Source organism: Solimonas flava DSM 18980 (genome assembly GCF_000426685.1).
GTDB lineage: Bacteria > Pseudomonadota > Gammaproteobacteria > Nevskiales > Nevskiaceae > Solimonas > Solimonas flava.
The window spans coordinates 1-56,728 of sequence record NZ_AUFV01000015.1; the positions used below are offsets into that span (position 1 = coordinate 1).

Here is a 56,728-nt window from a genome sequence, read left to right on the forward strand (position 1 = left end):
CATCCGCTCGCTGGAACAGGTGATCGAGTGGCGCGGCAAGCCAAAGGTCATCCGTTGCGACAATGGGCCCGAGTACATCAGCGGCGCCTTGTTGGCGTGGGCCGAGCGTGCCGGCATCCGCATCGAGCACATCCAACCGGGCAAGCCACAGCAGAATGCCTATGTCGAACGCTACAACCGCACCGTGCGTTACGCGTGGCTGGCTCGAACCCTGTTTGACTCGATTGAGCAGGTGCAGGACAAGGCCACTCGTTGGCTCTGGACTTACAACCATGAGCGCCCGAACATGGCGCTTGGCGGTATCACGCCTATGCAGAAACTTGCCTTGGCCGCTTAGCTCCACTTTTGGCGACCGCTGAAAGCGGGGGGATTACCCAACCACCTTCGTGCGCCAGCGATCAGCGATTCACTTCACCTGCGGGCTTGCGGGAGGAGTCCATGTACCGTTGGTTGGGCAGCGATACGCTTGGTCTTCATGTTCCCGAGCGCTGCAGCCTCTATTGCTCTTTCCTCGGTAAAGGCCGGGGTCCACCGGGCCCCTCGATGTTTAAAAGCGCTCTCGGCGTGGGTTACCGAGCCTTCTACTTTTTCTTTTGAGCTTTGCATCATCCACGACCAGTCAATCGCCGCAATCATTTGGCGACCCAGCCTCTCTGAATCAGGGAATCCAGCAGCATCGAAACGCAGCAGGTAGTAGCCCTTACGGGTGACACGTACTGGCTTGCGGTTACGAAGCTCAACGGCGACCTCAGCGAATCGCGTTGATGTGTTCGCAAGCTCTGGGATACATGGTTTATTCAACGGATCGTGGAGTTGCATTGCTAGTTTCAACGGTACAGACATCAGCTCTTCCGATGGAGAAAAGCAAAATAGCCGAACAGAAATGCTCACGGGTTCCTCGACGCCAAACGCCCACGCTCAGGGGCGTTTGAGGCGAGGAACGTTTTTGCGGCAGCAAAAATGGGCCATGGGTGAAACGTCCCTTGCAGCGTGTTGGTTGGGCGGCATCCTGACTATTCCTTACGCGTGATCGTGCCATCAGCCGCACGAACAGTTTCCTTTGCTGAACTGAGCGCTCGCCCAAGCTTTTCAGCGTACTCAACTGCTTCAGGCAGTTCCTTGTACGGGTCAAAATAGCGAGGCACTTGATCAAACGTGATACCGAGTGTCAAAGACGCCCAATCAAGAGCTTCGCTGGGCACCCGAGTTGGGAATCTGTCGGAGAGCGCCAGCACCTCCTTCGCGCTTTGAACCAGTGATGCATGGGCATTCCTTGCCTGCTCCAACTCTCTTATTACTGTTGGAGTTACCTGATTTTCCCACTGCAGTAATGAGCTAAAGGCATGAGCCTGTTTGAGGCCTTCCTGATAGCTCAGGTAGTTAAAGACTGTTGCATGGCGCTGTAGTAGCGAAAAATACGCGTCTAAGACCGGAATAGTTCTTTGCGCTATCTGCTCGGCGACGTTGAGGTTCAACTCAGCATCCGAAACTTCGTCCGCTCGTTTCTTATTTTCGTAGTAGTTTGCCCAAGTTAGCGCGAGCACCATCAAAGCGATAGCACTAGAGACACGCGCCGCTCGAATCTGTTTTTCGTTATCACCGGCAGTAAGCCGAGCAGCGTGCAACGCCGCCCCAACCGATAAGACCGACGTCGCAATTAGTGCTTCAACAATCACTTGGCCACCTCGTTTCGTGCCGCCCAACGAGGCTGTAGAAAAACGCCGCGCGAGACACGGTTCTCTGCGATCGCATCTTCAGAGCGATTCATGGCGAAGGCGATGGCTCTGCCAGGCATGTGTTGTCTCGAAGCCCGTTTTGGGCCGGCTGACGATACTGCGCATGCACTCGCTTTCCAAGTGCATTCTCACGCCGCCTTGCCGCGCAGGTTAGGAGTCGACACTGGAGATGCTCGTCGGGTCAATCCCAAGGGGCGACTTCTGACCGTGTAGTTCTATTCGGGTCCCGGTCGGAAATTTCAATTTCTGAGATGCATCCAAGCATAGTGCCTTTCGTCCCAGCATCATGAACGGCACATCAGCTATGAGGGGACGCTCACAACTGTGGCCTGAGCGGCTACTGTAAGAATCACTTTCCCAGCCAGACACTACCACCTCTTCGACACCAGCGCTTCCAAAGATGACGGTATACACCCAAGGGAGGCCTGCCGAAAGGCCTACCCAACTGAGACAGAAGAAAGCGGCTCCCATGAACGGAGCGCGGATGGTCGGAGTGCGAAGAATCCTTGGAAGTTGCTGCAAAGCTTCTAGGCGTGCCTCGACCATGCGAGAGTCCCAGCCAGGGCGCCAGAAGAAGAAAAAGAAAAAAATCCCGAGAAAAATTGAGCCGAACTTGGCAAATTCAACTGTCTGGTGGTTCGGCACAAAGTTGCTAAAAAGCAACGCAGCAAGTGCCGCTGGACCGGATACTAAGAGCAAGGCGCCTGTAGCGTAATTTAAGATCTTCACGAGACTCCTAGACAGTATGACTTCCGCAGTCAGAGGCGCTGACCTCCGCAAAGGCCGTAACGCGGGTTAGCGAGGCGCCAGAGCCGCAGGAGCGAGTAAGCACCACACTCATGGATCGGTTCCTTTAGGGAAAGTCTGAATAACCCTGCGGGCCACGCACGCGCAGCTGGTACAGCGCGCGCGTTTCGCATCTGAAAGACGATTGACGGCCGATGGGTGCGCTTGGCGCCGGGCGGCGGCGCTTTTCATCGCCCATCACCCCGTATAAGCGAGCGAGCTGCAGACGCACCTCGCCTGTCATCGCCAATAATTTCTTGCGCACCCGCCACAGATTGGCCAGCGCGAACAAAGTGACGATCTGCGCCGTGTTCTTGGCCATGCCCTTGAAGCGCACCTTCACGTATCCGAACTGACGCTTGATGACGCGAAACGGATGTTCGACCTTGGCCCGGATGCTGGCCTTGTCGTGCTCCTGTTGCTCGATGCGCTGCCGCTCAGGGCCTTGTGGCAGCTTCTGGATCTGGCCGCGCCGGCGCGCGATCTCCCAGCGCAGCGTCTTGCGCGGCACGCGCTGGGCGGCGCCGGTGTAGCCAGCATCGGCATAGGCCACGGTGTCCTTGCGCCGGATCAGCTCGTCGACCACTTCGACATCCGCCTCGTTGGCCGGCGTGGTCACCACGGTATGGACCAGGCCGGAATCGACGTCGGCGCCGATGTGCGCCTTCATGCCGAAGTGCCACTGGTTGCCCTTCTTGGTCTGGTGCATCTCCGGATCGCGCTCGCCGTCGGCGTTCTTGGTCGAACTCGGTGCCGCGATGATCGTCGCGTCGACGATGCTGCCGCGCTTGAGCATCAGGCCCTTGCGGCTCAGGTGCGCGTTGACCCGTGCCAGAATCTCCGGTGCCAGATCGTTGGCCTCCAGCCGGTGCCGGAAGTTCAGAATCGTCGTCTCGTCCGGGATGCGCTCCATGCCCAGTCCGGCGAAGCGCCGCATCGACGTCACTTCGTACAGCGCCTCTTCCATCGCCGGATCGGACAGGCCGAACCAGTTCTGCATCAGGTGTACCCGAAGCATCGTCGCCAGCGGATACGGCGGACGCCCGTTGGCTCCGGCCGGATACAGCGGCTCGATCAGCGATAGCAGCGAGTGCCATGGGATGATCCGTTCCATCTCCGCCAGAAACACTTCCCGCCGCGTCTGTTTGCGCTTGCTCACGTATTCGGCGTCTCCGAAGCTCAGTTGGTCCATGGCAGGTTCTGCTCTTGATGGTCTGCCTTCACAGCAGCAAGCTACGCGCCAGTTCGGAGGTTATTCAGACTTTCCTTAGGCGCCCTTTTTGTATTGGCGCTCATAGAATGTGGTGCCTGCCTCGTAATCACGAATGTTGCCGGGCTTGATGCTTACTCGCTTCTTTCGAGTGTTGAACTCAAGCAAGGGTCCAGCTGCGCGTATGAGTAGTGTCTCGATTTCACGCTCATGCTTCTTCTCAGATACGACGTAGAACGAAAAGTAGGACAACTCGAGAACTTGTGCGTCCTTGCGAGCCTTTAACCTGTTGAAGATCGCGCCTCGGCCTATGTATCGAGGGAACCCCATGGAATCATGGGCGACATACACCCCATCTGTTCCGTAGCCATTTTCCTTTACATGGTCACGAACTGTCGCTAGGGCGTCGTATGGAAGCTTTTCACCAACGACTTGGAACAGACGCTGTGTCTTTCCGGGGTTTCCTTTGTGGCGCTTCAACTGACCGTATTGGATCGTCCAGAGCTCGCCATCTCGGTAGACGCACTCTATGGTGGTCTTGGTCAACTTAGACTTGTTCTTTCCGGCCATCACGCTCTCCCCAAAGCGGTCCAACGCCGAGCATCAGCCGCGGATTTGCCACAGCGAAGCGAAGGCAAATACGTCGGCTGGATGCATTTGTTGGGCCTCACTTGAAGAAACGCTCGAGCACCAGAGTTATCAAAAAGAAGAGCAGAATTGCGTAGGGGCCCAGTACTGAACGCATCTGCCTCTGACGGTATCGCTTAGAAAGCAGATTTACTAGCTTTTCAAGCTCATCTGGGAGCTTGCCCAGAACTTTGTAGCGTTCCTCTTCGATGTACCAGCGAATTGCTGATCCCTTCATTCCAAGGATTGACTTGCCCTTGATTTCATTAGCCGCGGCAGGATAGCTCGCCGCGAGCTTGACAAAAAACACATGCTCCTTGGAGTAACGCTCTCGCCAAACAGCCAGTACTACCGCTACGGCGAGAAAGAAGATTGCTGCGCTCATTTTCGGTCGGCCCAACAGTTAGTAAAAGCATGCCGGGATCAGCATATTCATTCTGCAGCCTGCGGCGGCAAATTCGGTTAAGCATTTGATTATCATGCCCCGTTCCCCCGTGAAGCGGCATAAGCACGCCGAGCAATCACCGCCTCATGATGCCGCATCGTGCAGCGGGACGTCCTACCGGCCCTGAGAACTAGCGCACACCCGCCTCGACGAGGTGACCAACCGCTTTGGGCTGAAAGCTGTCGACGGTCAGCGTCTCGCCAACGCGATCCGCCGAGCTTCCTCCCACCCTCAGGCAATCGGCCCGACGACCCACGCGAAGAGATCGAGCAGCAGCAGCACGATCATGCTGACCGCCGAGGCCTCGATCACCGTGCGGCCGATCGTCCATGGCTGGGCGGCGTCCTCGTCGAGGCGGTAGACGTTGGGGAAGCTGACGATGAAGTACAGCGCATAGCAGACCGAGCCGAGCGAGAGCATGCGCGGGATGTCGACGTACCAGACGTTGGCGCGAGAAAGGTCCGAGACGCCGACGTAGAAATACGTCTCCGCCCAGGCGAAGAAGTACGCGGCCACCGCGACCGTCAGCGCCCACAGCAGCGCGCGCAGCCAAGCCGAGGCGGCGAGCGTCATCGTGCGCACGCGGCGCATCAGCACGACGGCGATGCTGTGGTAGACGATGAAGAAGGCGATGGCGTTGAAGTACATGCCGACCGGCACCTTGCGGTAGCTCGCCAGCGCGGTCGCCTCGTCCGGGCCGAGCAGCGCCGAATCGAAGTACCAGCTCACCTTCGGGAAGTGGTAGCGGATGCCGAGCACGTCGAAGAAATACTCGGTATGGAAGTACGTCGCGAAGAAGACGTACACGAACATGTAGACGTTGTACTTGAACCAGTAGCTGCGCTGCCACGGCACGCCGCTGTGGCGGCGCAGCCAGGCCGGCAGCAGCATGCAGAACGGCAGCCACATCGCCAGGTTCTGCATCAGGTGCCAGAAGTTGCCGACGTCGAGCAGGCCGGAGGCGAGGATCGCGTAGTTGTAGACGCAGAACACCGGCACGAAGGCGAGGAAGAACTTCTCGCCCCAGGCCTTGTCCGGATTCTTCGAAAACCAGTAGCCCGCCAACGCCATCGCTGCGCCTCCCCGTCCGGTCACGCACCGGCGCCGCCATGCTCGCGGCGCGGCGGCCGGCGCAGCGGCCCTCATTTGGGGGAGACTTCGCGCGGCGCGAGCGCCGCTATGCGGCCTTCAGCTCGGTGACGATGCGGAACAGCTGCGAGCCGCGCGGGTAGCCGACGTACTGCGTCAGGAACATCGCCAGCGCGTCGAGCTGATCGACACGCAGCTCGCCGCGCTTGAGCGCCGCGCGCAGCTGGATCTGCAGCGTGACCGGATCGCCGAGCGCGGTGATCGCACCGATCAGCAGCAGGCGGCGGTCGCGGATGCTCAGCGTCTCGTCGGCCCACAGCGTGCCGAACAGCGTTTCCAGCATGAAGTCGACGAACGGTCCGGCCGCGCCCGCCGGCACCTGTACGTCGCCGGCGTAGACCTCCTCGAACAGCTCGACGCCGCGCGCCCGATCGTATTTGTTCACGTCGCTCTCCGGTTGCGCGGCGGATCGTAGGCGGGCACCCGGCGGCGCGTCAAAAAACAATTCGATCGTTATGTTTGCGGCGAACGCTCTACCCAGTTTGAGGGAGGATACGGCGGCGGCGGCGGACCTAAGTTCGGCCGGTCGCCAAGAAGAGAACACGGGGGAGAGCCGATGGGAACTCGCGACGGGCATCGCTGCGGCCACGGCCGCACGGCGATCGCGGCGGCCTTGCTGGCCGCCGGCGCACCGGCGGCGCATGCGGATTCGTACGAGGCGTACGGCGTCGAGATCGAAACCCAGCTCTCCGCCACCTACTCGGCGGCGTGGCGCCTGCACGATCCCGACCGCCGGCTCATCGACGCGCCCGGCGCGGCGACGATCCCGGTGCCGGATTACTTCAAGGTGCCGGAATCGGCGAACTACGACGACGGCAATCGCAACTTCGCCAAGGGCGCGACGATCAACAACCGTCTGACGCTGCTCGGTGAGCTGATGCTGCGCAAGGACGAATACGGCTTCCAGCTGCGCGGCGACGCCTTCTACGACGACGTCTACCGCCGCCGCAACGACAACGATTCGCCGGAGACGATCAGCAAGACCGACGGCGCCTACAACGAGTTCAGCCGCGACGCGCGCTACTACGACGGCGCCCGCGCGCGCCTGCTCGACGCCTACGCCTTCGGCTCCTGGTATCTGAGCGACACCACGGTGCTCAACCTACGCGTCGGCCAGCACGTCGCCGCCTGGGGCGAGAGCCTGTTCTTCGACGGCATCGCCCTCTCGCAGGGGCCGGCCGACGCCACCAAGGCCAACCTGCCCGGCGTCGACGTCAAGAGCCTGCTGCTGCCGGTCAACCAGATCTCGATGCAGCTCGCGCTCAACGAGGACTGGACCGTGCTCGGCCAGTACAAGCTGGACTTCAAGCCGACCGAGCTCAATCCGGTCGGCGAATATTTTTCGGTGACGGATGTGGTCGGCCCCGGCGCCGATTTCATCTACGGGCTGGAGAATCCGCTGTACCTGCCGAACTACGCCGACTTCAATCTGGCCTCGGACGACGCCGTCGAACTCGTCAATCTCGCGCTGTCCGCGCTGGCGCCGAACGCGCCGACCGGCACCGTCACGCAGGCGCTCGGCCGCATCCTCAACGCGCTCGATACGGTGCTTCCCGACGTGCCGCTGCCGGTCGGCCAGATCAGCCAGCCGGGCACACCCCGCTACATCAACGTGCAGCGCGTCAAGGACACGCGGCCGAGCTGGGGCGGCCAGTACGGCATCGGCCTCAAGTACCAGCTCACGCCGGTCACCAACATCGGCCTGTACTGGCTGCGCTACCACAGCACCACGCCGGCGCCGGTGCAGAACTACGGCTACGCGGCACTGATCGGCGGCGTCAACGGCGTGCCGCCGGTGCTGACCACGCAGGTTCTCAACCTCAAGGTGCCGGTCACCTACAGCGTTCACTACTTCGACGGCATCCATCTCGCCGGCCTCAGCTTCTCGACCACGCTCGGCGGCGTCAACGTCGCCGGCGAGGCGCTTTATCGCGACGGCGCCGACGTGCTCGTCGACGTCGACGGCGGCCTGCTCGGTCCGGTGCCGACGCCGGTGCGCTCGAAGATCTGGCAGGGCCTGCTGTCCGGCCTGTACTCGTTCGGCCCCGGTCTGTTCTGGGATTCGCTGTCGGTGGTCGGCGAGACCGGCTTCATTCACGTCGCCGACAACGATCAGGGTTGCGGGCCGACCAGCTGCACCAAGGACCTCACCTACTCGCGCGATGCCGCGGGCCTGTCGACGCTGGCGATCATCGACCGCAAGAACGTCATCTCCGGCTGGGATCTCTCGGTGCCGGTCAGCTACGCGATGATGATCGCCGGCCAGAGTTCGCTGCTGTCCGGCTTCGGCGCGCTGATGGGGCCGCACGACAAGCGCTTCGGCATCGGCGCCTACATGACCTATCTGCAGCAGTTCACCGTCGGCGTGCAGTACAGCGGCTTCTTCGGCACGCCCGACCTGCGTGCCAACCCGTACGCGGATCGCGACAACATCGGCATCACGGTGAAGTACAACTTCTGACACAGGAACGCGGCACGCCCGCTCGGGCGCTGAAGCCGCAAAGAGAGCAATCGCAGTCAGGCGGGCGGACGAGGCTTTCGGCACAGTAGTCGGCAACGGACTACGCGCATGACAAGATCTCACCCGGACGCTTATGCCGCGCGATTCGCGCGGGTGCTCGATTTCATCGACGCGCATCTCGACGAGCCCCTGAACTCGGACGTGCTGAGCGGCGTCGCGCACTTCTCGAAGTTCCACTTTCACCGCCAGTTCTGCAGCTACGTCGGCACGACGCCGACACGCTACGTGCAGCTCGCACGCCTGCGTCGCGCGTCGTATCGGCTGGCGTTCAATCCGCTCGAACGCATCACCGAAATCGCCGCGCAGGCCGGCTTCGAGCGGCCCGAATCGTTCTCGCGGGCGTTCCGCGAGGTGTTCGGGCAATCACCGAGCGCGTTCCGCAAGGAGCCGGACTGGTCGTCCTGGAGCGCGCAATTCCACTGGATATCCCGCAAGGAGATCGCAAACATGCAAGTGAAGATCAACGAAGTCCCGGCCGTGACCGTCGCCGTCCTCGAACATCGCGGCGATCCCGCCCTGCTCAACGGCTCGGTGCAACGCTTCATCGCCTGGCGCAAGGAATCGGGGCTGTCACCGGTCGGAAGCAGCCAGACCTACGGCGTCGCCTACGACGACCCGCAGACGACGTCACCCGAGCGCTTCCGCTTCGACATCTGCGGTGAGGTGCAGGGCCCGGTGCCGGAGAACCGGCACGGCGTGATCACCAGGACCATTCCGGGCGGCCGCTGCGCCACCGTGCGCCATCGCGGCTCGCCGGATCACATCGCCGGCGCGGTGTATCACCTGTATCGCAACTGGCTGCCGCACAGCGGCGAGGAGCTGCGCGATTTTCCGATCGTCTTCCACTACCTCAATCTGCGCGCCGATACGCCGGAGCACGAACTCCTGACCGACGTTCTGCTGCCGATCCGCTGAAGCTCCCGGCAAGGCGCGAGGCCGGCCGTCGCGCAGCGCAGGGCGCCGTCGCTGGACGGCGCCCTTTTTGCGATACGGACGACGTTCAGATCGTCTGACCGCCGGACACCTCGATGCGCTGCGCGGTGATCCAGCGGTTGTCGGGCCCGAGCAGGCTGGCGACCATCGGGCCAATGTCGTCCGGCACGCCGACGCGGCCGAGCGCGATCATGCCGGCGAACTGTTGATTGAGATCCGGTATGTCGCGCACGGCGCCGCCGAGAAAGTCCGTTTCGATCGCGCCGGGCGCCACCGTGTTGGCGGTGATGCCGCGGCTGCCGAGTTCCTTGGCCATGTAGAGCGTGAGGATCTCGACCGCACCCTTGGCCGCCGAGTACGCGGAAAAGCCGGCAACCGAGATGCGCGTCAGGCCCGACGAGAAGTTGATGATGCGGCCACCGTCGGCGATCAGCGGCAGCAGCGCCTGCGTCAGGAAGAACACGCCTTTGACGTGCGTGTCGAACAGCGAATCGAACTGCGCCTCGGTGGTGTCGGCGATGCTCGCCATCTCGCCGTGCCCGGCGTTGTTGACGAGGTGATCAAAGTTGTGGCGTTCCCAGTGCTGCGCCAGTGCCGTGCGCACGGCGGCAGCGAAGGCCGGGAAGGTCGAAACGTCGGCGACATCGAGCTGCAGCGCGACGGCCTTGCGGCCGAGCGCCTCGATCTGGGCGACGACCTCACGCGCCTGGGCGGCGCCGTTGCGGTAGGTCAGGACTACGTCGCCGCCGCGGCGCGCGATGCTCAGGGCGGTGTTGCGGCCGAGGCCACGGTTGCCGCCGGTGATGAGGGAAATGGTGCTCATCGGAATGCTCCTTTGCTGGCTGGGTTACGGTGAGCCCACTATCGAGGCGCACGGCCGCGCCGGGTTGCGCGATCCTTCGGCCGTTCTTGCCTGTTCGTGCGGACACCCGCGCACAGCTGACGACCACAGCGAAGGCGCCCTTGGCGGCTTTTCTTGATCCACCGCGCCGTCTTGCCGGATCCTGCGAATTCATTTGAGCACCGCTGCGGCGGCGCCTAAGCTGGACGCCGGATCCACAACCGGGGCTCGCCATGACCCAGACCCTGCTCGAAGCCGCGCGGCGCTACGCCGAAGCGCATGTCGATGCGCTCGGCGTCGCGCGCACGCCGTTCCCCGGCCTCGTGATCCTGCGCGAAACGCAGCCGACGCCGCTGCAGTACGCGATCACGCGGCCGCTGGTGGCGCTGGTGCTGCAAGGCAAGAAGCGCGTGACGATGGGCAGCAACACCTTCGACTTCGGCGCCGGCGAATCGCTGCTGATCACCAGCGAGGTGCCGACCGTCAGCCAGATCACGCAGGCCACGCTCGGCGCGCCGTACTACTCGCTGGTGCTCGAACTGGACCCGGCGCTGATCGAGAGCCTGGTCGTCGACATGGGCTCGGCGCCCTTCGCGCACGGCGCACCGGTGCGCGTCGATCCGACGGAGGCCGAAGTCGCGGACGCGGCGCTGCGTCTGCTGCGGCTGCTCGAGCGCCCGGCGGCCTTGCCCATCCTGCGCGAACCGCTGCTACGCGAACTGCACTACTGGCTGCTGTCCGGCCGCCACGGCGGTGCGATACGCGCCCTCGGCGTCACCGACAGCCACGCGCAGCGCATCGCCCGCGCCATCGCTCTGATTCGTGCCGAGCCGGCGCGGCCGCTGCCCGTCGAGCGGCTCGCCGCGGCGGCCGGCATGAGCCTGTCGACCTTTCATGCGCACTTCCGCGCGATCACCTCGCTGACACCGCTGCAATACCAGAAGCAGCTGCGCTTGATCGAGGCGCGGCGCTCGATGCTCGCCGACGGCACGCCGATTGCCGCCGCGGCCTACGCCGTGGGCTACGAGAGCGTGCCGCAGTTCACGCGCGAATACGGCCGTATGTTCGGCATGTCGCCGGCCCGCGACATCAGGGAAGCAAGAGTCCGCTTGCGCACGGCAGCCTGAACGGCCAGCGGCGGCGCGTTTGCTTTCGTGCGTGCCAACGCCTTGGCGCGAACGCTGGCTTTCTCGTGTTCCTGCCGTTCGATGCGCTGCCGTTCTCGGCCTTGCGGTTTCTGAACCTCGCCACGCCGGCGGGCGATCTCCCAGCGCGGCGTCTTGCGCGGCACGCGCTTGTCGGCGCTGGTGTAGCCGGCATCGGCGAATGCGGCAGTTTTGTGACTGCGGGCCGTCGCGAATGCACCGTTGCGGGGCGTCTCGCAGCCATTTCGACGTCGTTCGATACGGTCGCGAAGATCGCGGAGCCGCGTTGCGCCGTTCTCATTGAGCCAGATCAACGCGGGCGCCGATCGCGCTGCAGCATGCTGTAGCCTCAATTTTCTCCCCATGTGTCATGTCGCTCCAGGTCCCGACGCCGCCCCAACGGATTCGTCTCGGTCGCCCAGCGCGGCCGCGGTCCGGGGAATTCCGTTTCGTCACCGTCGTCAGCCGGCGCGCTTCGCGAGCCCGGCGGGCACAGCGCTGATGGCCACGCCCCGCAAACCGCGCCGTCGCCACGACCGCATCGACGCCTTGCGGGCGTTGAGCGACGAGCTGTCGTCGCTGCGCGAGCAGATGCTGGCCGCGGAGACCGAGCTGCAAGCCCGTCTCGACGAACTCGATCCCGGCTTTCGCGAGAGCGCACGCAATCTGGTCCATTACCTGGCGCTGCGCCGCCAGGACATCCGGCCGCTGCAGCAGCGCCTGGCCTCGCTCGGGCTGTCCTCGCTCGGACGCGCGGAATCGCATGTACTCGGGTCGCTGCAGACGGTGCTCGGCGTGCTGCACGACCTGACCGGCGCGCGCGTGCGCCCGTCCGATCGGCGGCCGGCCATCGACCGCGCGCAGGGCCAGCAGCTGCTGGCCGATCACACGCAGGCGCTGATGGGCCCGGCGCCGGCCCAGCGCGACGTGCGCATCATGGTGACGATGCCGAGCGAAGCCGCCGACGACTACGGCCTCGTGCATCGCCTGTTGCGGCAGGGCATGGACTGCATGCGCATCAACTGCGCGCACGACGATGCCGAGCACTGGGCGCGCATGATCGCGAACCTGCGCCGCGCCGAGCATGCGCTGCATCGCCGCTGCAAGGTGCTGATGGATCTCGGCGGCCCGAAGCTGCGCACCGGGCCGCTGACGGCCGGCCCCAGCGTGGTCAAGGTGCGCCCGCGCCGCGATCCGCTCGGCAACGTGCTGGCGCCGGCGCGCATCTGGCTCTGCTCCGAGACGCATCCGAAGCCGCCACCGGCGGACGCCGACGCGCAGCTGCCGTTGCCCGCCGCCTGGCTGCGGACGATGGCGGTCGGCGACCGTCTGCGCCTGCGCGACGCCCGCGACGCGCGCCGCAATCTCGTCGTGGTCGAAACCACCGCCGACGGCTGCTGGGCGGAAGCCGGCCGGACCTGCTACTTCGTGCCGGGGCTCGAACTGGTGCGCAACCGCGACCGCCGTGACAGCGCCATGATCGGCCCGCTGCCGGCGCGCGAGGAGCCGCTGCTGCTGCATCAGGGCGATCTGCTGCTGCTGACGCGCAAGCTGCTGCCGGGCCGCGCCGCCAGCTACGACAGCGGCGGCGCGGTGCTGACGCCGGCGCACATCGCCTGCGTGCCGCCGGAAGCGTTTCAGGACGTCCGCACCGGCGAGTCGATCTGGTTCGACGACGGCCGCATCGGCGGCGAGGTCGAGCATGTCGACACCGACGGCATCAGCGTGCGCATCACGCATGCGCGGCCGCGCGGCGAGAAGCTGCGCAGCGAGAAGGGCATCAACCTGCCGGACAGCCATCTGCAGCTGCCGGCGATGACGCCGAAGGACATCGAGGATCTGCGTTTCATCGCCGCACACGCCGACATCGTCGCGCTGTCGTTCGCCAACGGCGCCGAGGACGTCCAGCAGCTGCACGCGCAGATCACCGCCTGCGGCGCCGGCCGACCGGCGATCGTGCTCAAGATCGAAACCCGGCGCGGCTTCGAGCACCTGCCGGAAATGCTGCTCGCGGCGATGAAGGCGCCGCGCTGCGGCGTTATGATCGCGCGCGGCGATCTTGCCGTCGAATGCGGGTTTGAACGTCTGGCCGAAGTGCAGGAGGAAATCCTGTGGATCTGCGAATCGGCGCACGTTCCGGTGATCTGGGCCACCCAGGTTCTCGAAACGCTGGCCCAGGAAGGCGTTCCGTCCCGGGCTGAAATCACCGATGCCGCAATGGCCGACCGCGCCGAATGCGTCATGCTCAACAAAGGTGCCCATATCGTCGAGGCGGTTCGCGTGCTCGACGACATCCTGCGCAGGATGCAGGCGCACCAGTCGAAGAAGAGCCCCACCCTGCGCGCGCTGCATCTCGCCCAAGCCTTCACCGCTCCTCCGGCCGAACCGTCCTGCCCGGCGCCCGCCGCGGCACAGCGCCGGCGGCCGAAGAGCGTTACTCAGGAGTCATAGCCATGTCCGCTTCCGTCCGTTTCTCCCATGCCCCGGCGCTCGACGCCGAACAGCACTTCGTGGTCTTTTCCGCGTTCTCGCACGGCCGCATGATCCCCTGTGCGATCAGCGCCCGCGCGCTGATGGAACGCTTCGGCGCCGACGAGCCGCATCTGCTCGACGCCTTCGAACGTCATCGCAACGCCATCGAGAGGATCGCCGAAGCGCTGATCGAGGACCATCGCGAATCCGATGACGGCGCCATCGTCGTCTATGCGCGCGACGTCGCCGCGCCGCACGCGGCGGCACAGGGCGCCGCGGCCTGAGCACGGCCGGACACGCGGCGCCGCGGCGCTGCGACGGCCCGGGCGCAAAAAAAGGAGCGGCGCCCCCCGGCACCGCTCCCGCTCCCCCTCCCCCCGTGTTGCGGGTCTAGCGTTTGAAGACGCCGACCACGCGCACGACTTTGTCGATCAGCTTGACCATGCCCGCCGGCACCGGCTTGCCTTCGAGCAGCTGCGTCAGCTGCTTCTTGTACTTGTCGGTCAGCGGCGGAAACATCGTGCGCGGATCGACGACCGGCGCGCCTTCCTCGAACACGGTGCGCGCGTTCGAGCATTCGGCGAAGGTGTTGAAGCCGACCAGGCGGCCGATGCCGCTGTGGTTGACGCCGCCGAACGGCAGGTACGGATTGGTGCCGGACTGCACGACGTTGTGGTTCAGCACCAAGCTGCCGGACGTCGTGTTCTTCAGGAAGTATTCCCAGGCACCGCGATCCCTGGCGAACACGTAGGACGCCAGCGGCTTGTCGTGCGCGCGGATGTAGGCGACGACGTCCTCGCGCCGCTGCCACGGCATGACGACGATCACCGGCCCGAAGATTTCCTCCTGCATGATCTTCATGTCCGGCGTCGCGCCGGTGATGACGGTCGGTGCGATGTAGCGATCCTCGGCGCGGAATTCGCCGCCCATCACAATCTTCGCGCCCTTGGCGCGCGCGTCGTCGACCAGGGCCTTGATGCGCTCGAAATGACGGGCGTTGATGACGCGCGGGTACTCCGGGTTCTTGTCGAAGCCCTCGCCGCGCGGGTTGTACATCGCGGTGATTTCCTTGACCAGCGCATCGACGTAGCGCTGGAACACCGACTCGTGCGCGAACACGTAGTCCGGCGCGATGCAGGCCTGACCGGCATTGCACATGCGGCCCCAGGCCGTCTTCAGCGCGGCGTCCTCGACGTCGGCGCTGGCATCGACGATCGACGGGTTCTTGCCGCCCATTTCCAGCGTCACCGACGCGAAGTGCTCGGCGGCGGCGCGCATGATGATGCGGCCGACGGTGTTGTTGCCGATGTAGAAGATGTGGTTGAACGGGCAGGCGAGCAGGCCCTGCGCCGCCTCGACGCCGCCTTCGACGATCGCCACCTCGCCGTCCGGAAACGCCTCGCGCACGATCTCGGCCATCACCTTCGACGAGTACGGCGCCAGCTCGGACGGCTTGATGATGACGGCGTTGCCGGCGGCCAGCGCGCCGAGCAGCGGCAGAAAGCCGATCACGTACGGCGCGTTCCAGCTCGGCAGCACCAGCACCATGCCCTTGGCTTCATAGTGCAGATAGCACTTCTTGCCGAGCGTCATCAGCGACGGCGGCGCCTCCTTGTCGCTCATCCAGTCGGCGAGGTGCTTCTCGATGTGGTCGGCCTCGAACTTGAGCATCACCAGCTCGCCGTCGACGTCCGGCGGCGTCAGGCCGCGCTCCTTCTTGACCGCTTCGTAGATGCGCGGCCGCGCGGCCAGCGTCGCCTTCATCAGCCGCCGGATGCGCGCGATGCGCTGCTCGGCCGTGCTCTGGGCGAGCTGCGGCACGTGCGCAGCAACCCGGTCGAAAGTCGCGCGGATGTCGTTGGCGACGGGCAGATTGATGACGGTGCTCATGGTGCGGTTCCGGATCGTGTGGCGGGATGAATGAACGGATTCAGTGCCCGGCCCGGGCCGCCGCTTCCGGCGTGAACTGGGTCGGGGACATCGGCTGGTTGATGCGCCACCACTGCTTGCTCTCGTTGACCAGATAGCCGGCTTCGTAAGTGCCGGCCGACAGGTCGTGATAGATCGAGACGCCGCGGTGCCAGGCACCGCCTTCCTGCGAGTAGTGGTAGGTGATGACCGGCACGCGCCAGAGCTGGCCGCGCGCGTCGTAGTTGTCGGCCGTCGCCACGAGCCAGCTGTCCTCGTCGGCGTACAGCACGCGCTTGCTGTAGATGTGGCGCACGCCGTCCTTGAGCGTGCCTTCGACGACCCAGACGCGGTGCAGCTCGTAGCGCAGGTAGTCCGGATTGACGGTGTCGGGCTTGATCAGCTCCGCGTACTTGAGCGCCGGATCGTTGATCCGGAAGTTGGCGTACGGGATGTAGATTTCCTTCTTGCCGACGAGCTTCCAGTTGTAGCGCTCGGGCGAGCCGTTGAAGCCGTAATCGTCGTCGACGGTGCGGAAACCCGCCGGCGGCACCGGATAGTCGAAGCCGACCTCGGGCGCCTGACGCACGCGCCGCGTGCCCGGCAGGTATTGCCAGGACTGCGTCGCGGCATTGGTGTAGTTGTTCGGCTGAAAGCCGACGGCGACGAAGCCGCGGTCGCGTTCCGGCAGCAGGTAGCCGGTGTAGAAATGCGCGGTGACGCGTTCCGCGTAGCTGCGCTCCTGCTTCGGATCGTTGTTCATCACCAGCACCATGAACTTCTGGCGCCCCCAGGCGACGCTGCCGCCGGCGTAGACGTCGGCGATGTCGCAGATCGCCTGCTCGGTGTAGACGCGGCCGGCGTTGCTGATGTTCCAGATCGCCTCGAGGCCGCTCTTGGCGATCGGGAACGGGATCGCGCCGGCGGTGCCCTTGAGGCCCTTGCCGTCGTCGACCACCTCGGCGCTGGTCGCGTTCTTCCGGGTGCGGCGGCAGGTTTCGTCCGAGTCCGCGAAATCGCGATGGCTCGGATAGACGTTCATGCGGTACGCGTCCGGGTACTTCTTGAACAGCGCCTTCTGGCCCTCGGTCAGCCGCTCCGCGTACTGCGCCATGTTGGCGGCGGTGATCGTGAACAGCGGCTTTTCGCCGGCGTACGGCCCGGGCTCGTAGCCGGACGGGTTCTTCACGCCGGGCCAGGTGCCCTTGAACTTGCCGGTGTATTCGGCGACGCCGGACGCCGTGCCGGCCCGCTCGGCGCCGATGCAGCTGAGCTTCGGCCCGTCGAGCTGGGCCGCCTCCTCGGCGCCGACCTTGGCGCTGGCGGTGCCGGCGAGCGTGAACAGGCCGGCGGCCAGCCACCCGTATGCGATTGCGCGCTTCGAATCCATCACGTCCTCCTCGCTGGATGGACGCACGCCGGCCTGACCGTCCGCCGGCGCGCTGTCCGGGATTCTCTGACAAGGCGAAGCGTCAGACTCGCGCCGCTCGGCCGAGACTTGCGCTGTCGCCGCCGCCGGATGCAGATTACAATTCAATCGCAATGTTTTTTCGCGATCGCCTGCTTCGGTCGGTGACCGATAGTCGGCAGTCAGCAGCGGCGGGCGCATCCTCCAAATCAGTGAGGTTTTGCGCGCGACCGTGAAGAGGCCGGTCCACGGCCCCATTCGAGGAGGAGGGAAACGATGTCGGCCAATGTCCGCTACCTGCACAACGCCGCGCGGCCCGCGCGCCGCCCGCCGCCGGTCGATCCGGGGCACGTCGTCGCCGGCCTCGAAGGCCAGCGGCTCAACGTCCTGCTCGACGCGATCTACGAAGGTCCGGCGACGCGGCCGGCCTGGGAGGAAGCGCTGCGCCAGCTGCAGCAGCGGCTCGACGCCTCGCATGTGGCATTGATCGTGCGCCGCCCGGCGGACGATCAGTTCGGCACGATGGCGCATGTCGGCACCGAGGACGCGGTGGCGATGGAGTCGTACACCAAGCACCTGTTCGCGGTCGATCCGTTCGTCGACCTGCAGGAAGGCGAAGTGGTCACGCCCGAGGAGCTGATCGGCGAGGCCTGGCTCGACAGCGCGATCTACCGCGACTACCTGAAGCCGCTCGATGTGCGCCACCTGCTCGGCGCCGATCTGCGCACCGCCGACGGCATCGAGTGCCAGCTGCGCGCGACGCGCCCGCACGGCGCCGAACCGTTCGGCGAGGGCGAGCGCAGCCTGCTGCGCTTCCTGCTGCCGCACCTCAAGCGCTCGATCCGCCAGCAGGTACAGCTCGACGCGCTGGAATCCGAGCGCCAGCTGTTCGCCGGCACCGTCAACCGCCTGTCGCTCGGCGTGATCCGCCTCGCGGCCAGCGGCAGCATCCTCGACATGAACGACGAGGCGCGCCGCATCCTCGCCGAGCGCGACGGCATCGCGCTGGGTCTCGGCGGCGGCCTGAACACCGACAGCACGCAGGAAAAACGCGAGCTGCTGCGCCTGATCGACAACGCGATCGCACGCAGCGGCAAGCCCTCGCCCGGACTCGCCGAGGCGATGCCGATCACGCGGCCGTCGGGGCGCGCGCGGCTCGGCGTGCTGGTCAAGCCGCTGCCGCCGGGACCGTGGCCGGACAGCGGGCGGCGCCCGGCGGCCGTGCTCTACCTGCGCGATCCGGAAGCGAGCGTGCCGCAGGCCTCGCAGGAACTGGCGCGACGCCTGCTCGGGCTGACCCGCGTCGAGACGCGGCTGGCGATGTTCCTCACCGACGGCCATTCGCTCGACGAGACGGCGGATCTCATGAACATCCGCCGCAACACCGCGCGCACGCATCTGCGCTCGATCTTCAGCAAGACCGGCGTGACGCGGCAGACGATGCTGGTGCGGCTGATGCTGAAGAGCGTGTTCACGCTCGCCTGAAGCGCCGCCGGCGCGGCGACGCGAAGGCGCCGCCGGCGGCCGGCGACGGGCGACGCTGCACGAACCGCCGGACATCGCCGCCGCAAAGGAAGGAATCAGGCCGTGGCCGGCGGCGCGATCGTCGGCTTGCGGCGACCCTTGACCTTGACCTTGAAGCTCATCGCCGGGCCCGGCGTCGGCGCGGTCTTGGTCTTCAGCACGTAGTCCGGCGATTCGAGTTCGAGGTCGAAGTTGTAGAAGACCTCGGCCATCGTCATCGCCAGCAGCACCTCGGCCAGGCTCTTGCCGAGGCAGGTGTGATGACCGCGGCCGTACGGCGAGTACGCGCCGATCTGCATGTGCTCGGCACGCGGCTTGGCGTAGCGGTCGATGTCGAACTTGTCGGCGTCCGGATAGAACTCGTTTTGGAAATGCGGCACCGAGGTGCCGAGATAGATCATCTCGCCCTCGCGGATCTGGCAGCCGCCGAACACGAAGTCCTTGTTCGCGGTACGGATCTGCGCGACGGCGATCGGATACAGACGCATGGTCTCCATGATCGCGCCGTTGAGCGCCGGCAGATCCTTCATGAACTCGTCCTCGTTGACGGGACGGCCCTTGGCGAACAGCGCGTCGACCTCGGCGTGGATGCGCGCCAGCACGTCCGGATGCTTGAGTACGGTGTAGACGATCGCCGAGGTGGTGTTGGCGACGGTGTCGAGACCGGCGACGTACGGACCGGTCATCAGCATCACCAGGTCGCCGGCCGGGATCAGGTCCGGATCGCGCTGGTGGGCTTCCATGACGTCGTCGATCAGCGTCTTGAACTCATCCGGCGTCGCGCCGCCGGCGGCGATGCGGTCCTGGTACTGCTTGATCATCTTGCGGCCGAGCTCGAACATGCGCGCCTTGGCGCGCTTGTAGGCCGGCATCTTCATCAGGAACTTCGGGCGCTGGCGCGTGACCAGCACGTTGAGGATGTAGAGGATCGTGGTGCGGATGTCCTGCACATACTCGCGCGGCGTCTGGCCGGTCAGCACCATGCCGAGCTGCTCGACGACGAGATACTGCATCGCCTGCACGACCGGCACCTTGCTGCCGACCTTCCAGTCGCGCAGCAGCGCGGTGCGCGTGATGTCGAGCACTTCTTGGTAGCGGCCCTTGATCGATTCCTTCGAGAAGCCGCGCTTCATCACCGCGCGCAGCTGCTTGTGCAGCTCGCCGTCGACGGCGGTCAGCATCTTCGAGGCGCCGAATTCCTGGACCAGCGGCTCCCAGGCCTCCCTCGAGCGCAGCGAGTCCTTGCCCTCGCGCGTGCCCATGAAGTTGGCGGCCTCGGCGCCGGCGATCACGGTCAGCTCGTTGCCGAACACGCGGACGCGGAACGCCGGACCGTAGTCGCGGTAGCAGCGCGCGAAGAAGCGCGCCGGGTTGGCGGCCATTTCCAGCGTGCTGCCGATCAGCGGCAGGCCGCGGACCATCGGCGGACGCGGCGCGTTCGGAAGTTCGTTGACGGCGACGCTAGCGGTATTCATGGTGCTGCCTCACTGGAAATGCGGATGCGGCCGCGGCGGGCCGAGCCCCGAGTTTTGCAAGCGGCCTCTCGAAATTCCTCCCCCGCATGGACGACCTTGCGGCGGGAAGCCCGCGCGCCGGCGGCGGCGCACCCGGCGCCGGCCCGAGCCCGGCGCCGGAGACTCAGGCCGCCTTGCGTTGCGCAACCGCGTTGGTCTTGACGATCAGGCGGTTGATGCGGCGCGCGTTGTGATGGTTGTAGTCGTATTCGAGATGGCCGTCGCCGTCGAGCAGTTCGGCGTCCGGGAAACGCTTCATCAGCTCCTGGATCATCAGCCCGCCCTGCACGCGCACGAGATAGGTGCCGATGCAGAAATGCGCGCCGGCGCCGAACACGATGTTGCCGTCGAGGCGGCGCGTGATGTCGAGCTGCAGCGGGTTCTCCCACTTCTGCGGATCGACCCAGCCGGCGGTCAGGTTCAGCAGCACCGACTGGCCCTTGCGGAAATGCTGGCCGCGCCAGTCCAGATCCTCGCTGACGAAGCGGAACTGCGGCGTCTTGCCGAAGGCGCCGACGCGCAGCAGCTCGATGATGGCGTTCTCCATCAGCTCCGGGCGCTCGCGCAGCAGCGCGTACTGCTGCGGATTGCCGAGCAGGCCCTTGATCGCATAGGTGTGCAGGTCGGTCGCGGTATCCGAGCCGGCGACGATCACCGCCTGGATCACGGCGACGATCTGGTAATCGGTCAGGCGGTCGCCGTCGTCGGACGCCGAGATCAGGCTGCCGATGAAGTCGTCGCCCGGATGCGGCAGCGCGCGGCGCTCGCGAATCAGGTCGAGGAAGTACTGGAAGCCGGCGAGCGACTCCTGCATCGACTTCTCGCGCTCCTTCTGCGGCAGGTTGATGCGCGTCGACTTGACGACGCTGACGGCGAAGTCGTGGAAGAAGTCTTCCATGTTGGTCGGCACGCCGACCATGCGCGCGATCGAACGCACCGGCAGCTTGGTGGCGATCATGGCGTACGCGTCGAACTGCTCGGGCGTGCCGATCTCGTCGAAGCAGGTGACGACGAGATCGCGGATCTTGGCGTCGATCTTGCCCATCACCGGCTTGGAGAACGCCGGCATGGTCAGCTTGCGCAGGCGCAGATGCGCCTTCGGGTCGACCACGAACAGGCCGGCGTCGATCGCGCGCTCGAAGTGGTTCTGCTGCTCGAAGGGCTTGGCCGGCGGCGCGTGCTCCCAGTGCTTGTAGCTGGTCGAGAAGCGGTTGTCCTTGAGCATGTCGAGCAGCGCGTCGTGGCTGCTGACGACCCACATCTGCAGGTCCTTGTGCCAGGCGACGGGATACTCCAGCGCCAGCTTCTCCCAGGTCGCCCACGGCGAGCGGATGAAGTCCTTCGAATACGGATTGAACAGCTTGCCGTCGATCTCGATACGGCCGGCTTCGGCGCTGGCGGACATGGCGGAATCTCCTCGCAGGGGCCGTCGTCGCAGCCCCGTGTATGAGTGGCGTGCAGCTTTCCAGCGAGTTTTGCAATCGCATTCTCGAAATTCCTCATCCGCGTGCAGTAGAAATGCCCGCGCGCGGACCGCAGCTTCCATGTGCGAGGCCCGGAACGGCGCCGCCTGCCCGCCGGCGCGGGGCGATGCCGGGCGGAACCTCGACGGTTTTCGCGCAGCGGCTGTCCGCACCGACAGCCGGACGACATGCCGGCAACGGATTCGATCGCTGCGCGCCGGGCAGGCGCGCGCTGCAACCGTTCTGACACGCACGCCGACTACGGTGCGGCGGTTCCACTTCCGACCTCGAAACCGATGAACGCTCCGATCCGGCCGCGATGGCCCGCCCTGCTGTTCGCCAGCGCTGCGCTGCTGCTGTCCGCCTGCCAGGACGACAACGACCGGTCCGACGCGCCGCCCGCCGAAGCGCTGAGCCTGAGCCTCGCCTTCAGCGCACCGGAGCAGGCGATCGATCTGTCGAACTACACGCGCGTCGCACGCTATGCGCTGCCGACCCGTGCCGACAGCGCCAACAAGCTCGCGTCGGAGGCCTCGGCCGTCGCCTATGACCGCGACACCGACAGCCTTTACATCGTCGGCGACAGCGGCACCGCGGTCGTGCAGGTCAGCAAGACCGGCGAGCTGATCGACGCGATGACGCTGGCCGCCGACGCGAGCAAGCCGCAAGGCACCTACTTCTACGACACCGAAGGTCTCGCCTACGCCGGCAACGGCCGGTTCGTGCTGATCGAGGAGCGCTATCGCCAGGCGAATCTGTTCACCTACGCAGGCGGCGCGACGCTCGACGGCAGCGGCGCCAGGACCGTCAAGCTCGGCACCACGATCGGCAACATCGGTCTCGAAGGCGGCTCCTACGATCCGCTCAGCGGCGGCTACATCTTCGTCAAGGAGAAGACCCCGATCGGCGTGTTCCAGACCACGATCGACTTCGACGCCGGCACCGCCTCGAACGGCGCCGCGGATGCCGAGAACGCGACCGATCTGTTCGACCCGACGACGCTCGGCGTCGCCGATCTCGCCGACGTGTTCGCGCTGTCGAACGTCGTCGCCGACGGCGACGGCGCGCGCGCCGACCTGCTGCTGCTCAGCCAGGAATCCGGCGTGGTGCTGCAGACCGACCGCAGCGGCGCGATCAAGGGCCGCCTCGACATCGGCCTGAGCGCGCAGAACGAAGGCATCACGATGGACGGCGAGCACACGCTGTACCTCGTCAACGAACTCGGCGGCGGCGACGGCCATCCGCAGCTGTGGGTCTACAAGCCGACCGCCACGCGCGACGCGGTCGGCACCGGCAGCCGCCTGTACCTGACATTCAGCGCAGCGGTCAGCGCCGGCAGCGGCTATCTGGTGCTCGACGACGGCGCCGGCGACGTGCGCGCGATCGCGGTCGGCGACAGCGATCAGGTCACGATCGACGGCGCCACCGTCGCGATCGACCCGGAGGACGCGCTGATCGCGAGCCGCCACTACACGCTGACGGTGCCGGACGGCGCCTTCAAGGATGCCGACGGCCGCGCGATCGGCGACGTCGCCGCCCTCGCCGACCTGAGCTTCGACACGGTCAGCGACATCGAGCCGCCGACGCTGGTCGGCAGCACGCCGGCCGATGACGCGATCGCGGTCAGCGCCAGCCGGCTGACGCTGACGTTCACCGAAGACGTGGTCGCCGGCGCCGGCAGCATCGTCCTGACCGGCGACGACGGCGATACGCGCACGATCGCGATCGGCGACGCCACGCAGGTATCGTTCGCCGCCGCCACCGTCACCGTCACGCCGTCCGAAGCACTGCACGCCGGCGTCACCTACACGGTGCAGATTGCCAGCGGCGTCATCGCCGACGCGGCCGGCAACGCCTATCCCGGCCTGACGTCGGCAACGGCGCTGAACTTCACGATGGCGGCGTCCGGCGCGCCGACCGCGCTCGCCGCCGGCGATCTGCTGTTCGTCGCCGCCAACGCCGACGCCACCGACGCGATCGCCTTCGTGCTGCTCAAGACCGTCGTCGCCGGCACGCAGATCGGCTTCACCGACAAGAACTACGTCGCCGCCAACACGAGCTGGCCGACCAACGAGGCCGCCTACACCTGGACCGCCGACGTCGACTATCCGGCCGGCACCTTCATCACGATCCAGACCGACACGCCGAGCGCCGACAAGGGCGTCGTCGCCGGCGCCGGCGGTGGCGTCGGCAGCGGCGGCGAGACCTACTACGCGTTCCAGGGCACGATCACCAACGCCGACGCCGGCCAGATCAGCGTCGACCGCTTCATCGCCGCGCTCAACATCGCCGGCAGCGCCGCCGGCGAGATTCCGGCCAGCCTGAGCGACGCCGGCGCGTATCTCTCGTTCGCCGAGAACAATGTGCGTTACGCCGGCTCGACCGACAGCACCGACCTCGCCGCGCTCGCCGCCCGCATCAAGAATCCGGACAACTGGGCCCGGCACGACAGCACGCCGTTCGCGCTGAGCAACGGTTCGCTGTTCCCGGACGCCGTCCCGGCGACGCCGACCGTGCTCGCCGCCGGCGATCTGCTGTTCGTCGCCGCCAACGCCGACGCCACCGACGCGATCGCCTTCGTGCTGCTCAAGGACGTCAGCGCCGGCACGCAGATCGGCTTCACCGACAAGAACTACAGCGCCGCGAACGCGACCTGGCCGACCAACGAAGGCGCCTACACCTGGACCGCCGACGTCGACTATCCGGCCGGCACCTTCGTCACCATCCAGCCCGGCGCCACGCCGATCGGCGTCGACAAGGGTTCGGTCAGCGGCAGCGGCAGCGGCATCGGGGGCGGCGGCGAAACCTACTACGCGTTCCAGGGCACGATCACCAACGCCGACGCCGGCCAGATCAGCGTCGACCACTTCCTCGCCGCGCTCAACATCGCCGGCGCCGCGGCCGGCGAGATTCCGCCCGCCGTCAGTGCCGCGAACGCCTATCTCTCGTTCCCCGAGAACAACGTCAAGTACACGGGCTCGACCGACGCCGGCGACCTCGCCGCGCTCGCCGCACGCATCCGCGACAGCGCCAACTGGACGCGCAACGACAGCACCTCGTTCCCGCTGACGGGCGGCTCGCTGTTCCCCTGATCCGTCCGCCGCCGGCCGTTCGCCGGCCGTCGCCGCAGACCCGCCGCTTCGCGAGGAGCGGCGGGTTTTTTGTGCACGGCGCCGCGATAATGCCGGCAGAAACGCCGGCGCCGACCGGCCACGCATTCATCAACCGAGGAGATGTCGATGCCGTACGCCCGCGTCAATGGCCAGAACCTGTTCTACACCGACACCGGCGGCGACGGCCCGGCGATCGTGTTCTCGCACGGCCTGCTGATGGACCACGAGATGTTCGCGCCGCAGATCGAAGCGCTGCGCGGCCGCTGGCGCTGCATCAGCTGGGACGAGCGCGGCCACGGCCGCAGCGCCGGCGACACGCTGGCGCCGTTCAGCTACTACGACTCGGCCGACGATCTCGCCGCGCTGCTCGGCTCGCTCGGCATCGAACGCGCCGTGCTCGCCGGCATGAGCCAGGGCGGCTATCTGTCGCTGCGCTGCGCGCTGACGCATCCGCAACGGGTGCGCGCGCTGGTGCTGATCGACACGCAGGCGCAGACCGAAGACCCGGCGAAGACGCCGATGTACAAGCAGCTGATCGAGGCCTGGATGCAGCACGGCCTGGCGCAGCCGATCGCCGACATGATCGCGCAGATCATCCTCGGCGCCGGCTGGCCCGGCACCGCCGCCTGGCAGGACAAGTGGCGGCAGTGGCAGCCACATAACCTGCTTGGCGTGTTCCAGACGCTGGTCGAGCGCGACGACATCAGCGAGCGGCTGGCCGGGATTCAGGTGCCGGCACTGGTCGTGCACGGCGAGGCCGACGCGGCGATCAGCCTCGAGCGCGCGCGCGACATGGCGACGCGCCTGCACGCCGAGCTGTGCACCGTGCCCGGCGCCGGTCACGCCGCCAACCTGACGCACCCTGAGCCGGTCAACGCGGCGATCGAGGACTTTCTCGCGCGCCTGCCCTGAACGCGGCGTCACGCAAAAAGGGGCGCGGCTTCCGCCGCGCCCCTTTTTTGGCCCGCCGTGAGGCCGTTCTAGATCGCGCGCGGCGCCGCTGCCGGCGCGCCCTCGCGCTCGCGGAACAGCCAGGCGCCGAGCGCCGGCAGCAGGCAGATCGCGCCAAGCATGTTGACGAGGAACATGAAGCTCAGCAGCAGGCCCATGTCGGCCTGGAACTTGAGCGCCGACAGCGTCCAGGTGCCGACGCCGATCGCCATCGTGATCGCCGTGAACACGGCCGCGGTGCCACGCTGCAGCATCGCCTCGCGGAACGCCTCGTTGAACGGCAGGCCCTTGGCGAGATCGTGCTGGATGCGCTCGAACAGATAGATGCCGTAGTCGACGCCGACACCGACGCCGAGCGCGACGACCGGCAGGGTCGCGACCTTCAGGCCGATGCCGAGCGAGGCCATCAGCGCGTTGCAGAAGATCGACACCATGGTCAGCGGCACCAGCACGCACAGCGTCGCACGCCACGAGCGGAAGGTCAGCAGGCACAGCAGCGCCAGCGCGCCGAAGATCGCCAGCAGCATCTTCGCCTCGGCCGACTCGACCGCCTCGTTGGTCGCCGCCATCACGCCGATGTTGCCGCTGGCCAGGCGCATCGTCACGCCGTCGACCGGGTTGGCGTCGATGAAGCGCTTGGCCTCGCTGACGACGTGGTGGACGGTCGCGCCTTCGTGGTCCTTGGTGAAGACCAGCACCTGGATCGCCTTGCAGCCTTCGATGTTGAGGCCGAGGTTGGGATCGAAGGCACGCGAGCCGGTCGACAAACCCACTTCCGAGCGCGGCAGCGCGCGCCAGCGCGGGCTGCCTTCGTTGAAGGCCGAGATCACCAGCTTGCCGATGCCGGCGACGCCGGTCACCGAACGCACGCCGTCGACGCCGCGCATATACAGCTCGAAGCGGTCGATCAGGTTGACGACCGGATAGTGCAGGCAGGAATCGCCCTCGAAGTTCTTGGCCTCGACGATCACGCTGAGCACGTCGGTGCCGATGTTGTACGAGCTGGCGATCGCGCGGTTGTCGTGGTTGTAGCGCGAGTCCTGACGCAGTTCCGGGGCGCCGGTGCCGGAATCGCCGACCACCATGCTGCGCGACATCTGCGTCGTCACCGCCAGCAGCGCGAGGCAGACCGCGAACACGCCGAGCGCGTACCGGGGCTCCGCGCACTTGGCCATCTGCCGCCAGATCGCCATCTGCAGCGTGCCCGGCGGCTTCAGCGAGTTGCGGCGGCTGCTCGCCTCGAGGCGCACGTGCGAGAGGATGATCGGCAGGATCATCTTGTTGGTGACGATCATCAGCAGCACGCCGAGGCAGGCGGTGATGCCGAGCTCGTGCACGATCGGGATGTCGATCAGCATGATGACGGCGAAGCCGAGCGCGTTGGTCAGCAGCGCCACCGCGCCGGGGATGAACAGCTTGCGGAACGCCGCGCGCGAGGCGTCGACCGAGCTGGCGCCGGCGACGACTTCATTGCGCCAGGCGTTGGTCATCTGCACCGCATGGCTGACGCCGATCGAGAAGATCAGGAACGGCACCAGGATCGACATCGGGTCGATGCCGAAGCCGATCAGCGGCAATATGCCGATCAGCCACAGCACCGGCAGCAGCGCGACGACCAGCGCGACCAGCGTCAGGCGCACCGAACGCGAGTACAGGAACAGCAGCAGCAGCGTGATGCCGAAGGCCAGCGCGAAGAACACGAACACGCCGACCAGGCCGCCGATGACGTCGGCGAGCAGCTGCGCGAAGCCGATGATATTGACCTCGATGTCCGGGTTGTAGTCCGGGTTGTCGACGGCCTCGACCTTGACCAGCCCGCCCTTGACCGGCACCGACTCGCCGCCGCCCGGCGGCACCGCGAAGAAGGTCTGGTACGGCAGCATCCAGCCGTAGTCGACATAGCCTTCGGCGACCACGTCGCCGGCCTTGAACGGCGGCAGGTCGGCCTTGAGGGCGTAGCGGTACTCGGTCTTGCTCTCGAAGCGGCCGCGGATGTCGCCGAGGCGGTTCATGACCTGGCGGTAGAAGACTTCCGCCTTGGCCGGATCGCCGGTGTCGACCTCCTGCAGGTCGGCACGGATCAGCGCCGCCTTGAAGTCGTTGGCGACCAGCAGGCCGATCTGGCCGGACAGCGAGACGTTGTGGCGCACGCGATCGAGCTGCTCGGGCGTCGCCGAGAAGCGCGCCGGCACCACCGGCTCGCCCTTGAAGCCGTCTTCGGTGATCTCGATGTAATAGGTGTTCGGCGTGAAAATCGACGAAACGTGCGTGCGGTCGATGCCCGGAATCAGGAACACGTCGTCGGTCGCCTTGCGCATGGCGTCGAGGAACGGGGCGTTGTAGATGTCGCCCTCGCCCTTCCAGCGCAGGTTCACCAGCAAGGTGTTGGCGCCCGAGAAGTTCTTCATGTAATCCATCATCGTGCGCATGTACTCATGCTTGATGGGGATCATCTTGAGGAAGCCCGGGTCGAGCTGGACCTTGGTCGCGCTCCAGCCGAAGAACACCGTGATCGCCAGAAACAGCACCGACAGCAGGTGGCGCCAGGCGAGCAGGAAGTTCGAGATGCCGTCGACGCAATGGCGCATGAAGCTCTTCATGGCTGCGCTCCTTCGGCCGCACCGCCGATCTGCGTGAGCTGCAGCCCTCCGTCGCCGGCGGTCAGCAGGCTGCTGGAGGTCAGCGGCAGCACCGCGGCGAGATCGTGCGGATTGCCGGGCAGCGGCTGCGTGAAGCTGCGGCCGTCGTCGTTCGAGACCAGGATCACGCTGCCGGCGCCGACCAGCACGATCTCGCCGCGCGGGCTGACGTTGCCGCCGAACAGCGAGCTGCTGACCGGCGTCGTGCTCTTCTGCCAGGTCTTGCCGTCATCGTCGCTGCGATAGACGTTGCCGCGCATGCCGTAGGCCAGCAGGGCCTTGGACGGCAGCACCAGCGCGCCGAAGAACGAGCCGTCGTAGACCGGCGGCAGCTTGCTCCAGCTCTGGCCGCCGTCGCTCGAACGCGCCATCAGGCCGCGCTCGCCGACCACGATCAGCGAGCGGTCGGCGGCCCGCACGATGCCGTACAGGTGATGGTCGCTGATCGCCTCGGCGCTGACGCGCTGCCAGCTCTGGCCGCCGTCGGTCGAACTCAGCATCAGGCCGAAGCCGCCGTACGCGAACAGGCGGCCGTCGAAGGGGCCGGCGATGCCGAGCAGCGGGTCGGGCTGCAGCGGCGGCGGCGTCCAGCCGCTCTCGGCCGGTGCGGCGCCGGCGGTGTCGCCGGGCGGCTCGGCGCTGAAGCCGGCGTCGGGCGGCGGCGACAGGCCGGCATCGGCCGCGGCGTCCGGCTTCGGCGATTCGATGAAGAAGGTTTCCTTCCAGCTCTCGCCGCCGTCGGTGCTGCGCAGGATCCAGCCGTCGTGGCCGACGGCGATCGCGGTCTTGTCGTCGATGAACTTCACCTGCGTCAGCGTCGAGCCGCGCTGCGGCTCAACCTTGGCTTCATGCCACGGCCCGCGCGCGTCGTCGGCGACGAGGATGCGGCCCTGCTCGCCGACCGCGAGCAGGCGCGCGCCGCTGCGCGCCAGGCCGGTCACCAGCAGACCGTCCGGATGCACGACGGTCGGTGCGAACGCCGGCGACGGCCGCGGCGAAAACGCGTAGGTGGCGGCCACCGCGACGATCGCGGTGAACGCCAGCGCCGGCCAGCGGCCGACCGACACTGCCCTTGCGGAGCGGCTCTGCACCGCCGTGGCTGCCGTTGCGCTCATTTCATCTCCTCCTCGCTCCGAGTGGCGCGCCGCCGATGCGGCGCGTCCGCTCGTTATCGTTATCGTCCACGCGGCGCTGGCGCCGTCACCGGCTGCCTCAGGCGGGCAGCTCGAACAGGCCGGCGGCCCCCATGCCGCCGCCGATGCACATCGTCGTCACCACATAACGCGCGCCGCGGCGGCGCCCCTCGATCAGCGCGTGCATCACCATGCGCGCGCCGCTCATGCCGAACGGATGACCGATCGCGATCGCGCCGCCGTCGACGTTGAGCCGCTCGTCCGGAATGCCGAGCTGGTCGCGGCAGTAGATCACCTGGCAGGCGAACGCTTCGTTCAGTTCCCAGAGCCCGACGTCCGACACCTTGAGCCCATGCCGCGCGAGCAGCTTGGGCACCGCGAACACCGGGCCGATGCCCATTTCGTCCGGTTTGCAGCCGGCGACCGCGAAGCCGCGATAGATGCCGAGCGGCGCGAGGCCGCGGCGGCGGGCCTGCTCGCCGCTCATCAGCAGCACCGCGGCGGCGCCGTCCGACAGCTGCGAGGCGTTGCCGGCGGTGACGTGCTCGCCCTGCTTCACCCACTGGCCGTCCTTCCAGACCGGCTTGAGCGCGCTCAGGCTTTCGAGCGTGGTCTGCGGCCGGTTGCCCTCGTCGCGGTCGAGCGTGACGCGCTGCTTCTCGGTCGGGTTGCCTTCCTTGTCGAACAGCTGCTGCTCGACGCTGATCGGCACGATCTCGTCGGCGAAGCGGCCGGCCTTCTGCGCCTCGGCGGTGCGCTGCTGGCTTTGCAGCGCATAGGCATCCTGCTGCGCGCGCGAGATGCCGTAGCGCGAGGCGACCAGCTCGGCGGTCTCGATCATCGGGATGTACGCCGTCGGCTCGGCGGCGATCACCGCCTTCGACGCGAAGCGGTAGGTGTTCTTGTGCTTGTTCTGCACCAGCGAGATCGACTCGAGGCCGCCGGCGACGACGATGTCCTGCTCGCCGGCGATGATGTTCTTGGCGGCGATCGCGATCGTCTGCAGGCCCGACGAGCACTGGCGGTCGAGCGTCATGCCCGGCACGCTGTCCGGCAGCCCGGCCGTGTACGCGCACAGCCGGCCGAGGTTGTAGGCCTGCGTGCCCTGTTGCGCGGCGCAGCCGAGCAGCACGTCGTCGACCTCGCCCGGCGCCACGCCGGCGCGCTCGACGGCGGCCTTGATGACGTGGCCGCCGAGCACCGGCGCCTCGGTATCGTTGAAGGCGCCGCGATAGGCCTTGCCGATCCCGGTGCGGGCGACGCTGACGATGACGGCTTCGGTCATGGTGCGCCTCCTGCACAAGCACGCGGCGTCCCTGCCGCGCTTTTCATAACAAGCAGCGCATTGCGAATGGCGAGCATCGTCGATCTCTTCAGAAGTAGTAGCGCGAAATGGTGTCGGCGATGCAGGCCGGCTTGTCCTGGCCCTCGATCTCGACGGTGACGCGGATCGTCGCCTGCACGGCGCCGTCCTTGGTCTTCTCGGCGGCGATCAGTTCGCCGCGGCCGCGGACGCGGCTGCCGACGCGGACCGGCATCGGGAAGCGCACCTTGTCGAGGCCGTAGTTGACGCCCATGCGGATCTGCACGTCGAGGATTTCCGGCAGGAAGCGCGCCGCCAGCGACAGCGTCAGGTAGCCGTGCGCGATCGGCGCGCCGAACGGGCCGGCCTTGGCGCGCTCGACGTCGACGTGAATCCACTGATGGTCGTCGGTGGCGTCGGCGAAGGTATTGACGCGCTGCTGCGTGATCGTCAGCCATTCGCCGGTGCCGAGCGGCTGGCCGACGGCGGCGAGGATTTCTTCGGCGTTGTGGAAAACGGGTTTGCTCATGTTCAGTCTCGTTGCGCTCAGGCGCGCTGGCTCGACGCCGAGATCGTCTCGCCGACCAGGTACGAGGCGTAGTCCGAGGCGAGGAAGACCATGACGTTGGCGATCTCCCAGGCCTCGGCGCCGCGGCCGAAGGCCTCGCGGCTGGCCAGCTCGTTGAGCAGCGTTTCCGGCGCGCTCTTGCGCAGGTGCTCGTGGAAGACGATCGACGGCGACACGGCGTTGATGCGGATGCCGTATTCGGCGGCTTCGAGCCCGCTGCAGCGCGTCAGCGCCATCACGCCGGCCTTGGCCGCCGCGTAGTGCGCCTGTTCCTGCTGCGCGCGCCAGCCGAGCACCGAGGCGTTGTTGACGATGGCCCCGCGCCGGCGCGGCTGCATCTTGCGCAGCATCGCCCGCGTCATGCGGAACGTTCCGGTCAGCGTCACGTCGAGCACCTTGTGCCACTCCTCATCCGTCATGTCGACGACGCGCTTGCTGCCGCCGAGACCGGCGTTGTTGATCAGGACGTCGACGCCGCCGAGGCGCTCCTCGGCCTCGTCGACCAGGGCCTGCACGTCGTCCTCGACCGCGACGTTGGCGAGCCGGCCGTAGATCTCGCAACCGGCATGCTGTGCCTTCAGCGCCGCCACCGCCTCGTCCAGACGGCGGGGGTGGATGTCGGAGATCAACAGCGCCCGCGCGCCCTCCTCGGCGCAGCGGCTGGCGGCGGCGAAGCCGATGCCGCCGCCGGCGGCGGCAGTAATGAGAACGCTGCGGCCCTGGAGCAGGGCATGCGCGGGCACGTAGGGCGGTGGCGGAACGGTGATCATCAGGTTTCAGCTCGCAGGCCGCGGCTCGCGCGGCAGGTTGAGGCCGCGCTCGGCGATGAGGTTGAGTTGGATCTCGTTGGTGCCGGCGTAGAGGGTGTCGGCGCGCGAGAAGAAGAACAGCTGCTGCAGCGGGCGGATCGCCGGATCGTCGGAGATCACGTCGGCCTGCGTGCCGAGCACGTCGGCGGCGAGCTTGCCGAGCTCGCGATGCCAGTTCGACCAGTAGAACTTGTAGATCAGCGCCTCGCGCTTGAGGCCGAGCGCTGCGCCGTCGCCGAGCATGCGCATGGCGTTGTAGCGCATCACGCGCAGCCCGCTCCAGGCCTGCGCGAGGCGCTGGCGGATCTGCGCGTCAGCGAGGCGGCCGTTGCGCTGCGCCGTCTGCACGACCAGCGCCAGCTCGTGCGCGAAGTGCATCTGCTGGCCGAGTGTCGACACGCCGCGCTCGGCTTCGAGCAGGCCCATCGCCACCTTCCAGCCCTCGCCGGGCGCACCGACGACGTGCTCGGCGGCGGCGACCGCCTGGTCGAAGAACACTTCGTTGAACTCGGCGCCGCCGCCCATCTGGCGGATCGGGCGGATCTCGATGCCGGGCTGGGCGAGCGGCAGCAGCAGGAACACCAGCCCCTTGCTGCCCTTGCTGCCCGGCTCGCAGCGCGCCAGCACGAAGATCCAGTCCGACTCGTGCGCCAGCGACGTCCAGATCTTCTGCCCGGACACGCGCCACGAACCGTCGGCCTGGCGCTCGGCGCGCGTCTGCACGTTGGCGAGATCGGAACCGGCGTTCGGCTCCGAATAGCCCTGCGCCCAGAACTCCTCGCCGGCGACGATCTTCGGCAGGAAACGGCGCCGCTGCGCCTCGCTGCCGAACTGGATCAGCGTCGGGCCGATCAGGCCCTCGCCGATATGCCCCATGCGGCCGGGGCCACCGGCGCGCGCGTATTCCTCGTGGAAGATCACCTGCTGCGCGATCGTCAGGCCGCGGCCGCCGGCCTCGCGCGGCCAGCCGACGCAGGTCCAGCCGCCGGCGGCAAGCTCGCGCTCCCAGGCCTTGCGCAGCGCCGGATCGGCTTCCTCGTCGCCGGGCCCGCCGCGATGGCGCAGGCTCGCGTAGCGGCCCGTCAGGTGCTCGCGCATCCAGCCGGCGACCTCGGCGCGGAAGCGCGCGTCGCCGGCATCGGCATCGGCGGCGGCCTGCTCGGTCTTGCCGAGCTGCGTCGCGGCGATTTCCTCGCGCAGCGCGTCGGCGGTGCCGAGCCAGTGGCTGGCCGCCTGCGCACGCTTGAAGTAGAGCTGCGGATCGTATTCCCAGGTGAAGCCGACGCCGCCGTGCAGCTGCACCGCTTCCTGCGCGCACCAGAACAGCGTATCGGCCGACAGCTGGCGCGCCGCGGCGCATTCGCCGGCGAGCGTGTCGGCATCGGCGCCGGCGGCCGCGGCCGCGGCGGCGCCGGCGACCGCCGAACGCAGCGCCTCGATCTTCACCATCATTTCCGCGCAGCGGTGCTTGACCGCCTGGAAGCCGCCGACGACGCGGCCGAACTGCTTGCGCTGCGCGACATAGGCGACCGTGAGGTCCAGACACTGCTGCGCGGCGCCGAGGCTTTCGGCGGCGACGAACAGCCGCGCCAGCGCCAGCGCCCGTGCCAGGCCGTCGCCGCGCTGCGGATCGTCGAGCCGCTCGGCGGCGACGCCGGCCAGGGTCAGCGTCGCGAAGCGGCGCGTCTGGTCCCAGGTCGCCAGCGGCGTCGCCGTCACGCCGGCCGCGTCGCGCGGCACCGCGAACAGGCCGTAGCCGGACGCGGTGCGTGCGAACAGCAGCAGCGTGTCGGCGCTGGCGCCGTCGACGACGGCCGACACCTCGCCGCGCAAGCTCCAGGCAGCGCCGTCCGCGCTCGCCGTCAGCGCCGCGGCGGCCAGCGACCAGTCGCCGTCCGGCAGCGCCACGCCGAAGCGCACGCCGCCTTCGGCGACGATCGGCAGCAGGCGCTCGCGCGCCGCGGCGCTGCCGGCCTCGACGATCAGCGTGGTGCCGAGCAGAACCGTCGCGAAGTACGGCGTGCAGAACAGGCGGCGGCCGATCTGCTCGGCGAGCAGGGCCAGCTCGACCGCGCCGAGACCGAGACCGCCCAGCGCTTCGGGCACCGGGATCGCGCACCAGCCAAGCTCGCCGGCGAGGCGTTGCCAGAGTTCGGCGTCGAAGCCGTGCGCGCTCGCCATGTGGCGGCGGACGGCGGCGGAGTCACTGACGTCGGCGAGGAAATTCTCGGCGGCGTCGCGGATCAGCAGCTGGTCGTCGCTGAGAGACAGGTTCATCGGGATCGTGCGGGAGATACGGCCCGCATTATTCGAAGAACCCGACGCCTACTCTTCACCCATTGAGACGAATGCCCCTGACCCGGGCCTGTCCGCCGCTCAGTTCAGCTGCAGCGCCTGCAGGCGCTGCAGCTTGCCGGCGTAGATGTCGCGGTCGCGCAGATTGGTGCTCAGGCGCATCGCCTCGCCGAGATGCTGCTCGGCGTCACGGGCATCGCCGAGCCGCGCGCTCGCCACGGCGATCGCGTAGTGGACTTCGGCGCTGTAGGGAATGTGCCGGAGTTCGCGGCGATACAGCGCCATCGCCCCGTTCACGTCGCCCGCCGCCATCGCGCGATAGCCGGCATCGAGAAACTGGAACGGCTGATAGGCATCGAGCCGCGCCAGTCGCGCGCGTAGCCGCGCGGCATCGGCGAGACGCTGGGTCTGTTCGTAGAGGCCGGCGAGGTTGTTCATCAGCTGCGGATCGCGCGGCGCGAGCGCGAGACCGCGCTGCAGCGCGGTCTCGGCCCGATCGAAGTCGCCGCTGCGGCGGTAGACCACGCCGAGCGTGTTGTAGGCACTCGCGAACGCCGCCGTCCGGATCGATGCCCGCGCCCACCAGTACGCCTGCCGGGCATCGCCGGCCACCAGGGTCTCGGCCGCGCGGTTGTTCATGAACATCGCCACGATCAGGCGTTCCGGCACTTCCTCGGTGTCATGCGAAAGCACGCCGCGCGCCGGCGCGAAGTCGATGACCAGGCCCGGTTCCGATGCCCCGGTGGTCAACCCATAGCGCCGATGCGGATCGAGCACGATGTTGACGTGGCCGTTCAGGAACACGAGATCGCCGGTGCGCGTCCACGCGCCTTCGCCATGCACGAGCTGGTAGCGCAGCGGAATATCGAGCTGCTTGGCGAACGCCGAGGCCAGGATCACGAGCGAAAGACAGTTGCCGGCGCCGGCAGTGAAGGTTTCGCTGGCGGTGCGCGTGACGGCCGCGTCGTAGTCGACGCGCAAGTCTTCGGTCAGCGAAGTGAACAATGCGCGGCTGTGGCCGAGGATCACGGCGCGCTTGCGGATGTGATCCTGCAGGTAAGCCTCCATCGCCGGACTCAGCGCAAAGAGGTCGAGCTGCTGCAGCGCGGCGGGCGGCTCGCCGTAGCGTTCGTCGGCGAACAGGGCGTCGGACGCCGCCGGCGGCGCGAACGCCGAGCAGCCGCCGAGCAGGACCAGCGCGATCGCAGCCAGAAACTTCACCGCGTTCTTCATGGGCGCGTCCCTCCGACGGCCGGCACCGCGACCGTCCCCACCTCGCGGCGGAGACGGACGGCCCGCAGCTTAGCGCAGCGCGCCTCTAGGCGTTTGCCGCCAGATACGGCTGCAGGCAGGCCAGCTCCACGGCGTCGAGCGCCACCGCCTTGCGGCTTTCGGCATCGATGCGCACGAGCACCGTCTCCGCCGTCGCCGCGCAGTGTTCGCCGTCGAACAGGCCGATGCCGAGCCGGAACGAGCTGCGGCCGATCTCGAGCACGCGCAGGCCGACGCGCAGCCGACCGGGGTAGTGCAGCTCGCGGCGATAGTCGAGCTCGAGCCGGACGATGACGTTCTGGCGCGGCGCGAACGGCACCCACAGGCCCGTCTCGCGCAGGAACGCGGCGCGCCCGCTCTCCGCGTAGACCGTGAAGGCGATGTTGTTGACGTGGCCGAGCAGGTCCAGATCGGCGAAGCGGATCTGCTCGTCGGTCCAGAAGCGGTACGCGGCCGGATCGGTGGCCGCGGCGGGCGCGCCGGCGCTCATCGCCTCAGGTACCGTAGACCTTCTGCGGCGCCGGCGATTGCGCGATCAGCTCGTCGACGACCGTGCCCAGCTCGGCCGGATTCCAGCGCGCCTTCTTGTCGCGGACGATGCCGGTCTTCCAGCCGGTCGCGATCGAGACCTTGCCGCCCTCGACCTCGAACACTTTGCCGCTGACGTGCGCCGACAGCGGGCTGCACAGCCAGACCACCAGCGGCGCGACGTTGGCCGGATCGTAGTGGTCGAAGCTGCCGTCGTCCGGCTTCTTCATCACCGAACCGAACACCGGCTCGGTCATGCCGGTGCGCGCCGCCGGTGCCAGGGCGTTGGCGGTGACGCCGTAGCGGCGCAGCTCGGCGGCCTGCACCAGCGTCAGCGAGGCGATGCCGCCCTTGGCCGCCGCGTAGTTGCTCTGCCCGACCGAGCCCTGCAGGCCGGCGCCGGAACTGGTGTTGACGATGCGCGCGTCGACCTTCTGCCCGGCCTTGCTCTGGTCGCGCCAGCGCTGCACGAGGCGGCTGGCGATGCAGAAGTGGCCCTTGAGGTGGACCTTGATGACGAGATCCCAGTCCTCCTCGGACAGCGAGGCGAACATGCGGTCGCGAACGATGCCGGCGTTATTGACGACGCCGTGCACGTCGCCGAAGGCGGCGACGCCGGCGTCGACGATCGCCTGCGCGCCGCTCATCGAGGTGATGTCCTCGCAGGCAACGACGGCCTTGCCGCCGGCCTTGGTGATTTCGTCGACGACGCCCTGCGCGGCTTCGCGGCGGATGTCGTTGACGACGACGCTGGCGCCTTCGGCGGCGAGCGCGAGCGCGTACTCGCGGCCGAGACCGCTGCCGGAGCCGGTGACGATGATGGTGCGGTGGTCGCAGATACCCATGAACTGATCCTTCGGTCTTCGATAGTCGCTTGACCGGTTCGCCTTGCGCGTCGATCCGGCCTTCTTTTCGCCTTGACGGCGCCCTACTTCTCTTTGCTTGTGCAAAGAGAAGTAGGCAAGAGAAACACACCCCTGGGGCCGCACTTCGCTACGCGAAGTGCCCTGCGCTACTCACGTGCTCGGGACCGTCGCCGACGCGGCATCCCTGCCGCGGCGGCGACTTGGCCGGCCGTCCTGGCCGGCCATTCCCTGCGCGCGCTGCGCTGCTCGGTGCGGCCCAAGGGGACCCGTACGGCAAAGGCAACAGCCAAAGCGGCTTTGCTTCTTGCTTCTGGGTCCCCTTTGCGAAGCGCCGAGAAGCGCAGCCGGTCCGGGGCCGTCCGGCGCTGACTGTTTGAGCGGTGCGCAGCACCGCGAGTTTCAGCGCCGGCCGGGCCGGCGAGCATCGCAGGGCACCCGAGCGCAGCGAGGGCGCGTAAGCCACGGGTGCCCTTTCTTTTGGTTCCTTTTCTTTGGGCAAGCAAAGAAAAGGGACTCGCCCCGCAGGGCGAAACGAAACGCCCGACGCTGCCCCGAAGCCCAGCAGTCGGCGCTGGACGACGCTTCAGGATGTCGCTTCCCCTTGCCGGGAACCGAGACCCCGCAAGCGCGAGAGGGAACAGGCAGCGCAGGGCGCCTCGTCGCATCAAGCCTCAGCCCAGCCGCTCGATGATCGTCACGTTGGCGACACCGCCGCCTTCGCACATCGTCTGCAGACCGTAGCGCTTGTTGGTGCGCTCCAGCTCGTGCAGCAGCGTCGTCATCAGCTTGACGCCGGTCGCGCCGAGCGGATGGGCGAGCGCGATGCCGCCGCCGTTGACGTTGGTCTGCGCATGCGGATAGCCGGTTTCCTTGAACCAGGACAGCACCACCGGCGCGAAGGCTTCGTTGATCTCGACCAGATCGATGTCCTGCATCTTCATGCCCGACTTCTTCAGCGCGTACTGCGTCGCCGGAATCGGCGCGGTCAGCATGAAGATCGGATCGTCGGCGTACACGCTCATGTGGTGAATGCGCGCGCGCGGCTTCAGGCCGTAGCGCTGCAGCGCCTTCTCGGAGACGATCAGCATCGCCGACGCGGCGTCGCCGGTCTGGCTCGACACGCCCGCGGTGATCGTGCCGCCCGGCGCCAGCGGTTCGAGCTGCGCCATCTGTTCGAGCGAGGTGTCGCGCACCGTCTCGTCCATCTTCAGGCCCGCGGTCTCGACGATCTCGCGGTCGAAGCGGCCTTCCTTCTGCGCGGCGCGCGCGCGGCGGTGACTCTCCAGCGAGAACACCTCCATCTCCTCACGCGAGATCTTCCACTTGTCGGCGATCAGCTGCGCGCCGTGGAACTGCGAGACCGGCTCGGCGCCGAAGCGCTCGACCCAGCCCTTCGAGCCCGAGAACGGATCGGCGAAGCCGAGCGGCTTGGCGGCGATCATCGCCGACGAGATCGGGATCTGCGTCATGGTCTGCACGCCGCCGGCGACGATCACGTCCTGCGTGCCGCTCATCACCGCCTGCGCGGCGAAGTGCACGGCCTGCTGCGAGGAACCGCACTGACGGTCGATGGTGACGCCCGGCACGTGCATCGGCAGTCCGGCGGCCAGCCAGCAGGTGCGCGCGATGTTGCCGGCGAGCGGGCCGATCGCGTCGAGACAGCCGAAGATCACGTCGTCGTAGTCCTCGGCGGGAATGCCGTTGCGCTCGACGAGCGCCTTGATGGCGTGCGCGCCGAGATCGGCACCGTGCATGTGGGCGAGGCTGCCCTTGCGCTTGCCGGTGGGCGTGCGCAGAGCGTCGACGATATAGGCTTCAGCCATTTCAATCTCTTCCTTAGGTTCAAAAAGTGGTGCCGGGCCCGAGACGGGCTCCGGGGGTGAGGATCGCGGCGGCGATGCGCGCCTTGTGGAACTTGGCGTCGCCCCAGGCGGCATCGAGCGCCCAGGCGCGCTTCATGTACATCTGCAGATCGGCTTCCCAGGTGTAACCCATCGCGCCGTGCGCCTGGATGCTCTTGCGCGCCGCCAGCCGGGCCGCTTCCCCCGCCGCGAGTTTAGCGTGCGAGACCTGCACGTCGCGGCGCGGATCGTCGGTGGCCAGCGCCTGCGCCGCGCGGTGCACCACCGGCTCGGCGAATTCGATCTTCACGGCGACGTCGGCGAGGTGATGCTTGACGGCCTGGAACGAGCCGACCGGCTTGCCGAACTGCTTGCGCTGCGCGGCGTGATCGACGCCGAGATCGAGCATGCGCTGCGCCAGGCCGAGCAGCTGCGCGCTCGCCGCCAGCGCGGCGCGGTCGAGCACGTCGGCCCACAAACGCCGGCCCTGCGCGGCCGGACAGATGCGCGTCGCCGGCGACGGCGTCCACGCCGGCTTGTAGAGCCGCCGCGACAGATCGATGCTGGGGTTGAACGACAGCTGTACCTGATCGGGCGTCAGCGCGTGAATCTCATCGTCGTGCCAGAGCAGCAGCAGATCGGCGTTGGCGGCGTCGGCGACCAGCGGATTGACCGGATGGCCGACGGCGATGCGCGCCGTGCCGGCGGCGACGCGCGGCAACCATTCGCGCTTGAGCTGCACGTCGGCCGGCAGATGCGTCAGCAGGTACACCGCCAGGTAGGCGCTGTCGGTCAGCGAATCGGGAATCGCGAAGTAGCCGAGCTCCTGCTGCACCAGCACCCAGTCGAGATCGCCGAGGCCGATGCCGCCGAACGCCTCCGGCACCGACAGCGCGGTCAGGCCCTGGTCGGCGAGCTTGGCGCGCAGCTCGGCGGAGCGGCCGCTCTTGGTCGTCTCCCAGACCTCGCGCAGCATTTCCGGCGCCGCCTCGACCATCAGGAACTTGTGGATGGCGTCGCGGAAGGCGAGCTGCTGTTCGTCGAAAGTGAAGTCCATGGATATGTCGGTCGCGCAGCGACTCAGCGAACGCCTGTCCGCACGGCGGCGGACGGGACGGGAATGGGCAGGAGCGCCGGCGGCGGCGTGCGCGCGGCGGATGGCGACGCCAGTGGCGGCGACGCGCTCATGAGCGCGGCAGGCCGAGCATGCGCTCGGCGATGATGTTGCGCTGGATTTCGTTGGTGCCGGCGTAGATCGGCCCGGCCTGCGCGAACAGGAAGCCGTCGAGCCAGCCGTGGCCCGGCCCGTGCACGCCGGCGTCCGGCGCGTCCGGCATCAGCTCGCCGAGCGGGCCGAGGATGCGCATCGCGGTGTCGTGCATCAGCAGGTCCAGCTCGGACCAGAAGATCTTGTTGGTGCTCGCCTCGGCGCCGATCTTGGCACCCTTGCCGAGCCGGCTCGCCGTGCGGTAGGTCGCCAGCGCGTAGGCCTCGGCGTCCATCCAGCTCTTGATGACGGCGTCGCGGATGCCCGGGTCGGCGTCGGCGCTGGCCTGGTTCTGCAGGTACAGCTCGACGAGATGGCGCGCGGTCTGCTGGAAGCGCGCCGGCGAACGCAGCATCAGGCCGCGCTCGAAGCCGGCGGTGGCCATCGCCACGTTCCAGCCGGCGCCTTCGTCGCCGAGGCGGTTGGCGACCGGCACGCGCACGTCGTCGAAGAAAATCTCGGCGAAGCCCGGCAGGCCGTTGAGCTGCTTGATCGGCCGGATGGTGATGCCCGGCAGGTTCAGCGGCAGCAGGATGAAGGTCAGCCCGTGATGCCGGCTCGATTCCGGATCGGTGCGGAACATGCCGAACAGCCAGTCGGCCCAGACCGCGCGCGTCGACCAGATCTTCTGGCCGTTGATGACGTACTCGTCGCCGTCACGGATCGCCTTGCTGCGGATCGCCGCCATGTCGGAGCCGGCGCCCGGCTCGGACCAGCCCTGCGCCCAGACGTCCTGACCGGACGCCATACGCGGCAGGAAGCGCGCCTTCTGCTCCGGCGTGCCGTATTCCATCAGCGTCGGCGCGAGCAGGAACACGCCGTTCTGGTTGACGCGCAGCGGCGCGCCGGCGGCCCAGTATTCCTCTTCGAAGATCAGCCACTCGATGAGGTCGCAGCCGCGGCCGCCGTATTCCTGCGGCCAGGTCACCGCGCTCCAGCGGCCCTCGAACAGCCGCGCCTCCCACTGGCGGTGCGCCTCGAAACCCTCGGCGGTGTCGAAGCTCGGCAGCGTCTGCTTCGGCACATGCGCGGCCAGCCAGTCGCGAATCTCCTGGCGGAACTGCTTCTGTCGTTCGGTGTATTGCAGTCTCATGGATTACTCGTGCGTGCGCCGCCGCAGCGGCGCCGGCCGTGCGCGACGGGGCGTTCGCCCGGCGCCGCGCAAGGCCGGTTCTGGATTCATGGCTTGGCGGCGAACTGGGCTTCGCGCTTCTCGACGAAGGCGCGGCGCGTTTCCGCCGAGTCCTTCTCGCTGTAGGCCTGCAGCGTGAAGCCCTGCTCCCAGCGGTACTTGTCTTCGAGGTTGCCGTCCTCGATGCCGTTCAGCGATTCCTTGGCGAGGCGGATCATCGCCGTCGACTTGGCGGCGATCGAACGCGCGATCGCCAGCGCCGCGTCGCGCAGCTCGCTGCGCGGCACGACGCGCTCGACGGCGCCGAGCCGGTGCGCTTCGGCGGCCGTGATCGGCTCGCCGGTGAAATACATCATGCGCACCTTCTGCACCGGGAACAGGCGCTGCAGGTGCGCGCCGCCGCCCATCGCGCCGCGGTCGACTTCCGGCACGCCGAAGGTGGCGTCCTCGGCGGCGACGACGATGTCGGCGGCGCCGGTCAGGCCGATGCCGCCGCCGAGCACGAAGCCGTGCACGGCGGCGATCACCGGCAACGGATTACGGTGCACGGCGCGGAACGAACGGTAGTTGCCGGTGTTGACCGAGACGATGCGCTCGGGATGCTTGTCGAGCTCCTTGATGTCGACGCCGGCGCAGAAGCCGCGGCCTTCGGCGCGCAGCACGATGACGCGCGCCGCCGGATCGCGGCCGAGGCGCTCGATCTCGTCGGCGAGCGCGTGCCAGCCGGCGTCGTCGAGCGCGTTGACCGGCGGGCGGTTGATGACGAGTTCGGCGATGCCGTCTTCGATCGTGGTCTGGAATCCGTGGTTCATATGGTTTCTCTGATGGCGGCCTCGGCGCTGCGCGCCGCGCTCTGCCTAGCCTTCTCGCGCCTGCGGGAGAGGGGACGAAACGGCGGGCTCCTGCTCCCCTCTCCCGCTCGCGGGAGAGAGTGGCCCGGAGGGACGGGAGAGGGCGGCGAGCGCCGCGAGGCGTTGTTCGGCTTCGGCGACGATGCCGGCGATCAGCTCGGCAACCGGCGGCAGGCTGTCGATGACAGCGGCGACCTGGCCGCTCGGCAGCACGCCCTCGTCGGGTCGGCCCTCGACCATCGCGCGCTGGATCAGCACCGGCGCGTTCGCGGCCATCATCGTTTGAATCGCGGAATCGCCTTCGCGCAGCGCTCCGACGAAGGTCCTGGCCATGTGCGCGACCGACATGCCGGTCTGCGCGCGCCAGTGCCAGGCGCTGGCCAGCGCCACGAACAGGCGATGCAGCAGGCCGCCGCTTTCGAGGCGCAGCAGGAAGGGGTTGTCGATCATGCGCTGCGGCATGCCGTCGACGGCGGTCGAGGCGCGGATCCGCGCCGGATCGTGGACGGCGACGTACTTCGCCAGCGTCTCGCGCGGCACCGGCGACTCGGCCGTCATCAGAAAGCGCGTGCCCATGGCGATGCCGGCGGCGCCGAAGGCCAGCGCGCCGGCGAGGCCGCGGCCGCTGTGGAAGCCACCGGCGGCGACGACCGGCACCTGCACCGCGTCGAGCACCTGCGGCAGCAAGAGCGTGGTCGGCACCGAACCGGTGTGACCGCCGCCCTCGCCGCCCTGCACGGTGATGATGTCGGCGCCGAGCTCGATCGCCTTGACCGCGTGCTTGAGCGCACCGACGGTCGGCATGCACAGCACGCCGGCGTCCTTGAAGCGCTGGATCGTCCTCGCATCGGGACCGCGGCCGTACGACACCGCGCGCACGCGGTCGGCGTTGTCGAGCACCAGCTCGATGACCTCGCGCGCGTTCGGCTGGAACATGTGGAAGTTGACGCCGAACGGGCCGGCGGTCGCCGCGCGCACCGCGGCGATTTCGTCGCGCAGCGTCGCGGTCGACATCGTCGCCGCGGCGAGAAAGCCGAAGCCGCCGGCGTTGGTGGTCGCCGTGACGAGCTTGCTGGTCGCGACCCAGCCCATCGCCGTCTGCACGATCGGATAGCGGCAGCCGAGCAGTTCGGTCAGCGGCGTCTGCAGAGCGCTCATCGGGAACCGTCCTTGGCGTCGGCGGCTTTGTTGGCGGCGGCCATCGCCTTGGCGTCGAGGCCGGCGAGGTTGTTGCCGGTGACGAGCTGGTTGTGCGCGTGCGCGAAGTGGTGCCAGCCGAAGGCGGCATCCATCGCCGTGCGCTTGCCGCGCAGATCCTCGATGTGATTGATCGACTGCTTGGCCAGCGCCAGCGCCAGACGCGGCTGCGCGGCGAGCCTGGACGCGATCGCGCGCACCTCGGCGGCCAGCGCCGCGCGCGTCGTCACGCGGTTGACCATGCCCATCTGCTGCGCGCGCGCCGCATCCATGCGCTCGCCGAGGAACAGGAATTCCTTGGCGATGCGCGGATGCAGCTCGAAGGCGTGCGCGAAGTATTCGACGCCCGGAATGCCCATCTGCAGCACCGGGTCCTGGAAGTACGCGTCGTCGCTGGCGACGATCAGGTCGCAGACCCAGGCCAGCATCAGGCCGCCGGCGATGCAGGCGCCCTGCACCTGCGCGATGGTCGGCTTCGGAACGTCGCGCCAGCGGCGGCACATGCCGAGGTAGACCTCCTGCTCGCGCACCAGCTGCGCTTCGGCGCCGGGCTTGCCGACGTGGTCGTACCACAGGTGCTCGCGCTCGAAGGTTTCGTGCGCGTCGCGCTCCGGCGTACCGATGTCGTGGCCGGCCGAGAAATTCTTGCCGGCGCCGGCCAGCACGATGACCTTGACCGCGTCGTCGTCGACGGCGCGGCGGAACGACGCGTCGAGCGCGTAGGTCATCTTCGAGTTCTGCGCGTTGTGATAGCGCGGCCGGTTCATCGTGATGGTCGCGATGCCGTCCTGCACGTCGTACAGCACGACCGGCTCGCTGGCGGCTTGCGGATTCATCGCCGTCATCGCTCAGCGCTTGACGATGACCGACGAACCGTGGCCGAACAGGCCCTGGTTCGCGGTGATGCCGACGCGCGCGTTGTCGATCTGGCGCGCGCCGGCCTGGCCGCGCAGCTGCCAGGTCAGCTCGCAGACCTGGGCAAGCGCCTGCGCCGGCACCGCCTCGCCGAAACAGGCGAGCCCGCCGGACGGATTGACCGGCACGCGGCCGCCGATCGTCGTCGCGCCCTCGCGCACCAGCCGCGCCGCGGCGCCGCGCGGGCACAGCTGCAGGTCTTCGATCCAGTCGAGTTCGAGCGCGGTCGACAGGTCGTAGACCTCGGCGACGCTGATGTCGGCCGGATCGACGCCGGCCTCGGCGTAGGCCTTCGCCGGCAGCGCGGCGCGAAAGCTCTGCGCCTTTGCTGCGATGGCGGAATCGGTGGCGATGTCCGGCATCTCGACCAGCGCCGAGGCGAAGGTCGGCGTCACCGTCGACACCGCGGCGACGCGCGGCGCGCCGGCCTTGCCGAGGCGGCGCGCGTAATCGACGCTGGACACGATGATCGCCGCGGCGCCGTCGGACACCGCGCAGACGTCCATCAGGCGCAGCGGATCGGCGAGCATCGCCGAGGCGGCGACGTCCTCGGCCGTGAACTTCTTGCGATAGCGCGCGTTCGGATTGGTGTAGCCGTGCGCGGCGTTCTTGACCTTGACCGCGGCGAAGTCGGCTAGCGTGTCGCCGTACAGCGCCATGCGGCGGCGCGCGTACAGCGCGAAGTAGGTCGGGTTGGTGATGCCGATGCGAAAGCGCACCCAGTCCGGATCGTCCGGACGATCGCCCGGCGCCGGCTTGAGAAAGCCCTTCGGCGTGGTGTCGGCGCCGATCACGAGCGCGACTTCGCATTCGCCGGACAGGATCTTCGAGCGCGCGGCGGCCAGCGCCTGCGAGCCCGAGGCGCAGGCCGCGTACGAGGTGTTGACCTGCGCGCCCTGCCAGCCGAGCGCCTGCGCGAAGGTCGCGCCGGCGACCTGGCCGGGATAGCCGTTGCGGATCGTCGCCGCGCCGGAGACGAACTGCACGTCGCGCCATTTCACGCCGGCATCGACGAGCGCAGCGCGCGCGGCGACGACGCCGTATTCGACGAAGCTTTTGCCCCACTTGCCCCAGGGGTGCATGCCGACGCCGAGGATGGCGATGTCGCGGCTCATGCCATGGCTCCGGCCGGCGCCCACTTCCAGGTCAGCTTGCCGTCGGCGAGCGCTTCGAGCTTCAGCGCCATCGTCATGCCGACCTTCAGTTGTTCGACGCCGACGCCGTCGACGACCGGGCCGAGCACGATCATCTGCTCGGCCGCCAGTTCAACGGCGGCGATCGCGAACGGCCGGTACGCGTCCTTGTCGACCTGCGCGAACGGCTCCGGCGGCTGGTATGCGGCATTGGTGTACGACCACAGCGTGCCGGTGCGCGACAGCGGCACCTCGTCGAACGCATCGCCGTCGCAATCCGGATGGCGGCAGTAGCCGCTCTTCAGCTTCGGAAAGTAGACGGTGCCGCAGCGCGCGCAGCGGTTGCCGAGCAGCTGCGGCCGCTCGGCATCGAGCGTGAACCAGCCGTCGAGCACGGGCATGGGCGCCGCGACGGCGGGCGCGTTCATGCTGCCGCCCTCACCGCCGGCGGATTGCCCTTGACCGCCGTCGCGCGCAGGTTGTGCGGATCGAGGCGGCGGATGATCGCCAGCTGCTCGGCGCTCGGCAGCGGCGTCTCGCGCAGATCGTCGACGCGCGCCAGCGTGAAGCCGGTCGCCGCCTGCACCTGCTCGAAGCTCACGCCGGGATGCAGCGAGCGCACGCGAAGGCCGTGGCCGGCCCATTTGTCCGGGCCGCCGAAGTCCATCACGCACAGATCGGTGACGATCAGGCGCAGATCGAGGTAGTCGTGCTTCATGCCCGGCGCCCAGCGCTCGGCGCGGTAGCCGACGCCGGACACCATGTCGACTTCGCCGGCCACGAACACGCGCGGGCCGTGATTGGGCACGAACATCGAGTTCAGATGGTTGATGCTGTTGCCGGGCAGGCCGCGCACGCCGAGGATCGCCGACTTCGGCTTCTCATAGCTGCCGCCGACCACCGACAGATTGGTCTGGCCCCAGCGGTCGATCTGCGTCGGTCCGATCATCGCGTGGCGGCGGCCGCCCCAGACGCATTCGAAGACGCGGTCGAAGGACATGTAGCCGGAATACTTCGGCACGTAGTCGCCGCGCGGGCCGAGCGGAATCGGCTCCTCGACCAGGAAGGTCTCGGAGTCCGTCATCAGCAGCTCCGGCGAGTGCGTGAGCTTGGCGAGCGAGGCGCCGAGGCGCGGCACGATGCCGATGCCGGAGGCGAGCAGCTCGCCGTTGTCGCGCCAGGCTTCGCTGGCGGCGACGATCATCAGCTCGGCGAGCGTCGCGGTATCAGCGGAGGTTTCGACCGTCGTCATCTGGTTCATGGCTTCAGAACACCGGAGTCTTGAGCTTGGCGAGGCGCTCGGCGCCGCCGGCCTTGGCGAGATACTCGGCCTCGCTGCAGGCGACGAACTCGGCGACGTATTGCTGCCAGCCGTTGTCGTCGGCGGCCGAGGCGTTGTAGCGCTTCAGGTGTTCGAGGTCCCAGCCGTAGTCGGGACCGCTGTAGGTCGGATGCGCGCCGAACGGCGCATGCACCACGCCGCTGACCAGATAGCGCTCGAAGAAATTCAGCTTCGCCGACGCCGCGTCGAGCGCGAAACGGTCGACCAGCGTCTCGGTGCTGACGTAGCAGCGCTCGGCGGCGCGCGCGAAGAGATGATCGAACAACGGATCGTTGGCGCGGTTCAGGGTGTTGCCGAGGCGGTCGGCCTCGTTGACGTGCAGCAGCGCGGCGTCGAGCCGCAGCGCCGGCATCGCCACGTAGACCTCGCCGTCGTCGTACGGCGAGCGCACGGTCTTGAGCTGCGGATTGCGCGCCAGCACGTCGCTCGCCAGGCCGCAGCGCGTCGGCAGGAACGACATGCGCATGCCGGCCGCGCGCAGGCCCCACTCGAACATGCCTTCGTCGATCTCCATGACCTCGATCGCGCCGGCCTCGCGGGCCTTGCGGAAGTAGGGCTCGAGCGGGATCGCGTCCATCGTCACGAAGCCGTAGACCAGCTTCTTCACCTTGCCGGCCGCGCACAGCATGCCGACCTCGGGGCCGCCGTAGGCGACGATCGTCAGATCCTTGAGGCCGGAGCGCAGGATCTCGCGCACCAGTGCCATCGGCTTGCGGCGCGGGCCCCAGCCGCCGATGCCGATCGTCATGCCCGAGCGCAGCTGGCCGACGACGTCGGCCGCGCTCATTTCCTTGTTCAAAGCCATGGTGCGAATCGTCCTTAGCGGAAGCCGACCGAGAAGTCGTGGCCCCAGATCGAGACCTGCTGTGTCTGCGTGGTCTGCCAGACGCCGGGCTCGACGCTGATGCCTCCCCAGCCGTATTCGATCGCGAAATTGCCGGGCGTCATCATGTAGAACGAAGTCATGCGGTCGTTCTCGTGCTCGCCGAGCGTCGCCATCAGCTTGACGCCCTCGGCCTGCAGGCGGTCGTAGGCGCGGCCGACGTCGGTCAGCGCATCGACTTCGACCATCACGTGCACGCAGCCGGAGGCGCTCGGCATCTCGGCGAGCGCGACGCTGTGGTGGCGACCGGCGGCGGCATGCAGGAAGTAGATGCGGATGTCCGGCGCGTCCGGCGCCGGCTTGAAGTTGAAGACGTCGGAGAGCCCGAAGCCGAGCGTGTCGCGGAACAGCGCCAGCGTCGGCTCGAACGGAATCGCCGGCAGCACGGTGTGGCCCAGGCCCTGACGCCCGGTCTTGAAGCCCTGCACGCCGATCGGCGAGACGAACGGCGTCCAGCCTCCGGTGTAGCCGTAGACCAGCTCGTGGCGATTGCCGGCCGGATCGTCGAACGTGGCGATCGCGCTCATCTTGCGCGCCGCCGCGTCCGCCGCGCTGCCGAGCACGACGGCGACGCCGGCCTGCTGCAGCGCGGCGACGGTGGCGTCGAACGCGGCGCGGTCGGGGACTTCCCAGCCGGACGCCAGATAGCGGTCGGACGCGCCGCGCACGGCGATGATGCGGAAGTCGCGGCCGTCCATCTTCAGGCCGACGCCGCCGTCGGCCGGCACCGATTGCATGCCGAGCATGCGCTCGCCGAAGGCTTGCCACTGCGAAGGATCCGTCGTCTCGGCGACGATGTAGGCCAGCGCCTCGATATTGAGCATGGGAGAGTCCGTCATCGTTCTTGTCGTGATGGCGGAAATTATCGAGACGCGCCTGCGCAGGAGCTTCACCCAATTAGACGAGTCAAACCCGCGTCGGCAAAGGCTCTTTTGCCGGCGCGCGCGCTCACCCCATCGGACGAAGCTCGGCGCCGCACGATCGAAATAATGCGAACGTCCCGCGCCGCGCGCGCCTGCATCGTTTCTCGCCCATGTCCACGTCCGCCCCCTCGCCTGCCGCACCCGACGGCACGCTGCCGATCGAAGCACCGCTGTGCGTCGACTCCGACGCCGCGCTGCACTGGGAATGGCGCTGCGACGTGCTGGTCGTCGGCTATGGCGCGGCCGGCGCCGCGAGCGCGATCGCCGCGCGCGAGGCCGGCGCCGGCACGCTGATCGTCGAGCGCTTCGACGGCGGCGGCGCGACGGCGCGCAGCGGCGGCATCATTTACGCCGGCGGCGGCACCGCGCAGCAGCACCGCGCCGGCTACGCCGACACGCCGGCGGCGATGTTCCGCTACCTGCAGATGGAATGCGGCTCGCACGGCGGCAACGGCGCCGTCAGCGACGCCACGCTGCAGCGCTTCTGCGACGACAGCCGCGGCCTGATCGCGTGGCTGGAATCGATCGGCGTGCGCTTCGATTCCGATCCGGCGTTCGAGAAGACGCAACCGAAGACCTCGTATCCGAAGGACGGCATCTACCTCTACTACTCCGGCAACGAGGCGGTGAAGGAATACGCGGCGGTCGCCGAACCGGCGCCGCGCGGCCATCGCGTGCGCGGCAGCTTTCTGTCCGGACGCACGCTGTTCGAGGCGCTGCGCGCGCGCGTCGAAGCGCTCGGCGTGCGCGTGCTGCGCCAGAGCGGCGTGCGCCGCCTGGTCGTCGACCGCCAGGGCGCGGTGCTCGGCGCCGAGCTGTGGCAGCTGCCGCCGGACTCGAAAGCGGCGGCCCGCCACCGCCGCCTGATGCGCCGCGCCGAAATGTTGCACAACGTCGCGCCGGGCTACGCCGACCGCCTGCGCGCGCAGGCACTGGCGCTGGAGAACGCGGCCGCCGTCAAGGTTTACGCGCGCGCGCAGCGCGGCGTCGTGCTGTCGACCGGCGGCTTCATCTTCAACCGGCCGATGGTGGCCGCGCACGCGCCGAAGTACGCGATGACGATGCGCCTCGGTGCGACCGGCTGCGACGGCAGCGGCATCCGCCTCGGCCAGTCGGCCGGCGGCGCCGCGGCGCGGCTCGACAAGGTCTCGGCCTGGCGCTTCATCAATCCGCCGAGCGTGTGGCCGCAGGGCATCGCCGTCGACGCGCACGGCCAGCGCTTCTGCAACGAGCAGGTCTACGGCGCCAAGCTCGGCGTGACCATGTGCGAGCACCACGACGGCCGCGCCTGGCTGCTGCTCGACGCCCGCCTGCGCCGGCAGGCGATCCGCGAAGCGCTGTTCGGCGGCCTGTGGGCCTTCCAGAGCATTCCGGCGCTGTTCCTGATGCTGTTCGCGCCGCGCGCGCGCTCGGTCGAGGCGCTGGCGGCGAAGATCGGTCTGCCGGCCGGAGCGCTGCGGCAGAGCGTCGAGCAGTACAACGACGGCGCGCGCCGCAAGCAGGACGCGCTCGGCAAGCAGTCTGGTTATCTCGCCGAGCTGGCGCAGCCGCCGTACTACGCGCTCGACATCTCCGCCGCCAGCAAGGCTTTCCCGTGCCCGGCGATCACGCTCGGCGGCCTGCGCGTCAACGAGACCAGCGGCGCCGTGCTCGACGCCCAGGGCCGCGACATCGGCGGCCTCTACGCGGCCGGCCGTACGGCGGTCGGCATCGCCTCCAACTACTACGTCAGCGGCCTGTCGCTCGCCGACTGCCTGTGGTCCGGCCGCCGCGCCGGCCAGGCTGCGGCCGCCATCACCCCTTTGCAGGCCGCGGCCTAGACCGCGCCGGCAGCAGATCGAAAACCGCAAACGCAACGAGGAGCAGCAGCATGGGCAGTCGTGTACAGGGCAAGGTCGTGGTCATCACGGGGGCCGCCAGCGGCGTCGGCAAGGAAGACGCGCTGCTGCTCGCCCGCGAAGGCGCGCGCGTGGTGCTGACCGACGTCAACGAGGAGGCCGGCCAGGCGGTCGCCCGGCAGATCGGCGACGCCGCGCTCTTCATCAAGCACGACATCGCCTCCGAGGACGGCTGGAAGCAGGTGATCGCCAAGACCGAGGAAGCCTTCGGCGGCATCGACGTGCTGGTCAACAACGCCGCGATCCTCGCCTATGGCACGATCGAGACGACCACGCTGGAGCTGTGGCAGAAGATCCAGCGCGTCAACTCCGACGGCTACTTCCTCGGCTGCAAGTACGCGGTCGAGGCGATGAAGAAGCGCCCGAACGGCTCGATCATCAACATGTCGTCGATCTCCGGCATCGGCGGCGTGTCCTCGTTCTGCGCGTACAGCGCGTCGAAGGCGGCGGTCGCCGGCCTGACGCGCACGGTCGCCGCGCACTGCCGCGCGCAGCTCTACAAGATCCGCTGCAACTCGATCCATCCGGACGGCATCGCCACGCCGATGGTCATGAACCTGCACGCCGACAAGAGCGCGCCGAGCGCGTACATCCGCGAGAAGGACCCGAAGCAGCTGCAGGCGCGCTTCTGCCAGCCGCAGGACATCGCCAATCTGGTGCTGTTCCTGGCCAGCGACGAGTCGCGCTTCATCAACGGCGCCGAGATGCGCATCGACAACGGCTACGCGATGTGGGCCGACTAGGTCGGCGCATGAACGTTCCGATCAGCCCGGCGCGTCCGGCGACGCGACGGCGCACGGGGCCGTCGTGCGCCGGACGCTGCCGGGCTCCCTCCTGCTGCTGACCGCACCGCCATGACCGAAACCTCGCCCCAGGCCTTCGCCGCCGCCGTCGCCCGCCACGGCGAGCGCACCGCCGTCGTCGCCGAGAACGGCGCCCGCCTCAGCTACACGCAGCTCGACGCGCTGCGCCGCCGCGCCGCCGCGGCGCTGATCGCGCTCGGCGTGCGCCACGGCGACCGCGTCGCGATCTGGTGTCCGAACAACGTCGAGTGGATCGTCGCCGGCCTCGCGATCCACAGCGTCGGTGCGGCGCTGGTGCCGCTGAACACGCGCATGCGCGGCCACGAGGCGGCGTACATCCTCGAAAAGAGCGGCGCGCGCCTGCTGTTCTCGGTCGGCCGCTTCCTCAATCAGCATTACCCGACGATGCTCGGCGCGCAGCGACCGGCGACGCTGGCGCAGATCGTCGTCATCGAGAACGCCGAGGCCGGCGATCTCGACTGGGACGACTTTCTCGCGCGCGGTGCCGACGTCGCCGACGCCGAAGTCGCGGCGCGCGCCGCGGCGGTGCGGCCCGACGACTGCATGGACGTGCTGTTCACCTCCGGCACGACCGGTCTGCCGAAGGGTGTCGTCACCACGCACGCGCAGAACCTGCGCGTGATCGCGGCCTGGTCGCGCGCCGTCGGCCTGAACCCGGACGACCGCTATCTGATCGTCAATCCGTTCTTCCATTCGTTCGGCTACAAGGTCGGCTGGCTCGGCGGCCTGCTCGCCGGTCTCACCGTGCTGCCGCACGCGGTGTTCGACGCGCGCGCGATCCTGACGCGCATCGAGCGCGAGCGCGTCTCGGTGCTGCCCGGCCCGCCGACGCTGTTCATCAGCCTGCTCGGCGATCCGCAGCGCGCGACCACCGATCTGTCCTCGCTGCGCGCGACGATCACCGGCGCCGCGGCGATCGCGCCGAGCCTGATCGAGCGCATCCGCGCCGAGCTCGGCTTCAAGGTGGTGCTGACCGGCTACGGCCTCACCGAAACCTGCGGCGTGGCCAGCCTCTGCGAAGCCGGCGACGATGCCGAGACCATCGCGCTGACCTCCGGCAAGGCGATCGAGGGCATCGAGCTGCGCTGCATCGACGCCGACGGCCGCGCGCTCGGCCCCGGCGAATCCGGCGAGATCGTGGTGCGCGGCTACAACGTCATGCAGGGCTATCTCGACGATCCGGCGGCGACCGCCGAGGCGATCGACGCCGACGGCTGGCTGCATACCGGCGACGTCGGCCATCTCGACGCGCGCGGCTATCTGCGCATCACCGACCGCCTCAAGGACATGTATATCAGCGGCGGTTTCAACTGCTATCCGGCCGAGATCGAGCGCATGCTCGTCGCCCATCCGGCGATCGCGCAGGCGGCGGTGATCGGCGTGCCGGACGAGCGCCTCGGCGAAGTCGGCAAGGCCTACGTGGTGCTGCGCCCCGGCCAGACGCTCGACGCGCCGGCGCTTATCGCCTGGTGCCGCGAGCAGATGGCCAACTACAAGGTGCCGCGCAGCGTCGCCATCGTCGACGCACTGCCGACCAACGCCGGCGGCAAGGTCATGAAGTTCCAGCTGCGTCAGCAGGCCTGAGGCCGGCGCCTCGGGCGTCGACGCCGGCCGCCGGGCCGCCGTCGGCGCGGCGCTGCGTGTCGCGGTCGACGAGCGCGCGCAGCGCCTCGAACAGCGGATGCGCCGCCATGTGCCGGCGGCCGTAGCCGGGATCGAACGCGTCGTCGAAATCCGGCGGGTTGCGACCCTGGTTGTGCCGGATCAGCGTCTCCGGCTTGTCGAGCCCGTTCACCCGCCGCGCCGCCGGCGTGTGCGCGAGCCCGTCGGCGTCCCACCACGCGGGACACTCGGCGCAGCGTTCGGCGTCGAGCTGGAATCGGACGGCATCATCGCGGGTTTCTGCATCGTCGGCGCAGCCGCGTAGTGCGCGGCCCGACCGCCGGCATCCGGGATTTCCCGACACGCTCAGAACAGGCCCCGCCGCCGCATTGATCCGCGGCAAATCGTCGCGCGATGACGCGGCCGATACTCGGCCCGTCTCTTCCGGAGCGAGCGATGAACGCCTCCCCTCACACCGTCACGACGCCGCTGCGGCGCCCCACCCATCCGACCGCGCCGCTGATCGTCTGGGGTCCGGAGCTGAGCGTCGGCATCGACGAGATCGACGCCCAGCACAAGCTGCTGATCGACCTGCTGAACAAGCTGCACGTCGCGATCCTCCAGCAGCACGGCCGCGCCGAATCGATGAACGTGCTGCGCGATCTGATCGACTACACGCGCATCCACTTCGCCGTCGAGGAAAGCCTGATGCGCCTGCTGAACTACCCGGACTACGAAGCGCACAAGGCCAGCCACGAGCAGCTGCTCGAACAGGTGCTCGACCTGCAGCACCGCCTGATCGACGAAGGCCAGGGCATCACCTTCGAGCTGCTGCACTTCCTCAAGCGCTGGCTGTCCGTGCACATCATGGAAACCGACCGCCAGTACACACCGTGCTTCCTGCAGCACGGCGTGCAGACGCGCTACGAGAAGCCCTCGCTGCTGCGCCGCCTCTGGTCGCGCGGCCACGCGCCGCGCTGAGCGCGACGCCTACTGGGCGACCAGCTCGACGCGGCGGTTGCGGGCGCGGCCGTCCTCGTCGCCGTTGCCGGCGACCGGCGCGTACGAGGCCAGTCCCTTCGCCGCCAGGCGCGGAGCGGCGATGCCGCGCGCGAGCAGCGCGGCGACGACGGCCTCGGCGCGTTGCTGCGAGAGCTGCAGGTTGTGCGCCAGCGTGCCGGTGTTGTCGGTGTGGCCGACGACGTAGACCTTCATCTGCGGCGACGCCTTGAGGAATTTCTCGATCTCGGCGAGCGTCGCCTGCGAGGCGGCGTCGAGGCGGGCGCTGTCGTTGGCGAAGCGCAGGCCGTAGAGCGCGATGTGGCCCTGCTGCGCGATGCCCTGGCCGATCGCACGCGCGTCGACGCTGACCTGCTGCGTATCCATCGCCCGCGCCTCGACGGTCTGCAGCAGGATGCCGGCGCGGCGCCGCTCGTCCTGGCTGACCAGCAGCGAGACGTCGACGCGGCCGCCGGCGCGGTCGAGGCGGGCGCTCAGCGCCAGCACGTTGCCGTTGGCCGCGTAGAGCAGATCGTCCATCGCCGCACTGTCGCCGTGCATCGCTGCGGTGGCCGGCGTCGCCAGCGCCCGCGAGAACTTGAAGCCGCCGCAGCGCTCGGCGAGGCATTCGAAGCGGATCTGGAAGCCGGCGCCGCGCAGCGCCTGCTCGAAGTTGCGCAGCACTTCCAGCGCCGACTTGCCGTCGGGCGCGGCGTAGGCGATGCGCGTCAGGCGCCCTTCGACGCTTTCGCTGGCGGCGAAATGATCGGCGCGCGCCTCGTCGTAGGCGCCGAGCGGCACGACCAGGCTCGCGTAGTCCTGCTGCTGGTAGCCGATCAGCACCGAGCCCTGGAAGCGCGACACGATCGGGCTGTCGCGCCCGCCCGGGACGTCGCGCACGGGAACGCCGGCGGCGGCGGCACCGATCCAGCAGGCAGCGAGAACGAAGGCGCACAGGCGACGAAGCATGGGGCTCACACAGGGCAAGAAGGGATCGGTTCCGCGGACGCCGCGCCGGCCGCCCGCCATGACCGGCGCAGGATAGCGGGCGCGCGTGACGGCCCGTGTAACGCCGTGCAACAGGTCTTCGCGCCGCAGCGCCCCTTCGCACGTTCGGATGAGGTTCGGCGGCCCGCGTTTCGGCAGGCTGCGGCTTCGCTGCCGGGCGCAGCATCCGCACCAGAGGAGAACGAACAATGGGCAAACCGCTGCAGGGCGTCGTCGCCGTCGTCACCGGCAGTTCGCGCGGCGCCGGCAAAGGCATCGCGCTGGCGCTCGGCGCCGAGGGCGCGACCGTCTACGTCACCGGCCGCTCGCAGCAAGAAGGCGACGCGGCGCTGCCGGGCACGATCGGCGGCACCGCCGCCGAGGTCAGCCGCGCCGGCGGCCACGGCATCGCCGTCGCCTGCGACCACAGCCGCGACGCCGACGTCCGCGCGCTGTTCGAGCGCGTGCGCAGCGAGCAGGGCAAGCTCGACATCCTCGTCAACAACGCGACCTTCCTGCACGACCAGCTGATCGAGAAAGGCGGGTTCTGGACCAAGCCGCTCGACCTCGTCGACATCCTCGACGTCGGCCTGCGCTCGGCCTACGTCGCCAGCTGGTACGCCGCGCCGCTGATGGTCGCGCAGAAGAACGGCCTGATCGCCTTCACATCCTCGTTCGGCGCCAGCTGCTACATGCACGGTCCGGCCTATGGCGCGCAGAAGGTCGGCGTCGACAAGTTCGCCAAGGACATGGCGGTCGACCTCAAGCCGTACAACGTCGCCGCCGCGTCGATCTGGATGGGCATGCTGCGCACCGACCGCACCCGGCGCGTGATGGACGCCGATCCGCAGAAGTACGCGGGCTTCTGGGACATCGCCGAAACGCCGGAATTCACCGGTCACGTCATCGGCGCCTTGTACCGCGATCCGAAGCGCGCCGAGAAATCCGGTCAGGTGCTGATCGGCGCCGAGCTGGCGCTGGAATACGGCATCAGCGACGAAGGCCGCCAGCCGCCGTCGCACCGGCCGATGCTCGGCGGACCGCAGCAGGCGCATCCGGCGATCGTCGAATAGCGCGGGCGCCGCGGCGCGCCGGCCGGTGGCGCAGTGCGGCGGCGCGCGCGGCGTTCACGCCGCCGCCAGCGCCGGCACGGAGCCGCCGCGCCGCACGAAGCTGTGCACATCCATGCCCTGCTCGACCAGCGGCGCGACGGCCGCGGCGAAGCGCGCGCCTTCGCCGGCTTCGAGATGGCGGCGCAGCGCCTCGGCCGACTGCCAGTTCGAGTAGAGGAACCACAGCGCCGGATCGTCGGTGGACTGGTGGACGGCGAAGTCGACGCAGCCCGGCTCCGTGCCGGCAATAGCGGCGAGTTCGGTCAGCAGGCGGCCGAGCAGCGCGCCGCGCGCCGGCTTGGCCACCACGAAAGCGAGGTGGGTCACGGTCATGGGAAACTCCGTCGAGGGGATACCGCCGGAAGGTGCCGCAGCCCGCGACAGCGAGTGCGACGATTGCCATGCTAGGCGGCGCGGCGCGCGCGGCGAATACCCGGCCCTGCCTCATCCTTGCCCATTCCTGCAAAGCGCCCGGCGAACGCGCAGACGTCCGCACGGCGCGCGACACCCGGCGGTCGCCCAGACCAGCTCTGATGAAGTTCATCCCTCGTCACGGCGAGGCGCCGTCGGCGACGCGGCCATCCAGCGGCGCACGACGCAAGCGGCGTCTCCGGATCGCCACGGCCGCTGCGCGGCCTCGCGATGACGGGGCGATTCAGACCT

50 protein-coding genes and 2 pseudogenes are annotated in these 56,728 nt (G+C 68.2%); 15 read left to right on the forward strand and 37 right to left on the reverse strand.

From position 1 onward, the window contains the following. Nucleotides 1–337, forward strand: a 337-nt coding sequence (locus K343_RS0115350) for an integrase core domain-containing protein (RefSeq protein ID WP_028008831.1), incomplete at its 5' end; no start/stop codon positions are given. Between the two features lie 74 nt (nt 338–411). On the opposite strand, the gene K343_RS24630 is transcribed toward K343_RS0115350, so the two are convergent. The 8 genes and pseudogenes from K343_RS24630 to K343_RS24810 all read right to left on the reverse strand — a co-directional run bounded on the left by K343_RS24630 (nt 412) and on the right by K343_RS24810 (nt 6,338). Further along, a complete protein-coding gene (locus K343_RS24630) occupies nt 412–891 on the reverse strand; it encodes a hypothetical protein (RefSeq protein WP_154662606.1) in 480 nt (159 codons plus the stop codon). 122 nt (nt 892–1,013) lie between these two features. Beyond that, entirely contained in the window at nt 1,014–1,676 is a 663-nt protein-coding gene (locus K343_RS24635) for a hypothetical protein (RefSeq protein WP_154662607.1), read from the reverse strand. 210 nt (nt 1,677–1,886) lie between these two features. Further along, on the reverse strand, nt 1,887–2,465 hold the full coding sequence (locus K343_RS24640) for a hypothetical protein (protein ID WP_154662608.1): 579 nt from the start codon (nt 2,463–2,465) through the stop codon (nt 1,887–1,889). Between the two features lie 280 nt (nt 2,466–2,745). Beyond that, nucleotides 2,746–3,714, reverse strand: a pseudogene (locus K343_RS22415) (IS5 family transposase); the annotation flags it as partial. A gap of 75 nt (nt 3,715–3,789) precedes the next feature. After that, nucleotides 3,790–4,302, reverse strand: coding sequence for a hypothetical protein (locus tag K343_RS24645; protein WP_154662609.1), 513 nt, complete (start codon nt 4,300–4,302; stop codon nt 3,790–3,792). Nucleotides 4,303–4,399: 97 nt separating this feature from the next. Then, nucleotides 4,400–4,744 (reverse strand): hypothetical protein, encoded by a 345-nt coding sequence (locus tag K343_RS24650; RefSeq protein WP_154662610.1) that lies wholly within the window; start codon nt 4,742–4,744, stop codon nt 4,400–4,402. A 291-nt stretch (nt 4,745–5,035) separates the two neighbouring features. Next, entirely contained in the window at nt 5,036–5,875 is an 840-nt protein-coding gene (locus tag K343_RS0115360; protein WP_028008832.1) for a hypothetical protein, read from the reverse strand. 106 nt (nt 5,876–5,981) lie between these two features. Then, nucleotides 5,982–6,338 carry a carboxymuconolactone decarboxylase family protein gene (locus K343_RS24810; RefSeq protein ID WP_051278527.1) on the reverse strand — a complete coding sequence of 119 codons (357 nt, stop codon included), beginning with the start codon at nt 6,336–6,338 and terminating at the stop codon, nt 5,982–5,984. Between the two features lie 171 nt (nt 6,339–6,509). Between K343_RS24810 and K343_RS22425 the strand changes: the two genes are divergently transcribed. Continuing rightward, entirely contained in the window at nt 6,510–8,414 is a 1,905-nt protein-coding gene (locus K343_RS22425) for a DUF1302 domain-containing protein (RefSeq protein ID WP_084615927.1), read from the forward strand. A 108-nt stretch (nt 8,415–8,522) separates the two neighbouring features. Further along, on the forward strand, nt 8,523–9,389 hold the full coding sequence (locus K343_RS0115375) for an AraC family transcriptional regulator (protein WP_028008833.1): 867 nt from the start codon (nt 8,523–8,525) through the stop codon (nt 9,387–9,389). 85 nt (nt 9,390–9,474) lie between these two features. Here the strand turns inward: K343_RS0115375 and K343_RS0115380 are convergent, their stop codons facing one another. After that, a complete protein-coding gene (locus tag K343_RS0115380) occupies nt 9,475–10,230 on the reverse strand; it encodes an SDR family NAD(P)-dependent oxidoreductase (protein WP_028008834.1) in 756 nt (251 codons plus the stop codon). A gap of 251 nt (nt 10,231–10,481) precedes the next feature. Between K343_RS0115380 and K343_RS0115385 the strand changes: the two genes are divergently transcribed. The 4 genes from K343_RS0115385 (at nt 10,482) to K343_RS22435 (ending at nt 14,149) form a co-directional block, all read left to right on the forward strand. Then, nucleotides 10,482–11,375: an AraC family transcriptional regulator gene (locus K343_RS0115385; protein ID WP_028008835.1), complete on the forward strand. Its 894-nt coding sequence runs from the start codon at nt 10,482–10,484 to the stop codon at nt 11,373–11,375. Between the two features lie 65 nt (nt 11,376–11,440). Next, entirely contained in the window at nt 11,441–11,740 is a 300-nt protein-coding gene (locus tag K343_RS24655) for a hypothetical protein (RefSeq protein ID WP_154662611.1), read from the forward strand. Between the two features lie 154 nt (nt 11,741–11,894). Next, nucleotides 11,895–13,844: a pyruvate kinase gene (locus K343_RS22430; RefSeq protein ID WP_084615928.1), complete on the forward strand. Its 1,950-nt coding sequence runs from the start codon at nt 11,895–11,897 to the stop codon at nt 13,842–13,844. Between the two features lie 2 nt (nt 13,845–13,846). Continuing rightward, a complete protein-coding gene (locus tag K343_RS22435) occupies nt 13,847–14,149 on the forward strand; it encodes a DUF1488 family protein (protein WP_051278531.1) in 303 nt (100 codons plus the stop codon). Nucleotides 14,150–14,255: 106 nt separating this feature from the next. Here the strand turns inward: K343_RS22435 and K343_RS0115400 are convergent, their stop codons facing one another. Both K343_RS0115400 and K343_RS0115405 read right to left on the reverse strand, forming a co-directional pair. Then, entirely contained in the window at nt 14,256–15,755 is a 1,500-nt protein-coding gene (locus K343_RS0115400; protein WP_028008836.1) for an aldehyde dehydrogenase family protein, read from the reverse strand. A 40-nt stretch (nt 15,756–15,795) separates the two neighbouring features. After that, nucleotides 15,796–17,163 (reverse strand): DUF1329 domain-containing protein, encoded by a 1,368-nt coding sequence (locus K343_RS0115405; protein ID WP_051278533.1) that lies wholly within the window; start codon nt 17,161–17,163, stop codon nt 15,796–15,798. 294 nt (nt 17,164–17,457) lie between these two features. Between K343_RS0115405 and K343_RS0115410 the strand changes: the two genes are divergently transcribed. After that, a complete protein-coding gene (locus tag K343_RS0115410) occupies nt 17,458–18,666 on the forward strand; it encodes a helix-turn-helix transcriptional regulator (RefSeq protein WP_028008838.1) in 1,209 nt (402 codons plus the stop codon). Between the two features lie 95 nt (nt 18,667–18,761). On the opposite strand, the gene K343_RS0115415 is transcribed toward K343_RS0115410, so the two are convergent. Both K343_RS0115415 and K343_RS0115420 read right to left on the reverse strand, forming a co-directional pair. Beyond that, nucleotides 18,762–20,180, reverse strand: a complete 1,419-nt coding sequence (locus K343_RS0115415) for a cytochrome P450 (RefSeq protein WP_028008839.1) — start codon at nt 20,178–20,180, stop codon at nt 18,762–18,764. Nucleotides 20,181–20,343: 163 nt separating this feature from the next. Continuing rightward, nucleotides 20,344–21,624, reverse strand: coding sequence for a cytochrome P450 (locus K343_RS0115420; RefSeq protein WP_028008840.1), 1,281 nt, complete (start codon nt 21,622–21,624; stop codon nt 20,344–20,346). 354 nt (nt 21,625–21,978) lie between these two features. On the opposite strand from K343_RS0115420, the gene K343_RS23595 reads away from it, so the two are divergent. Beyond that, a complete protein-coding gene (locus K343_RS23595) occupies nt 21,979–24,774 on the forward strand; it encodes an SdiA-regulated domain-containing protein (RefSeq protein WP_051278534.1) in 2,796 nt (931 codons plus the stop codon). 147 nt (nt 24,775–24,921) lie between these two features. Further along, nucleotides 24,922–25,707 (forward strand): alpha/beta fold hydrolase, encoded by a 786-nt coding sequence (locus K343_RS0115430; RefSeq protein WP_028008841.1) that lies wholly within the window; start codon nt 24,922–24,924, stop codon nt 25,705–25,707. A 68-nt stretch (nt 25,708–25,775) separates the two neighbouring features. On the opposite strand, the gene K343_RS0115435 is transcribed toward K343_RS0115430, so the two are convergent. The 21 genes and pseudogenes from K343_RS0115435 to K343_RS0115530 all read right to left on the reverse strand — a co-directional run bounded on the left by K343_RS0115435 (nt 25,776) and on the right by K343_RS0115530 (nt 48,544). Then, nucleotides 25,776–28,346 (reverse strand): efflux RND transporter permease subunit, encoded by a 2,571-nt coding sequence (locus K343_RS0115435; RefSeq protein ID WP_028008842.1) that lies wholly within the window; start codon nt 28,344–28,346, stop codon nt 25,776–25,778. Then, complete coding sequence (locus tag K343_RS0115440; protein WP_084615930.1) at nt 28,343–29,500, reverse strand: sialidase family protein; 1,158 nt, start codon at nt 29,498–29,500, stop codon at nt 28,343–28,345. The genes K343_RS0115435 and K343_RS0115440 overlap by 4 nt, the downstream gene beginning before the upstream one ends. Before the next feature lie 97 nt (nt 29,501–29,597). Further along, nucleotides 29,598–30,803 carry an acetyl-CoA C-acyltransferase gene (locus tag K343_RS0115445; protein WP_028008844.1) on the reverse strand — a complete coding sequence of 402 codons (1,206 nt, stop codon included), beginning with the start codon at nt 30,801–30,803 and terminating at the stop codon, nt 29,598–29,600. An 88-nt stretch (nt 30,804–30,891) separates the two neighbouring features. Beyond that, nucleotides 30,892–31,350: a MaoC family dehydratase gene (locus K343_RS0115450; RefSeq protein ID WP_028008845.1), complete on the reverse strand. Its 459-nt coding sequence runs from the start codon at nt 31,348–31,350 to the stop codon at nt 30,892–30,894. A 17-nt stretch (nt 31,351–31,367) separates the two neighbouring features. Continuing rightward, nucleotides 31,368–32,159, reverse strand: a complete 792-nt coding sequence (locus tag K343_RS0115455) for an SDR family oxidoreductase (RefSeq protein WP_028008846.1) — start codon at nt 32,157–32,159, stop codon at nt 31,368–31,370. A 6-nt stretch (nt 32,160–32,165) separates the two neighbouring features. After that, nucleotides 32,166–33,386 carry an acyl-CoA dehydrogenase family protein gene (locus K343_RS25320; RefSeq protein WP_366514397.1) on the reverse strand — a complete coding sequence of 407 codons (1,221 nt, stop codon included), beginning with the start codon at nt 33,384–33,386 and terminating at the stop codon, nt 32,166–32,168. Continuing rightward, nucleotides 33,387–34,475: pseudogene (locus tag K343_RS25325) on the reverse strand (acyl-CoA dehydrogenase family protein); the annotation flags it as partial. A 99-nt stretch (nt 34,476–34,574) separates the two neighbouring features. Beyond that, nucleotides 34,575–35,726 (reverse strand): tetratricopeptide repeat protein, encoded by a 1,152-nt coding sequence (locus K343_RS22445; protein ID WP_051278536.1) that lies wholly within the window; start codon nt 35,724–35,726, stop codon nt 34,575–34,577. An 85-nt stretch (nt 35,727–35,811) separates the two neighbouring features. Continuing rightward, entirely contained in the window at nt 35,812–36,255 is a 444-nt protein-coding gene (locus tag K343_RS22450) for an acyl-CoA thioesterase (RefSeq protein ID WP_051278538.1), read from the reverse strand. 4 nt (nt 36,256–36,259) lie between these two features. Then, complete coding sequence (locus K343_RS0115475) at nt 36,260–37,138, reverse strand: SDR family oxidoreductase (protein WP_028008848.1); 879 nt, start codon at nt 37,136–37,138, stop codon at nt 36,260–36,262. Nucleotides 37,139–37,830: 692 nt separating this feature from the next. After that, on the reverse strand, nt 37,831–38,982 hold the full coding sequence (locus K343_RS0115480; protein WP_028008849.1) for an acetyl-CoA C-acetyltransferase: 1,152 nt from the start codon (nt 38,980–38,982) through the stop codon (nt 37,831–37,833). Between the two features lie 19 nt (nt 38,983–39,001). After that, complete coding sequence (locus K343_RS0115485) at nt 39,002–40,057, reverse strand: acyl-CoA dehydrogenase family protein (RefSeq protein WP_020649947.1); 1,056 nt, start codon at nt 40,055–40,057, stop codon at nt 39,002–39,004. 127 nt (nt 40,058–40,184) lie between these two features. Continuing rightward, nucleotides 40,185–41,360 (reverse strand): acyl-CoA dehydrogenase family protein, encoded by a 1,176-nt coding sequence (locus K343_RS0115490; RefSeq protein ID WP_028008850.1) that lies wholly within the window; start codon nt 41,358–41,360, stop codon nt 40,185–40,187. 86 nt (nt 41,361–41,446) lie between these two features. Beyond that, the gene (locus K343_RS0115495; protein ID WP_028008851.1) at nt 41,447–42,211 is read right to left on the reverse strand and encodes an enoyl-CoA hydratase family protein; all 765 of its coding nucleotides are present in this window, start codon (nt 42,209–42,211) and stop codon (nt 41,447–41,449) included. Between the two features lie 45 nt (nt 42,212–42,256). After that, the gene (locus K343_RS22455) at nt 42,257–43,408 is read right to left on the reverse strand and encodes an NAD(P)H-dependent flavin oxidoreductase (RefSeq protein WP_051278540.1); all 1,152 of its coding nucleotides are present in this window, start codon (nt 43,406–43,408) and stop codon (nt 42,257–42,259) included. Next, nucleotides 43,405–44,292 carry an enoyl-CoA hydratase gene (locus tag K343_RS0115505; RefSeq protein WP_028008852.1) on the reverse strand — a complete coding sequence of 296 codons (888 nt, stop codon included), beginning with the start codon at nt 44,290–44,292 and terminating at the stop codon, nt 43,405–43,407. The genes K343_RS22455 and K343_RS0115505 overlap by 4 nt, the downstream gene beginning before the upstream one ends. 3 nt (nt 44,293–44,295) lie before the next feature. After that, on the reverse strand, nt 44,296–45,477 hold the full coding sequence (locus K343_RS0115510) for a lipid-transfer protein (protein WP_028008853.1): 1,182 nt from the start codon (nt 45,475–45,477) through the stop codon (nt 44,296–44,298). After that, entirely contained in the window at nt 45,474–45,923 is a 450-nt protein-coding gene (locus K343_RS0115515) for a Zn-ribbon domain-containing OB-fold protein (protein WP_028008854.1), read from the reverse strand. The genes K343_RS0115510 and K343_RS0115515 overlap by 4 nt, the downstream gene beginning before the upstream one ends. Continuing rightward, nucleotides 45,920–46,756, reverse strand: coding sequence for a CoA-transferase subunit beta (locus tag K343_RS0115520; RefSeq protein ID WP_084615931.1), 837 nt, complete (start codon nt 46,754–46,756; stop codon nt 45,920–45,922). Before K343_RS0115520 ends, K343_RS0115515 begins: the two co-directional genes overlap by 4 nt. Nucleotides 46,757–46,760: 4 nt before the next feature. Beyond that, on the reverse strand, nt 46,761–47,636 hold the full coding sequence (locus tag K343_RS0115525; protein WP_028008856.1) for a CoA transferase subunit A: 876 nt from the start codon (nt 47,634–47,636) through the stop codon (nt 46,761–46,763). 20 nt (nt 47,637–47,656) lie between these two features. Then, nucleotides 47,657–48,544, reverse strand: a complete 888-nt coding sequence (locus K343_RS0115530; RefSeq protein WP_028008857.1) for a VOC family protein — start codon at nt 48,542–48,544, stop codon at nt 47,657–47,659. Between the two features lie 209 nt (nt 48,545–48,753). Here K343_RS0115530 and K343_RS0115535 point away from each other — a divergent pair, with 209 nt between their 5' ends. The 3 genes from K343_RS0115535 to K343_RS0115545 all read left to right on the forward strand — a co-directional run bounded on the left by K343_RS0115535 (nt 48,754) and on the right by K343_RS0115545 (nt 52,949). Continuing rightward, entirely contained in the window at nt 48,754–50,463 is a 1,710-nt protein-coding gene (locus K343_RS0115535; protein ID WP_028008858.1) for an FAD-binding protein, read from the forward strand. Nucleotides 50,464–50,513: 50 nt separating this feature from the next. After that, the gene (locus K343_RS0115540) at nt 50,514–51,284 is read left to right on the forward strand and encodes an SDR family oxidoreductase (protein WP_028008859.1); all 771 of its coding nucleotides are present in this window, start codon (nt 50,514–50,516) and stop codon (nt 51,282–51,284) included. Between the two features lie 111 nt (nt 51,285–51,395). Further along, entirely contained in the window at nt 51,396–52,949 is a 1,554-nt protein-coding gene (locus tag K343_RS0115545) for a FadD3 family acyl-CoA ligase (protein WP_028008860.1), read from the forward strand. On the opposite strand, the gene K343_RS25390 is transcribed toward K343_RS0115545, so the two are convergent. Next, entirely contained in the window at nt 52,918–53,370 is a 453-nt protein-coding gene (locus K343_RS25390; protein WP_211226312.1) for a hypothetical protein, read from the reverse strand. The genes K343_RS0115545 and K343_RS25390 overlap by 32 nt on opposite strands. A 53-nt stretch (nt 53,371–53,423) precedes the next feature. Here K343_RS25390 and K343_RS0115555 point away from each other — a divergent pair, with 53 nt between their 5' ends. Then, nucleotides 53,424–53,948: a bacteriohemerythrin gene (locus tag K343_RS0115555; protein ID WP_211226314.1), complete on the forward strand. Its 525-nt coding sequence runs from the start codon at nt 53,424–53,426 to the stop codon at nt 53,946–53,948. A 9-nt stretch (nt 53,949–53,957) separates the two neighbouring features. Here K343_RS0115555 and K343_RS0115560 read toward each other — a convergent pair whose 3' ends face one another. After that, the gene (locus K343_RS0115560) at nt 53,958–54,866 is read right to left on the reverse strand and encodes an OmpA family protein (RefSeq protein WP_245585213.1); all 909 of its coding nucleotides are present in this window, start codon (nt 54,864–54,866) and stop codon (nt 53,958–53,960) included. A gap of 296 nt (nt 54,867–55,162) precedes the next feature. Between K343_RS0115560 and K343_RS0115565 the strand changes: the two genes are divergently transcribed. Further along, complete coding sequence (locus K343_RS0115565) at nt 55,163–56,026, forward strand: SDR family NAD(P)-dependent oxidoreductase (RefSeq protein ID WP_028008864.1); 864 nt, start codon at nt 55,163–55,165, stop codon at nt 56,024–56,026. Between the two features lie 54 nt (nt 56,027–56,080). Here the strand turns inward: K343_RS0115565 and K343_RS23605 are convergent, their stop codons facing one another. Then, complete coding sequence (locus K343_RS23605) at nt 56,081–56,398, reverse strand: putative quinol monooxygenase (RefSeq protein WP_051278542.1); 318 nt, start codon at nt 56,396–56,398, stop codon at nt 56,081–56,083. Between the last annotated feature and the right edge of the window lie 330 nt (nt 56,399–56,728).

What these genes read in the sequence shown, in the direction of transcription:
- K343_RS22455 (WP_051278540.1), bottom strand. Translation starts at nt 43,408, where the DNA reads ATGAGCGCTCTGCAGACGCCGCTGACCGAACTGCTCGGCTGCCGCTAT.
- K343_RS0115450 (WP_028008845.1), bottom strand. Translation starts at nt 31,350, where the DNA reads ATGAGCAAACCCGTTTTCCACAACGCCGAAGAAATCCTCGCCGCCGTC.
- K343_RS22435 (WP_051278531.1), top strand. Translation starts at nt 13,847, where the DNA reads ATGTCCGCTTCCGTCCGTTTCTCCCATGCCCCGGCGCTCGACGCCGAA.
- K343_RS0115490 (WP_028008850.1), bottom strand. Translation starts at nt 41,360, where the DNA reads ATGAGACTGCAATACACCGAACGACAGAAGCAGTTCCGCCAGGAGATT.
- K343_RS22450 (WP_051278538.1), bottom strand. Translation starts at nt 36,255, where the DNA reads ATGAGCGCCGGCGCGCCCGCCGCGGCCACCGATCCGGCCGCGTACCGC.
- K343_RS24650 (WP_154662610.1), bottom strand. Translation starts at nt 4,744, where the DNA reads ATGAGCGCAGCAATCTTCTTTCTCGCCGTAGCGGTAGTACTGGCTGTT.
- K343_RS0115400 (WP_028008836.1), bottom strand. Translation starts at nt 15,755, where the DNA reads ATGAGCACCGTCATCAATCTGCCCGTCGCCAACGACATCCGCGCGACT.
- K343_RS0115495 (WP_028008851.1), bottom strand. Translation starts at nt 42,211, where the DNA reads ATGAACCACGGATTCCAGACCACGATCGAAGACGGCATCGCCGAACTC.
- K343_RS22425 (WP_084615927.1), top strand. Translation starts at nt 6,510, where the DNA reads ATGGGAACTCGCGACGGGCATCGCTGCGGCCACGGCCGCACGGCGATC.
- K343_RS0115385 (WP_028008835.1), top strand. Translation starts at nt 10,482, where the DNA reads ATGACCCAGACCCTGCTCGAAGCCGCGCGGCGCTACGCCGAAGCGCAT.
- K343_RS22430 (WP_084615928.1), top strand. Translation starts at nt 11,895, where the DNA reads ATGGCCACGCCCCGCAAACCGCGCCGTCGCCACGACCGCATCGACGCC.
- K343_RS0115540 (WP_028008859.1), top strand. Translation starts at nt 50,514, where the DNA reads ATGGGCAGTCGTGTACAGGGCAAGGTCGTGGTCATCACGGGGGCCGCC.
- K343_RS0115515 (WP_028008854.1), bottom strand. Translation starts at nt 45,923, where the DNA reads ATGAACGCGCCCGCCGTCGCGGCGCCCATGCCCGTGCTCGACGGCTGG.
- K343_RS0115375 (WP_028008833.1), top strand. Translation starts at nt 8,523, where the DNA reads ATGACAAGATCTCACCCGGACGCTTATGCCGCGCGATTCGCGCGGGTG.
- K343_RS0115555 (WP_211226314.1), top strand. Translation starts at nt 53,424, where the DNA reads ATGAACGCCTCCCCTCACACCGTCACGACGCCGCTGCGGCGCCCCACC.
- K343_RS0115475 (WP_028008848.1), bottom strand. Translation starts at nt 37,138, where the DNA reads ATGGGTATCTGCGACCACCGCACCATCATCGTCACCGGCTCCGGCAGC.
- K343_RS0115455 (WP_028008846.1), bottom strand. Translation starts at nt 32,159, where the DNA reads ATGATCACCGTTCCGCCACCGCCCTACGTGCCCGCGCATGCCCTGCTC.
- K343_RS0115485 (WP_020649947.1), bottom strand. Translation starts at nt 40,057, where the DNA reads ATGGACTTCACTTTCGACGAACAGCAGCTCGCCTTCCGCGACGCCATC.
- K343_RS0115480 (WP_028008849.1), bottom strand. Translation starts at nt 38,982, where the DNA reads ATGGCTGAAGCCTATATCGTCGACGCTCTGCGCACGCCCACCGGCAAG.
- K343_RS0115380 (WP_028008834.1), bottom strand. Translation starts at nt 10,230, where the DNA reads ATGAGCACCATTTCCCTCATCACCGGCGGCAACCGTGGCCTCGGCCGC.
- K343_RS0115410 (WP_028008838.1), top strand. Translation starts at nt 17,458, where the DNA reads ATGTCGGCCAATGTCCGCTACCTGCACAACGCCGCGCGGCCCGCGCGC.
- K343_RS0115435 (WP_028008842.1), bottom strand. Translation starts at nt 28,346, where the DNA reads ATGAAGAGCTTCATGCGCCATTGCGTCGACGGCATCTCGAACTTCCTG.
- K343_RS0115405 (WP_051278533.1), bottom strand. Translation starts at nt 17,163, where the DNA reads ATGGATTCGAAGCGCGCAATCGCATACGGGTGGCTGGCCGCCGGCCTG.
- K343_RS23605 (WP_051278542.1), bottom strand. Translation starts at nt 56,398, where the DNA reads ATGACCGTGACCCACCTCGCTTTCGTGGTGGCCAAGCCGGCGCGCGGC.
- K343_RS0115530 (WP_028008857.1), bottom strand. Translation starts at nt 48,544, where the DNA reads ATGCTCAATATCGAGGCGCTGGCCTACATCGTCGCCGAGACGACGGAT.
- K343_RS0115520 (WP_084615931.1), bottom strand. Translation starts at nt 46,756, where the DNA reads ATGAACCAGATGACGACGGTCGAAACCTCCGCTGATACCGCGACGCTC.
- K343_RS0115440 (WP_084615930.1), bottom strand. Translation starts at nt 29,500, where the DNA reads ATGAGCGCAACGGCAGCCACGGCGGTGCAGAGCCGCTCCGCAAGGGCA.
- K343_RS0115420 (WP_028008840.1), bottom strand. Translation starts at nt 21,624, where the DNA reads ATGTCCGCCAGCGCCGAAGCCGGCCGTATCGAGATCGACGGCAAGCTG.
- K343_RS0115565 (WP_028008864.1), top strand. Translation starts at nt 55,163, where the DNA reads ATGGGCAAACCGCTGCAGGGCGTCGTCGCCGTCGTCACCGGCAGTTCG.
- K343_RS0115510 (WP_028008853.1), bottom strand. Translation starts at nt 45,477, where the DNA reads ATGAGCCGCGACATCGCCATCCTCGGCGTCGGCATGCACCCCTGGGGC.
- K343_RS0115445 (WP_028008844.1), bottom strand. Translation starts at nt 30,803, where the DNA reads ATGACCGAAGCCGTCATCGTCAGCGTCGCCCGCACCGGGATCGGCAAG.
- K343_RS23595 (WP_051278534.1), top strand. Translation starts at nt 21,979, where the DNA reads ATGAACGCTCCGATCCGGCCGCGATGGCCCGCCCTGCTGTTCGCCAGC.
- K343_RS24645 (WP_154662609.1), bottom strand. Translation starts at nt 4,302, where the DNA reads ATGGCCGGAAAGAACAAGTCTAAGTTGACCAAGACCACCATAGAGTGC.
- K343_RS0115415 (WP_028008839.1), bottom strand. Translation starts at nt 20,180, where the DNA reads ATGAATACCGCTAGCGTCGCCGTCAACGAACTTCCGAACGCGCCGCGT.
- K343_RS0115430 (WP_028008841.1), top strand. Translation starts at nt 24,922, where the DNA reads ATGCCGTACGCCCGCGTCAATGGCCAGAACCTGTTCTACACCGACACC.
- K343_RS0115545 (WP_028008860.1), top strand. Translation starts at nt 51,396, where the DNA reads ATGACCGAAACCTCGCCCCAGGCCTTCGCCGCCGCCGTCGCCCGCCAC.
- K343_RS22445 (WP_051278536.1), bottom strand. Translation starts at nt 35,726, where the DNA reads ATGAAGAACGCGGTGAAGTTTCTGGCTGCGATCGCGCTGGTCCTGCTC.
- K343_RS0115505 (WP_028008852.1), bottom strand. Translation starts at nt 44,292, where the DNA reads ATGACGGCGATGAATCCGCAAGCCGCCAGCGAGCCGGTCGTGCTGTAC.
- K343_RS0115360 (WP_028008832.1), bottom strand. Translation starts at nt 5,875, where the DNA reads ATGGCGTTGGCGGGCTACTGGTTTTCGAAGAATCCGGACAAGGCCTGG.
- K343_RS0115535 (WP_028008858.1), top strand. Translation starts at nt 48,754, where the DNA reads ATGTCCACGTCCGCCCCCTCGCCTGCCGCACCCGACGGCACGCTGCCG.